The following is a 57671-nucleotide window of genomic DNA, read 5'->3' on the forward strand; positions in this document are numbered from 1 at the left end:
TGAATCAGTGTGTGTGTTAGTGGAAGCGTCTGGAAAGGCGCGCGATACAGGGTGACAGCCCCGTACACAAAAATGCACATGCTGTGAGCTCGATGAGTAGGGCGGGACACGTGGTATCCTGTCTGAATATGGGGGGACCATCCTCCAAGGCTAAATACTCCTGACTGACCGATAGTGAACCAGTACCGTGAGGGAAAGGCGAAAAGAACCCCGGCGAGGGGAGTGAAAAAGAACCTGAAACCGTGTACGTGCAAGCAGTGGGAGCCTCTTTATGGGGTGACTGCGTACCTTTTGTATAATGGGTCAGCGACTTATATTCTGTAGCAAGGTTAACCGAATAGGGGAGCCGAAGGGAAACCGAGTCTTAACTGGGCGTTAAGTTGCAGGGTATAGACCCGAAACCCGGTGATCTAGCCATGGGCAGGTTGAAGGTTGGGTAACACTAACTGGAGGACCGAACCGACTAATGTTGAAAAATTAGCGGATGACTTGTGGCTGGGGGTGAAAGGCCAATCAAACCGGGAGATAGCTGGTTCTCCCCGAAAGCTATTTAGGTAGCGCCTCGTGAACTCATCTCCGGGGGTAGAGCACTGTTTCGGCAAGGGGGTCATCCCGACTTACCAACCCGATGCAAACTGCGAATACCGGAGAATGTTATCACGGGAGACACACGGCGGGTGCTAACGTCCGTCGTGAAGAGGGAAACAACCCAGACCGCCAGCTAAGGTCCCAAAGTCATGGTTAAGTGGGAAACGATGTGGGAAGGCCCAGACAGCCAGGATGTTGGCTTAGAAGCAGCCATCATTTAAAGAAAGCGTAATAGCTCACTGGTCGAGTCGGCCTGCGCGGAAGATGTAACGGGGCTAAACCATGCACCGAAGCTGCGGCAGCGACACTATGTGTTGTTGGGTAGGGGAGCGTTCTGTAAGCCTGTGAAGGTGTGCTGTGAGGCATGCTGGAGGTATCAGAAGTGCGAATGCTGACATAAGTAACGATAAAGCGGGTGAAAAGCCCGCTCGCCGGAAGACCAAGGGTTCCTGTCCAACGTTAATCGGGGCAGGGTGAGTCGACCCCTAAGGCGAGGCCGAAAGGCGTAGTCGATGGGAAACAGGTTAATATTCCTGTACTTGGTGTTACTGCGAAGGGGGGACGGAGAAGGCTATGTTGGCCGGGCGACGGTTGTCCCGGTTTAAGCGTGTAGGCTGGTTTTCCAGGCAAATCCGGAAAATCAAGGCTGAGGCGTGATGACGAGGCACTACGGTGCTGAAGCAACAAATGCCCTGCTTCCAGGAAAAGCCTCTAAGCATCAGGTAACATCAAATCGTACCCCAAACCGACACAGGTGGTCAGGTAGAGAATACCAAGGCGCTTGAGAGAACTCGGGTGAAGGAACTAGGCAAAATGGTGCCGTAACTTCGGGAGAAGGCACGCTGATGCGTAGGTGAAGCGGCTTACTCGTGGAGCTGAAATCAGTCGAAGATACCAGCTGGCTGCAACTGTTTATTAAAAACACAGCACTGTGCAAACACGAAAGTGGACGTATACGGTGTGACGCCTGCCCGGTGCCGGAAGGTTAATTGATGGGGTCAGCCGCAAGGCGAAGCTCTTGATCGAAGCCCCGGTAAACGGCGGCCGTAACTATAACGGTCCTAAGGTAGCGAAATTCCTTGTCGGGTAAGTTCCGACCTGCACGAATGGCGTAATGATGGCCAGGCTGTCTCCACCCGAGACTCAGTGAAATTGAACTCGCTGTGAAGATGCAGTGTACCCGCGGCAAGACGGAAAGACCCCGTGAACCTTTACTATAGCTTGACACTGAACATTGAGCCTTGATGTGTAGGATAGGTGGGAGGCTTTGAAGCGTGGACGCCAGTCTGCGTGGAGCCGACCTTGAAATACCACCCTTTAATGTTTGATGTTCTAACGTGGACCCGTGATCCGGGTTGCGGACAGTGTCTGGTGGGTAGTTTGACTGGGGCGGTCTCCTCCTAAAGAGTAACGGAGGAGCACGAAGGTTGGCTAATCCTGGTCGGACATCAGGAGGTTAGTGCAATGGCATAAGCCAGCTTGACTGCGAGCGTGACGGCGCGAGCAGGTGCGAAAGCAGGTCATAGTGATCCGGTGGTTCTGAATGGAAGGGCCATCGCTCAACGGATAAAAGGTACTCCGGGGATAACAGGCTGATACCGCCCAAGAGTTCATATCGACGGCGGTGTTTGGCACCTCGATGTCGGCTCATCACATCCTGGGGCTGAAGTAGGTCCCAAGGGTATGGCTGTTCGCCATTTAAAGTGGTACGCGAGCTGGGTTTAGAACGTCGTGAGACAGTTCGGTCCCTATCTGCCGTGGGCGCTGGAGAACTGAGGGGGGCTGCTCCTAGTACGAGAGGACCGGAGTGGACGCATCACTGGTGTTCGGGTTGTCATGCCAATGGCACTGCCCGGTAGCTAAATGCGGAAGAGATAAGTGCTGAAAGCATCTAAGCACGAAACTTGCCCCGAGATGAGTTCTCCCTGACTCCTTGAGAGTCCTGAAGGAACGTTGAAGACGACGACGTTGATAGGCCGGGTGTGTAAGCGCAGCGATGCGTTGAGCTAACCGGTACTAATGAACCGTGAGGCTTAACCTTACAACGCCGAAGGTGTTTTGGCGGATTGAGAGAAGATTTTCAGCCTGATACAGATTAAATCGACAGGTCAGAAGAGGACGTGTTGATAAAACAGAATTTGCCTGGCGGCCGTAGCGCGGTGGTCCCACCTGACCCCATGCCGAACTCAGAAGTGAAACGCCGTAGCGCCGATGGTAGTGTGGGGTCTCCCCATGCGAGAGTAGGGAACTGCCAGGCATCAGATAAAGCGAAAGGCCATCCGGAAGGATGGCCTTTTTGCGTTGCTGCAGAAAGAATGCCGGATGCGACGCTGGCGCGTCTTATCCAGCCTACACTTGCTCATCCGTCCTGCTTTTGCATCCACTCCACCACAAAATCAACCAGCCCCTCAACATCATTAATATTCAGTAACGCGACATCAACATTAAGCGGTACATCGCTGGCTACAGCAATGACATGCCTGTCTATCACTAACTCTTCTGGTCGATGTCCGGCTCCATCGCGAAATAGCACAATCTTCGCGATCTCTTCATGCTTGAACCCTTCGACCAGAATCAAATCCAGCTTTGAGGTATCCATTCGGCTTGCGAGGAAATGTAGATCCAGTTCTTCTTTGTCTGGCGTTTCCGTCATCAAAGCCCATCGTTGCTGGCTGGCAACGATGGTTTGCGCCGCGCCAGCCTTGCGCAGCTCATAGCTATCTTTGCCTGGCTTATCAACATCCATATCATGATGCGTATGCTTAATCAGCCCCGGACGGATCCCCCTGGCGCATAATGCCGGGATCAGTTTTTTCAGCAGCGTAGTTTTTCCGGTGCCACTCCACGCAGCAAAGGCGAGTAACGGTATCATCGTTTTTCCTGCCATCGGGCAAGCTCCTCTGGCGTATTCACGTTTATAAATGCCTCTTTGCGATCGCTGAAATCAACCGCGTGACCGCCAGCAAGATTCATAAAAGCCATCACCCGGCGCTCTCCGGACAGCAGGTATTTCTGCAATAATGGCTCAATAGCGCGGTTTACCAGGGCTATAGTCGGGTGATCGCGTTCGCCGTCATGAACCCATACGACAGGCGCATCTTTGCGCTGATGGTTAAGTCGGGAGACTAAATCCTGGGGAATATAGGGTGTATCGCACGGACAAAACAGAAACCACTCGCCTTTTTCCTGCTGCATTACTGAAAGCATTCCCGCCAGTGGCCCAGGGTAATCCGCCAGAGAATCCGCTATCACTTTCAGACCGGTTGCCTGATAGATTTCCTGATGGCGATTGGCATTAACCACGACGTGAGACAGCTGCGTCATAAGCGCGTCAGCGACATGTTGCCACAGCGGTTTGCCATTTAATTCAAGCAATCCTTTATCTACGCCGCCCATTCGTCTGGCTTTACCTCCTGCCAGCACAACGCCTGTTATCATCGTCATCAGATTCACCGATATCGCCTCTTTTATTGTGGGATTGACCCTGCTAACGTGTCTGTCTCAAGAGTAAGGAGCATCACTATGAAATGTAAACGTCTGAATGAAGTTATTGAACTCCTCCAGCCAGCCTGGCAAAAAGAGCCAGATCTTAACCTGCTGCAATTTTTGCAGAAACTGGCGAAAGAGTCAGGTTTTGACGGCGAACTGGCGGATTTGACGGATGACATTCTGATCTATCATTTGAAAATGCGTGATTCCGCGAAAGATGCGGTGATCCCAGGTTTGCAGAAAGATTATGAAGAAGACTTCAAAACGGCGCTATTACGCGCACGCGGCGTAATTAAAGAGTAAAAGCTTGTAAGCGGCGCGACCAAAATCATCGTGAAATGATATCCTTCATCATTCGTAATGTTTTCCGGATGATGGGATGAACAACAACGCTTTTACTTTCCAGACACTACACCCGGATACCATCATGGACGCTCTGTTTGAGCAAGGGATCCGGGTGGATTCCGGGCTTACCCCGCTTAACAGCTATGAAAACCGTGTCTATCAATTTCAGGACGAAGATCGTCGACGTTTTGTCGTCAAATTTTACCGCCCTGAACGCTGGACAGCCGATCAAATCCTCGAAGAACATCAATTTGCATTGCAGTTGGTAAACGATGAAGTGCCGGTCGCAGCGCCAGTGGTGTTCAATGGCCAGACTTTATTGAATCATCAGGGATTTTATTTCGCCGTTTTCCCAAGCGTCGGTGGTCGCCAGTTCGAAGCTGATAATATCGATCAGATGGAAGCGGTTGGTCGTTATCTGGGGCGTATGCACCAGATGGGGCGCAAACAGCTTTTTATCCATCGCCCGACCATCGGCCTGAATGAATATTTCATTGAGCCACGTAAACTGTTTGAGGACGCTACGCTGATACCTTCCGGGTTGAAAGCGGCATTCCTGAAAGCGACAGATGAGCTGATCACCGCCGTTACAGCGCACTGGCGGGAAGATTTCACCGTTCTGCGGCTACATGGTGACTGCCATGCCGGGAACATCCTCTGGCGCGATGGTCCGATGTTTGTCGATCTGGATGATGCACGTAATGGTCCGGCTATTCAGGATTTGTGGATGTTGCTGAATGGTGATAAAGCCGAGCAGCGAATGCAACTGGAAACTATTATTGAAGCTTATGAAGAATTTAGCGAGTTCGACACCGCTGAAATCGGACTGATTGAACCTTTACGCGCCATGCGTTTGGTTTATTATCTTGCCTGGCTAATGCGGCGTTGGGCTGACCCCGCGTTCCCGAAAAATTTCCCGTGGTTAACCGGGGAAGATTACTGGCTGCGACAGACGGCGACTTTTATAGAACAGGCAAAAGTTCTACAAGAACCCCCTTTGCAATTAACACCTATGTATTAATCGGAGAGAGTAGATCATGAAAAAGATTTGGCTGGCGCTGGCTGGTTTAGTTTTAGCGTTTAGCGCATCGGCGGCGCAGTATGAAGATGGTAAGCAGTACACCACCCTGGAAAAACCGGTTGCTGGCGCGCCGCAAGTGCTGGAGTTTTTCTCTTTCTTCTGTCCGCACTGCTATCAGTTTGAAGAAGTTCTGCATATTTCTGATAACGTGAAGACAAAACTGCCGGAAGGCGTGAAGATGACTAAATACCACGTCAACTTCATGGGTGGGGATCTGGGCAAAGAACTGACTCAGGCATGGGCAGTGGCGATGGCGCTGGGCGTGGAAGACAAAGTCACGGTTCCGCTGTTTGAAGGCGTACAGAAAACCCAGACCATTCGTTCTGCATCTGATATTCGCGATGTATTCATCAACGCAGGTATTAAAGGTGAAGAGTACGACGCGGCGTGGAACAGCTTTGTGGTGAAGTCTCTGGTCGCTCAGCAGGAAAAAGCCGCAGCTGACGTGCAATTGCGTGGCGTTCCGGCGATGTTTGTTAACGGCAAATATCAGCTGAACCCGCAGGGTATGGATACCAGCAATATGGATGTTTTTGTTCAGCAGTATGCTGATACAGTGAAATATCTGTCTGAGAAAAAATAATTCATTGTAAATTACATAAGGCCCGTGAATATTCACGGGCTTTTTTTATTATTTAATAAATATAAATACATTCTGATAATGCACCCTGTTACTGGACATTATTTCAGCATAAGTGGATATTCAAAGTTTTGCTGTTTTATCAGGGAATATTTATATGATACGTAAGTCAGTTACAGGTGTCATTGTTGCGTTAACCGTTATCTGGGGTGGTGGCACATGGTACACAGGTACGCAAATTCAGCCTGGTGTCGAAAAGTTTATTAAAGATTTTAACGATGCTAAAAAGAAAGGTGAACATGCCTACGATATGACATTAAGTTATAAAAACTTTGAAAAAGGCTTTTTTAATTCCCGTTTTGAAATGCAACTTACATTTGATAACGGCGCACCCGATTTCAATATCAAGTCAGGCCAGAACGTTGCATTTGATGTGGATGTTGAGCACGGTCCGTTACCCATCACAATGTTAATGCGTGGTAATGTCATCCCCGCACTGGCAGCGGCAAAAGTGAACTTAGTGAATAATGAACTGACACAACCGCTATTTACCGCCGCGAAAAATAAATCGCCCGTTGAAGCGAAATTGCGATTCGCGTTTGGTGGCTCATTCTCCACGACATTAGATGTTGCCCCTGCAGAGTATGGAGAGTTTTCCTTTGGTGAAGGCCAGTTTACTTTTAATGGTGATGATAGTTCATTGTCTAACCTGGATATTGAAGGCAAGGTCGAAGATATTGTCCTGAAATTATCGCCAATGAGCAAAGTAACGGCGAAGAGTTTTACCATTAATTCTCTGACGCGATTAGAAGAAAAGAAATTTCCGGTTGGTGAAAGCGAGTCAAAATTTAATCAGATTAACATTATCAATCGCGGTGAAGACGTTGCCCAACTCGATAATTTCGTTGCAAAAACCAGGCTAGATCGCGTAAAAGATAAAGATTATATCAATGTCAATCTGACCTACGAACTTGATAAGTTAACAAAAGGGAATCAGCAACTCGGTAGTGGTGAGTGGTCATTGATTGCTGAATCTATTGATCCCTTAGCGGTGCGTCAATTTATCATCCAGTATAACATTGCGATGCGGAAGCAGCTTGCTGCACACCCTGAGTTAGCAAACGATGAAGCTGCTCTGCAAGAAGTGAATGCTGCATTGTTCAAAGAGTATTTACCGTTATTACAAAAAAGTGAGCCAGTTATTAAATTACCGGTTAGCTGGAGAAATACTCTCGGAGAACTAAACGCCAATCTGGATCTTAGTATTGATGATCCAGCCAAATCTTCATCATCCATAAACAAAGATATCAAATCGTTCAATTTAAACGTGGCTTTACCGCTTAATGTTGTTACAGAAACAGCAAAACAACTTAATTTATCTGAAGGTATGGATGCTGAAAAAGCCCAGAAGCGGGCGGATAAACAAATCAGCGGGATGATGACATTAGGTCAGATGTTTCAGTTAATCACGATTGACAACAATACCGCCTCGCTACAGTTGCGTTATACACCGGGTAAAGTTGTTTTTAACGGGCAGGAGATGAGCGAAGAAGAATTTATGTCTCGTGCCGGACGTTTTGCACATTAATATAATATCTCGCCTCTGCTAATTCAGAGGCGAGAAAAGCTACTTATTCTGGCGCTGCGATGACATCAATGACGTCAGAAGCCTGTCTTTTTCATGCCACAGTGAGTTCAGCCATTGCTGAAAATGGCGTTTAAAGCTTTTGTCATTGATATAGTCGCCATGCAATTCTTCAGCAATAGGTTGTAAATCCACATGCACGACAATTCTGGTCAGTTTGCCACTTAGCATATCGAAGAATGGTTGACGGTGATTATCCGGGTAACACAGCGTAACGTTGAGCAATTTATCGAATTGTTTACCCAGTACATTCAGCGCCATCGCAATACCGGCAGCTTTTGGCGGCAGAAGATTTTGAAATGTTGAGTGGGTTTGCTGGTGTTTCTCTTCAGTGAAGCGGGAACCCTCAACAAAATTCACAATAGTGGTGGGATGCAGGCGAAATTTTTCGCAGGAACGACGAGTGGTTTCTACATCTTTACCGCGTCGCTCCGGATGACGTAACAAATAAGCGCGCGAATAACGCTTCATAAACGGCATATCCAGCGCCCAACACGCCAGGCCAAGAAAAGGCACCCAGGCCAGTTGCTGTTTGAGGAAATATTTATTCATCGGAATGTGCTTACGAAACAGCACACACAGTACGACAATATCTGCCCAGCTATGGTGATTACAAATAAGCAGATACCAGTTCTTTTTACTTAACCCTTCCAGCCCGTGAACTTCCCATCGCAAATGTGGATTAAGGTGTAGTAATAGCGCCAGTCCTTCGCACCAGCAATACATCATAAAATCACAAAAACGTGAAACTTTTCGCCATATCATTGGCACAGGTAACAATAGTTTTACGATCCCGGCAATGATGATCGGGACGGAACAAAAAATGGTAACCAAAATGGTCAATACGATACTCAGCAAAAGGGTTATCGTAGCGAGTATTCTCGTCATAATTAATTTATTCAAAAAGTTAGCCATAGACAGTGCGCGAAAGAAGCGCAAGGCGCAGATTTTAGCAGAAAACGCCCCAAATAACGGATGATCCTGAAGTAGAAAAATAATTTATATCTATCCACATTAGAAGAAATCCTATTATCTCAATTATTAGGGATGGATTTATTTTTAACTGCATGAAAAACAAAGATAAACATCATGCTGTAAAAAGCATGATAATAAATTAAAAGCGATGTAAATAATTTATGCACAAAGTTATCCACATGACGATTTGCGAGCGATCCAGAAGATCTACAAAAGATTTTCACGAAAAGCGGTGAAAAACTCATGTTTTCATCCTGTCTGTGGCATCCTTTACCCATAATCTGATAAACAGGCACGGACATTATGGTTCAGATCCCCCAAAATCCACTTATCCTTGTAGATGGTTCATCTTATCTTTATCGCGCATATCACGCGTTTCCGCCGCTGACCAACAGCGCAGGCGAGCCGACCGGTGCGATGTACGGTGTCCTCAACATGCTGCGTAGTCTAATCATGCAATATAAACCGACACATGCAGCGGTGGTCTTTGACGCCAAGGGAAAAACCTTTCGTGATGAACTGTTTGAACATTACAAATCACATCGCCCGCCAATGCCGGACGATTTGCGAGCGCAAATCGAACCCCTGCACGCAATGGTCAAGGCGATGGGACTGCCGCTGCTGGCGGTTTCTGGCGTAGAAGCGGACGACGTTATCGGTACACTGGCGCGCGAAGCCGAAAAAGCCGGGCGTCCGGTGTTGATCAGCACTGGCGACAAAGATATGGCGCAGCTGGTGACGCCAAATATTACGCTTATCAATACCATGACGAACACCATCCTCGGCCCGGAAGAGGTGGTGAATAAGTACGGCGTACCGCCAGAACTGATCATCGACTTCCTGGCGCTGATGGGTGACTCCTCCGATAACATTCCTGGCGTACCGGGCGTGGGTGAAAAAACCGCGCAGGCACTGCTGCAGGGTCTTGGCGGGCTGGATACGCTGTATGCCGAGCCGGAAAAAATTGCTGGCCTAAGCTTCCGTGGCGCGAAAACAATGGCAGCCAAGCTCGAGCAAAACAAAGAAGTGGCTTATCTCTCTTACCAGCTGGCGACGATTAAAACCGACGTTGAACTGGAGCTGACCTGTGAACAACTGGAAGTGCAGCAACCGGCAGCTGAAGAGTTGTTGGGGCTGTTCAAAAAGTATGAGTTCAAACGCTGGACTGCTGATGTAGAGGCGGGCAAATGGTTACAGGCCAAAGGGGCTAAACCTGCCGCGAAGCCACAGGAAACGCTTGTTGTCGACGAAATGCCAGAAGTGACGGCAACGGCGATTTCTTACGATAACTACGTCACTATCCTTGATGAAGATACGCTGAAAGAATGGATTACGAAGCTGGAAAAAGCGCCGGTGTTTGCATTTGATACCGAAACTGACAGCCTCGATAACATCTCTGCCAACCTGGTGGGGCTTTCCTTTTCTATCGAGCCAGGCATAGCGGCATATATTCCGGTTGCTCATGATTATCTCGATGCGCCCGATCAAATCTCTCGCGAGCGTGCACTCGAGTTGCTAAAACCGCTACTGGAAGATGAAAAGGCGCTGAAGGTCGGGCAAAACCTGAAATACGATCGCGGTATTCTGGCGAACTACGGCATTGAGTTGCGTGGGATTGCGTTTGATACCATGCTCGAGTCCTACATTCTCAATAGCGTTGCCGGGCGTCATGATATGGACAGCCTCGCGGAACGTTGGTTGAAGCACAAAACCATCACTTTTGAAGAGATTGCCGGTAAAGGCAAAAATCAACTGACCTTTAACCAGATTGCTCTGGAAGAGGCCGGTCGCTACGCCGCCGAAGATGCAGACGTCACCTTACAATTGCATCTGAAAATGTGGCCGGATCTGCAGAAACACAAAGGGCCGTTGAACGTCTTCGAGAATATCGAAATGCCGCTTGTGCCGGTGCTTTCACGCATTGAACGTAACGGTGTGAAGATCGATCCGAAAGTTCTGCATAATCATTCTGAAGAGCTCACTCTACGTCTGGCGGAGCTGGAAAAGAAAGCGCATGAAATTGCAGGTGAAGAATTTAATCTTTCTTCGACCAAACAGTTGCAAACTATTCTTTTTGAAAAACAGGGCATTAAACCGCTGAAGAAAACGCCGGGTGGTGCGCCGTCAACGTCGGAAGAGGTGCTGGAAGAGCTGGCGCTGGACTATCCGTTACCGAAGGTGATTCTGGAGTATCGTGGTCTGGCGAAGCTGAAATCAACCTATACCGACAAACTACCGTTGATGATTAACCCGAAAACCGGGCGCGTACATACTTCTTATCACCAGGCAGTAACCGCAACGGGACGTTTATCGTCAACCGATCCTAACCTGCAAAACATTCCGGTGCGTAACGAAGAAGGTCGCCGTATCCGCCAGGCGTTTATTGCGCCAGAGGATTATGTGATTGTCTCGGCGGACTACTCGCAGATTGAACTGCGCATTATGGCGCATCTCTCGCGAGATAAAGGCCTGCTGACCGCATTCGCGGAAGGAAAAGATATTCACCGGGCAACGGCCGCAGAAGTGTTTGGTTTGCCGCTAGAAACCGTCACCAGCGAGCAACGCCGCAGCGCGAAAGCAATCAACTTTGGTCTGATTTACGGCATGAGTGCTTTCGGCCTGGCGCGCCAGTTAAACATTCCGCGCAAAGAAGCGCAGAAGTACATGGATCTTTACTTCGAACGCTATCCGGGCGTGCTGGAGTATATGGAACGTACCCGCACACAGGCGAAAGAGCAGGGCTACGTTGAAACGCTGGACGGACGCCGTCTATATTTGCCGGATATCAAGTCCAGCAACGGTGCGCGTCGTGCTGCGGCTGAACGTGCAGCAATTAACGCACCGATGCAGGGAACCGCAGCCGACATCATCAAACGGGCGATGATTGCCGTAGATGCATGGTTACAGGCCGAGCAACCGCGCGTTCGTATGATCATGCAGGTACACGATGAACTGGTATTTGAAGTTCATAAAGATGATCTCGATGTGGTATCAAAGAAAATCCATCAATTGATGGAAAACTGTACCTGTCTGGATGTGCCGTTGCTGGTGGAAGTCGGAAGCGGTGAAAACTGGGATCAGGCGCACTAAGATTCGCCTGAATATGCCCTTTTTTCGTAAGTAAGCAACATAAGCTGTCACGTTTTGTGATGGCTATTAGAAATTCCTATGCAACAACTGAAAAAAAATTACAAAAAATGCTTTCTGAACTGAACAAAAAAGAGTAAAGTTATTCGCGTAGGGTACAGAGGTAAGATGTTCTATCTTTCAGACCTTTTACTTCACGTAATCGGATTTGGCTGAATTTTTTAGCCGCCCCAGTCAGTAATGACTGGGGCGTTTTTTATTGGGCGAGAGAAAAGATCTGAATTGCCTGATGCATAACGCTTATCAGATTCACGGCGTGAGTCGCAATATTTTGAAGACCCCGGCCAGACAAAGCATTTAAGCTGCATCCGGCACCGGGGAAAGAAAATTATTCGCCGTCCTGATTCTCTTCGACGGGCTGCATTTCGCTAAACCAGGTATCCAGCTTCTGACGCAGCTTATCCACACCTTGTTTCTTCAGCGAAGAGAAGGTCTCTACCTGTACATCACCATTAAATGCCAGCACCGCTTCACGCACCATATTCAATTGCGCTTTACGTGCACCGCTCGCCAGTTTGTCCGCTTTGGTCAGTAGCACCAACACGGCGATATTGCTGTCCACCGCCCACTCAATCATCTGCTGATCGAGATCTTTCAGCGGATGGCGAATATCCATCAGTACCACCAGACCTTGCAGGCTCTGACGTTTTTCGAGGTATTCGCCGAGCGCGCGCTGCCATTTGCGCTTCATCTCTTCCGGGACTTCCGCATAACCGTAGCCAGGCAAGTCAACCAGACGCTTGCCATCAGCCACTTCAAACAGGTTGATAAGCTGGGTGCGCCCTGGCGTTTTCGAGGTACGAGCCAGGCTTTTCTGGTTAGTCAGCGTGTTCAGCGCGCTGGATTTACCTGCGTTGGAACGGCCTGCAAAAGCCACTTCGATCCCGGTATCGGAAGGTAAGTGGCGAATATCAGGCGCACTCATCACAAAATGCGTCTGTTGATAATTCAAATTAGTCAAAGCGGTCGTCTCCGTCAGTCAAAGCTTTTCAGCGATTATACCTGAACCACAATAAAAGACGGATTTTTCGGGGGACATGGTGTAAGTAAAAGCCACATGCTTTGTGAGACATTGCCGATCATCTTTATGCGAAATCGAAGAGAAAATTCTGCGATGCATGTCAAATAGGTCAAATAAATCATGTGATTAGTTTTATACAATAATCTGAAAATGAGAAAATACTGATGATAGTTTATTGTTTGTTTAGCGCAGAAGCGTAAAGTAGCACCCATAGAGCGAGGACGCTAACAGGAAGATGACTCAGGATGAGGGTCAGGAGCGCCAGGAGGCGAAGACAGAGGATTGTCAGGAAGACAAACGTCCGGAGACGTAATTAAACGGAAATGGAATCAACACGGAATGTTCTGGCTAATGGAAAAACAGGGTGTGTTGGCGGCCTGCAAGGATTGTAAGACCCGTTAAGGGTTATGAGTCAGGAAAAAAGGCGACAGAGTAATCTGTCGCCTTTTTTCTTTGCTTGCTTTCTGTTAGATTCCGCCGCAAATCTATACTGAATAAAACGGCAAAAAGACGAACCATTATGAAACCATCATCTTCAAACTCACGCAGCAAAGGTCACGCAAAAGCGCGTCGAAAAACACGCGAGGAGCTGGATCAGGAAGCTCGTGACCGCAAGCGCCAGAAAAAACGCCGTGGTCATGCGCCGGGCAGTCGCGCAGCGGGCGGTAACACTACATCAGGCAACAAAGGCCAGAACGCACCGAAAGATCCACGTATTGGCAGTAAAACCCCTATTCCATTGGGCGTGACTGAAAAAGTCACCAAACAGCACAAACCGAAGAGTGAGAAACCTATGCTTTCACCGCAGGCGGAGTTGGAGTTACTGGAAACGGATGAGCGTCTGGATGCGCTGCTGGAACGTCTGGAAGCAGGCGAAACCCTGAGCGCCGAAGAGCAATCCTGGGTTGATGCCAAACTGGATCGTATTGATGAGCTGATGCAGAAACTCGGCCTCTCTTATGACGACGATGAAGAAGAGGAAGAAGACGAGAAGCAAGAAGACATGATGCGTCTGCTGCGGGGCAACTAACGGATTGCCACCGTGGGCCTTCCCGTTCTGCTGATAACCCTTCCGGTTATATGTTATCTGGTGTGGTTATTCGTTAAACTACAACGGTTGTCGCGGCGACAAAAGTGGCTGCGCAACCGGCTGATGACCCGAACCGGGCATCCGTCGGTACGCCGTAGCCGCCAGAGACGCCATCGGAAGGAGTGAGCATGTCTGTACAGCAAATCGACTGGGATCTGGCCCTGATCCAGAAATATAACTATTCCGGGCCACGATACACTTCGTACCCGACCGCGCTGGAGTTTTCAGAAAACTTTGGCGAACAGGCGTTTTTACAAGCCGTGGCGCGCTATCCTGAGCGTCCATTATCTCTCTACGTACATATCCCGTTCTGCCATAAGCTTTGTTACTTCTGCGGTTGCAATAAGATTGTCACACGCCAGCAGCACAAGGCTGACCAATACCTGGACGCGCTGGAGCAAGAAATCGTCCATCGTGCACCGCTGTTTGCCGGGCGTCACGTTAGTCAGTTGCACTGGGGCGGTGGTACGCCGACGTATCTGAATAAAACGCAAATCAGCCGCCTGATGAAGCTGCTGCGGGAAAACTTCCAGTTCAATGCCGACGCGGAAATCTCGATCGAAGTCGATCCGCGTGAAATCGAACTGGATGTACTCGATCATTTACGTGCCGAAGGTTTTAACCGTCTGAGCATGGGCGTGCAGGACTTCAACAAAGAAGTGCAGCGTCTGGTTAACCGTGAGCAGGATGAAGAGTTCATCTTTGCGCTGCTTAACCATGCGCGTGAGATTGGCTTTACCTCCACCAACATTGACCTGATTTACGGCCTGCCGAAACAGACGCCGGAGAGTTTCGCTTTTACCCTGAAACGCGTAGCGGAACTTAACCCCGATCGTCTGAGTGTCTTTAACTACGCACATCTGCCGACCATTTTTGCTGCTCAGCGTAAAATCAAAGATGCTGACCTGCCGAGTCCGCAGCAGAAACTCGATATTCTGCAAGAAACCATCGCCTTCCTGACGCAATCGGGCTATCAGTTTATTGGTATGGATCACTTTGCCCGCCCGGATGACGAGCTGGCTGTGGCTCAGCGTGAAGGCGTGCTGCATCGTAACTTCCAGGGCTACACCACTCAGGGGGATACCGACCTGCTGGGGATGGGCGTTTCAGCCATCAGCATGATTGGCGACTGCTACGCGCAAAACCAGAAAGAGTTGAAGCAGTACTATCAGCAGGTGGATGAACAAGGCAATGCGCTGTGGCGCGGTATTGCGTTAACGCGCGATGACTGTATTCGCCGCGATGTGATTAAGTCGCTTATCTGCAATTTCCGTCTGGATTACGCCCCCATTGAGCAACAGTGGGATTTGCACTTCGCTGATTACTTTGCGGAAGATCTCAAGCTTCTCGCCCCGTTAGCAAAAGATGGGCTGGTGGATGTCAATGAGAAGGGGATTCAGGTGACGGCGAAAGGCCGCTTGCTGATCCGCAACATTTGCATGTGCTTCGATACTTATCTGCGCCAGAAAGCGCGGATGCAGCAGTTCTCACGGGTGATTTAAATAGTGAATGGCGCTTCGTTTACAAGTTAGAAAACGAAAGCGCCATCAATGTGCTGAGAACAAGGTTGCCTGATGCGCTACGCTTATCAGGCCTACAAAACCTGTTGAAATTATTGCTTTTGTAGGCCGCATCCGGCATAAACCACGAGCTTCAGCTAAACAGCCCAATCATCGCGACACACAGGATGGCCGCAACGGCAGTTTGCGGTGTGTGGCTATCAACTGCGCCACTCGATACCAGATTAATTATTGATTCCAGCATAATGACTTCCCCCGTTTTCCGGGCAAGATCATACTGAACTTATCGGAACAGTAAAGTGCAAAATAACAGCAATTTGCGCTCAATAATCAATCTTTACACACCAGCCGTGAATCACTCCATCCCCAACTCTTTTAACTTACGTGTCAGGGTGTTACGTCCCCAACCAAGCAGTCGCGCTGCTTCCTGTTTATGCCCCTGCGTATGTCGCAAAGCAGTAGTTAGTAACGTCCGCTCCAGCTCTGGCTGCGCTTCAGAAAGCAGGTTTTGATGACCGGAACGCAGCGCCCGATCTGCCCACTGTGCTAACAATGTTGCCCAACTGTCCGGTTGCATAGTGGAAGGACTTTCCGGTACGGTTGATTCAAACAGTTCGCTTGGCAAATCCTGAATCAACACTTCCTGTCCGGCGGCCATCACCGTTAACCAGCGGCAGGTGTTTTCCAGTTGGCGCACGTTCCCCGGCCACGCCAGACGCGTCAGGGCGGCTTCGGTTTCCGGATGCAGCAACTTCGCTTCTACGCCCAATTCGCGCGCGGCAACCTGTAAAAAATGGCGCGCCAGGCGGGGAATATCTTCCCGACGCTCGCGCAGTGGCGGCAGATGAACGCGGATAACGTTCAGGCGGTGGAACAGATCCTCGCGGAACTTGCCTTCCTGCACGCGCAGTTCCAGGTTCTGGTGGGTCGCAGCGATAATACGCACATCCACTTTCACCGGCGCATAGCCGCCAACGCGGTAAAACTGACCGTCTGCCAGCACGCGCAGTAACCGTGTCTGCACATCCAGCGGCATATCGCCAATTTCATCAAGGAATAACGTGCCGCCATCGGCCTGTTCAAAACGGCCCTGACGAACGGTATTGGCACCGGTAAACGCGCCTTTCTCGTGACCAAACAGTTCTGATTCGATCAAGTCTTTTGGGATAGCCGCCATATTCAGCGCGATAAACGGCGCTTTGGCTCGCGGGCTGTGGCGATGCAGGGCATGAGCGACCAGCTCTTTACCGGTGCCGGACTCGCCATTGATCAACACGCTAATAGAAGAGCGCGAGAGCCGACCGATAATACGGAACACGTCCTGCATGGCTGGCGCTTCGCCGATGATATCGGTCGTTGGGCCGTTAAGCTGAACATTACGCGGCTGCTGCTGTTCCTGATAATGGCTGATGGCGCGCTCAACCAGCGCCACGGCTTCGTCGATATCAAACGGTTTGGGCAGATAATCAAACGCCCCTTGTTGATAGGCGCTAACGGCGGCATCCAGATCCGAGTGCGCGGTCATAATGATGACCGGAAGCATCGGATGGCGCTGTTTAATCTGTTTGAGCAGCGCCAGCCCGTCCATTCCGGGCATACGGATATCTGAAAGCAGCACATCCGGCGTTTTGCTCGCCAGCGCCTCCAGCACCTCCGCGCCGTTCTCAAACGTCGTACAAGTTAAACCCGCCCCAGCGAGCGCACGTTCAAGCACCCAACGGATGGAACTATCGTCATCGACTACCCAGACTATCCCTCGTTGCATAAACGTCACCTTTATTTCCTGATAGGCAGGTAAACCGAGAACTCGGTATGACCTGGCCAACTGGTAAATTCAATTTTGCCTGAATGCTGATCAATCAAATTACGGGCGATGGATAAGCCAAGCCCGGTGCCGCCTTCGCGACCGCTGACCATCGGGTAAAACAGCGTATCCTGCAAATGAGGCGGGATACCCGGCCCGTTATCTTCCACATCGATCCGCGCTGCCAGCCGATAGCGTTCGCCGTGCAAGGTCAGTTGAAACGCGGTGCGGGTACGCAGAATAATTTCGCCGCCTTCCGGTCCCAGTGCCTGTAACGCATTGCGCACAATATTCAGCAATACCTGTTCAATTTGATCCGGATCGTGCGCCAGTTCCGGCAGGCTGGGGTCGTAATCACGAATCAACCGCACGTTACCCGGCAGTTCCATCGATACCAGCGCCACTACGCGCTCTGCCACCTTGTGAATACTTTCGGTAACACGCGTACCGGGCAGTTGCGGCCCCAACAGACGGTCGACCAGATTACGTAATCTGTCCGCCTGCTCGATAATTACTTTGGTATATTCCAGCAGCGATGGATCGGGCAACGCTTTGCTGAGTAGCTGTGCCGCGCCACGTAAACCGCCAAGCGGATTTTTAATCTCATGTGCCAGGCCGCGTACCAAATCGCGGGCAGCCACCTGCTGGGCGTGCTGTAGCTGTTCCTGACTTAAGCGGCGCTGATTATCCATTGGTGCCATCTCCAGCAGGATCATGCCATCAGGCATACGCTGAGCTGTCACAGAAAGGATATGCGAGCGCCCGTCAATCACCAGCGTCACTTCGTTATCGGTAAACCCTTGCCCCGCCTCCAGACTTTCTTGCATTAATTCGATATTTAATGAGAAGTAGCTCAACAGTTCCGGTAACGGCGTACCGAACAATTTGCGGGAGCTTTGGGCGAGCAGTTGTTGCGCGGCGGGGTTGGCGTAATGTATCGCCAGATTGTCATCAATTAACAAAATACTGTTAATCAGCGAGTTGAGGATCTGCCCAGCATCGGGCTGCGTGCCTGTTGCCATAAAGCAGTCTCCTGAACAGGTTGCACCATTTTAGTGCATTATAGCTTTTTACGGATAAAAAGCGCGAAGCATCAGAGAAATGACGGAGAAAAAAGCCCATGCTGAGATGGGCTGAAAGTTTCCACGGCAACTAAATCCCGGCGTTGTTCGCGCCGGGTAGTACAACTTCAACTATTAGACGCTGTAGTACAGCTCAAACTCTACCGGATGCGGAGTCATACGCACGCGGTCATCTTCTTCGCGACGCAGGGCGATGTACGCATCGATTGCTTCATCAGTGAACACGCCACCGGCTTTCAGGAACTCGCGGTCCAGATCCAGTTCGTTCAGTGCTTCTTCCAGAGAGCCTGCAACCTGTGGGATCTCTTTCGCTTCTTCCGGCGGCAGGTCATACAGGTTTTTGTCCATCGCTTCGCCTGGGTGGATCTTGTTCTTGATACCATCAAGACCCGCCATCAGCAGGGCAGCAAAGCACAGGTACGGGTTAGCGGCCGGATCCGGGAAACGTACTTCGATACGACGCGCTTTTGGAGACGCAACCACCGGAATACGGATAGAAGCAGAGCGGTTACGCGCAGAGTAAGCCAGCATTACCGGTGCTTCGTAACCCGGAACCAGACGCTTGTAAGAGTTAGTGGTCGGGTTTGCCAGCGCGTTAATCGCTTTCGCGTGTTTGATTACGCCGCCAATGTAGTACAGCGCCTGCTCAGAAAGACCCGCGTATTTGTCGCCTGCGAACAGGTTAACGCCGTTTTTAGACAGCGACATGTGGCAGTGCATACCGGAGCCGTTATCACCAAACATCGGTTTTGGCATAAAGGTCGCGGTTTTACCGAAGCGGTGCGCCACGTTGTGAACGACATATTTGTAGATCTGAATTTCGTCAGCTTTTTTGGTCATGGTATTGAAGCGGGTTGCCACTTCGTTCTGACCTGCGGTCGCTACTTCGTGGTGATGTGCTTCAACCACCAGACCCATCTGTTCCATTACCAGGCACATTTCAGAACGGATATCCTGAGCTGAGTCTACTGGCGGAACCGGGAAGTAACCGCCTTTCACTGCCGGACGGTGACCTTTGTTACCACCTTCGTATTGGGTGGAGGAGTTCCATGCGCCTTCGATATCGTCGATAGCAACGTGAGAACCGGAGATAGAAGATCCGAAACGGATGTCATCGAACAGGAAAAATTCTGGTTCTGGCCCGAACAGTACGGTGTCGGCAATGCCAGTAGAGCGCAGGTAATCTTCGGCGCGTTTCGCGATGGAGCGCGGGTCACGGTCATAGCCTTGCAGGGTGCCAGGTTCAAGGATGTCGCAACGGATAATCAGGGTAGAGTCGGCGAAGAACGGGTCAATCACTGCGGTGGATGCGTCTGGCATCAGCACCATGTCGGATTCGTTAATGCCTTTCCAGCCGCCAATCGAGGAGCCGTCAAACATTTTGCCTTCTTCGAAGAATTCAGCATTCACCTGATGAGCAGGGATAGTGACGTGCTGTTCTTTACCTTTGGTATCGGTGAAGCGCAAATCAACAAACTTCACTTCGTGCTCGTTCAGCATCGTCAGTACGTGTTCAGCGGACATACTTTAACTCTCCTGGATTGGTCATTGTCGTCGTGGTAACGAAATCTGCAATTATTTTGGCCGTGTCGCCGTAAAAAAGATAAAGCGAAATCTGTGCCAACTTTTAAATTGCCCCTAAAAGGCGTTATCATGCTTAACATCGTGCAAAAGGGCTGCACCGTGATGTGAATGTTGCACCAATATAGTGCTTCAATGGAAACATTAAGCACCATGTTGGTGCAATGACCTTTGGATAACCCTTTTTATGCTCCGTGAAAGCGATCACAAAGGGACTCTGCAATACTTGTTTGCGGAGGATGTTTGTGATCCTGTTTTGTAGTGCGATTAATCCGTGTACAATAACGCGCTATTTCTAATGCCTGAGGCAAAGTTGTGATCGAAAAATTGCGTAATATCGCCATCATCGCGCACGTCGACCATGGTAAAACCACCCTGGTAGACAAGCTGCTCCAACAATCCGGTACGTTCGACTCTCGTGCCGAAACCCAAGAGCGCGTGATGGACTCCAACGATTTGGAGAAAGAGCGTGGGATTACCATCCTCGCGAAAAACACCGCTATCAAATGGAATGATTACCGTATCAACATCGTTGATACCCCGGGGCACGCCGACTTCGGTGGTGAAGTTGAACGTGTAATGTCCATGGTAGACTCAGTGCTGCTGGTGGTTGACGCATTTGACGGCCCGATGCCGCAAACGCGTTTCGTAACCAAAAAAGCGTTTGCTTACGGCCTGAAGCCGATTGTTGTTATCAACAAAGTTGACCGCCCTGGCGCGCGTCCTGACTGGGTTGTGGATCAGGTATTTGACCTGTTCGTTAACCTCGACGCGACCGACGAGCAGCTGGACTTCCCGATCGTTTACGCTTCTGCGCTGAACGGCATCGCGGGTCTGGATCACGAAGATATGGCGGAAGACATGACCCCGCTGTACCAGGCGATTGTTGACCACGTTCCTGCGCCGGACGTTGACCTTGACGGTCCGTTCCAGATGCAGATTTCTCAGCTCGATTACAACAGCTATGTTGGCGTTATCGGCATTGGCCGCATCAAGCGCGGTAAAGTGAAGCCGAACCAGCAGGTTACTATCATCGATAGCGAAGGCAAAACCCGTAACGCGAAAGTCGGTAAAGTGCTGGGCCACCTCGGTCTGGAGCGTATCGAAACCGATCTGGCGGAAGCTGGCGATATCGTGGCGATCACTGGCCTTGGCGAGCTGAACATTTCTGACACCGTTTGCGACACGCAAAACGTTGAAGCATTGCCGGCACTCTCCGTTGATGAGCCGACCGTTTCCATGTTCTTCTGCGTTAACACCTCTCCGTTCTGCGGTAAAGAAGGTAAGTTCGTAACGTCTCGTCAGATTCTGGATCGTCTGAACAAAGAACTGGTACACAACGTTGCGCTGCGCGTAGAAGAAACCGAAGACGCCGATGCGTTCCGCGTTTCTGGTCGTGGCGAACTGCACCTGTCTGTTCTTATTGAGAACATGCGTCGTGAAGGTTTCGAACTGGCGGTATCCCGTCCGAAAGTTATCTTCCGTGAAATCGACGGTCGTAAACAAGAGCCGTTCGAAAACGTGACTCTGGACGTTGAAGAACAGCATCAGGGTTCTGTAATGCAGGCGCTGGGTGAGCGTAAAGGCGAGCTGAAAAACATGAATCCAGACGGTAAAGGCCGCGTACGTCTCGACTACGTGATCCCAAGCCGTGGTCTGATTGGCTTCCGTTCTGAGTTCATGACCATGACTTCCGGTACGGGTCTGCTGTACTCCACCTTCAGCCACTACGACGACGTACGTCCGGGTGAAGTGGGTCAGCGTCAGAACGGCGTACTGATCTCTAACGGCCAGGGTAAAGCGGTAGCGTTCGCGCTGTTTGGTCTGCAGGATCGCGGTAAGCTGTTCCTCGGTCACGGTGCAGAAGTTTACGAAGGTCAGATTATCGGTATTCACAGCCGCTCTAACGACCTGACTGTAAACTGCCTGACCGGTAAGAAACTGACCAACATGCGTGCTTCCGGTACTGACGAAGCCGTTGTTCTGGTTCCGCCTATCCGCATGACTTTGGAACAAGCTCTGGAGTTCATCGATGATGACGAACTGGTAGAAGTTACTCCGACCTCTATCCGTATTCGTAAACGTCACCTGACGGAAAACGATCGTCGCCGCGCGAACCGTGGTCCAAAAGAAGATTAATTTTTCTTTTTAGTCGTGAAAAACCTGCCAGTGATGGCAGGTTTTTTTTGCCTTTGCAGGTCTGATAAGATGCGTCAGCATCGCATCAGGCATTATCGAAAGCCCTGCACACGGAGAAAATCCGCAATCGCGTCAGTGTTGTTGTGACCAATAACACTTTCAGCACAGGCACTCGCCATTACCCATCGCAATGCCTTTCCCAGCCATCCTCAAAATAAAGGCTATGATTTCATCCAGCGCGATGCACCTGGGTTAACCCGCTTACCCAGGCACCTGACGCAATAAATCTAACGCCGGAATTTGTGACGCCAGATAAGCCGCTGGTCATAGAAACTCGTCGGCCATTTACGCCTGAATCTTAACCATTCATGTATTGCGAAAAAGCCAGTGAAATTACTCTGCTTTTTCGCAATCAGCGTCACAAGATTACCCATATTGCCACATAGCCAAACCCCTCCTTTCCCGCTACAGTTAATTTCCTGTGGCGAGAAAGGAGGCAAAAATGCTCTATATCTTTGATTTAGGTAATGTGATTGTCGATATCGACTTTAACCGTGTGCTGGGAACCTGGAGCGATTTAACGCGCGTTCCGCTGGCTACGCTTAAGAAGAGTTTTCATATGGGGGAGGCGTTTCATCAGCATGAACGTGGGGAAATTAGCGATGAAGCGTTCGCAGAGGCGCTGTGCCATGAGATGGCCTTACCGCTAAGCTACGAGCAGTTCTCCCACGGCTGGCAGGCAGTGTTTGTCGCGCTGCGCCCGGAAGTGATCGATATCATGCATAAACTGCGTGAACAGGGGCATCGCGTGGTGGTGCTTTCCAATACTAACCGCCTGCATACCACTTTCTGGCCGGAGGAATACCCGGAAATCCGCAACGCTGCCGACCATATCTATCTGTCGCAAGATTTAGGTATGCGCAAACCGGAAGCGCGGATCTACCAGCATGTTTTACAGGCAGAAGGTTTTTCACCCAGCGATACCGTCTTTTTCGATGACAACGCCGATAATATAGAAGGGGCTAATCAGCTAGGCATTACCAGCATTCAGGTAAAAGATAAAACCACCATCCCGGACTATTTCGCGAAGGTGTTATGCTAAAAACCATCCATGAAAAAGCCAGGCATCGTACCCGTCCGCTATGGGCCTGGCTGAAACTACTCTGGCAACGCATTAATGAGGACAACATGACAACCCTGGCAGGTAACCTTGCCTATGTGTCGTTGCTCTCATTAGTGCCGCTGGTTGCCGTTGTTTTTGCGCTTTTCGCCGCTTTTCCCATGTTTTCCGACGTCAGCATTCAGTTGCGTCACTTTATTTTCGCCAACTTTCTGCCTGCCACCGGCGATGTTATCCAGCAATATATCGAACAGTTTGTTGCCAATTCCAACAAGATGACCGCCGTCGGGGCATGTGGCCTGATCGTCACGGCGTTATTGCTGATGTACTCCATCGATAGCGCACTTAACGCCATCTGGCGCAGTAAACGGGTGCGTCCCAAAATTTACTCGTTTGCCGTGTACTGGATGATTTTGACGTTAGGGCCGCTGTTGGCAGGTGCCAGTCTGGCGATCAGTTCCTATCTGCTCTCCCTGCGCTGGGCGAGCGATCTCAATACCGTCATCGACAATGTGCTGCGTATTTTTCCGCTGCTGTTGTCGTGGATCTCCTTCTGGCTGCTGTACAGCATTGTTCCTACCATCCGCGTACCTAACCGCGACGCTATTGTCGGCGCGTTTGTCGCCGCGCTCCTGTTCGAAGCAGGAAAGAAAGGTTTCGCGCTTTATATCACCATGTTCCCGTCGTATCAGCTCATTTACGGCGTACTGGCGGTGATCCCCATTCTCTTCGTCTGGGTCTACTGGACATGGTGTATCGTCTTGCTTGGCGCGGAAATTACTGTCACTCTCGGGGAATACCGCAAACTAAAACAAGCAGCTGAACAAGAAGAAGACGACGAACCATGATTGCATTAATTCAACGCGTAACCCGTGCCAGCGTCACCGTGGAGGGAGAAGTGACGGGCGAAATTGGCGCGGGACTTTTGGTGTTATTGGGTGTCGAAAAGGATGACGACGAACAGAAAGCAAACCGTCTGTGCGAGCGTGTGCTCGGCTATCGCATCTTTAGCGATGCCGAAGGCAAGATGAATCTCAACGTGCAACAGGCCGGCGGCAGTGTGCTGGTGGTTTCCCAGTTTACCCTTGCCGCAGATACCGAACGAGGGATGCGCCCAAGTTTCTCCAAAGGCGCATCACCGGATCGCGCAGAGGCGTTATATGACTATTTCGTCGAACGCTGCCGTCAGCAGGAGATGAACACGCAAACAGGACGCTTCGCTGCGGATATGCAGGTATCGCTGGTCAATGATGGCCCCGTGACATTCTGGTTGCAGGTATGAGCCAGCTTCCAGGGGTATCACGGGAAACAAGAGAGAGTATCGCTATGTATCACCTTCGGGTTCCACAAACAGAAGAAGAATTAGAGCGTTACTATCAGTTTCGCTGGGAGATGTTGCGTAAACCCCTGCATCAACCAAAAGGTTCGGAACGCGACGCGTGGGATGCGATGGCGCATCACCAGATGGTCGTTGACGAGCAGGGTAATCTGGTGGCGGTAGGGCGGCTGTATATCAATGCCGATAACGAAGCCTCCATCCGTTTTATGGCGGTACACCCGGACGTGCAGGACAAAGGGTTGGGGACGCTGATGGCGATGACGCTTGAGTCGGTGGCGCGTCAGGAAGGTGTTAAACGCGTGACCTGTAGCGCCCGCGAAGATGCGGTGGAGTTTTTCGCCAAGCTGGGGTTTGTGAATCAGGGAGAAATCACCACACCAACTACCACACCCATTCGTCATTTTTTGATGATTAAACCTGTCGCTACTCTGGATGATATTTTGCATCGCGGCGACTGGTGCGCACAGCTCCAGCAGGCGTGGTATGAACACATCCCATTAAGTGAAAAAATGGGCGTGCGTATTCAGCAATATACTGGGCAAAAATTTATCACCACCATGCCGGAAACCGGCAATCAGAATCCGCATCATACGTTATTTGCCGGGAGTTTATTCTCGCTGGCAACACTCACCGGTTGGGGGCTTATCTGGCTGATGCTGCGTGAACGCCATCTCGGCGGAACGATTATTCTGGCCGATGCGCATATCCGCTACAGCAAACCGATTAGCGGTAAACCCCATGCGGTAGCCGACCTCGGTGCGTTAAGTGGCGATCTCGACCGTCTGGCGCGCGGGCGTAAAGCGCGGGTGCAAATGCAGGTTGAAATCTTTGGCGACGAGACGCCTGGTGCGGTGTTTGAAGGGACGTATATCGTTCTTCCCGCTAAGCCATTTGGCCCGTATGAAGAGGGCGGGAACGAAGAAGAGTAGGGTGGACGTTTTAATTAAAGACCGGTTGGTGGTGGCACTGACCGGTCAGTTACGGATGATTAATTTCACCTTAATCTCCGGTGCTGTAAAGAAGCTGACTTTTTTCGGGTACACCACCTGGATGATGCAAATGAAGACCCAATCAAAAAAATATTCTTGAATATAATATATTCATAACACCCATAACTCATCCTTATTATTTATTGTCGCTTTTCTGTGGGAGTGTCCCCGCCTAATTAAGAGTAATAAATTATTCTGGGCGATAACTAAGCCATTTTTGAGTAACAATTAAAATAATTGCAACTGTTGTATTATTTCTGGAAAACGTCTCGCAAAAACAAAACCGTATGAAAAAATAAGCTTTCGTCAGTTAATTTTTCGGCGTAATTTTCGCACATACATTAATGAGTAATTTATGTAAGGTGGTGAAAATGGCGATGAATACGGTTTTTCTTCATTTATCAGAAGAGGCAATTAAACGGCTGAATAAGCTCAGGGGCTGGCGTAAGGTTTCGCGATCTGCAATTTTACGCGAAGCGGTAGAGCAATATCTGGAGCGTCAGCAATTTCCGGTGCGTAGGGTAAAAGGCGGCAAGCAAAGGAGTGAGGCAGTAGGTGTTGAAGAATAGTGTAAGCTGCGCGAGGAATGGTAATGGCAAAAATGATACCAATCAGAATACTGAAAAGTGCGCGTTGTTCATACCGGATGCGGCTTGCACGCCTTATTCGACCTACAAAATCATGCCAATTCAATATATTGCAGTTTTTGGGGTAGGCCTGATAAGCGTAGCGCATCAGGCAATCTTACGTTTGTCATCAGTGACATACCAATAACCTTATCGATGTGTTGCTGGGAAAATTGAGACCAAACAGGCACTGACAGCATGGACTTGAATTGGTAACGCGGAATACGAGAGATGGTGTATCACACCCTATGAGCTGTAATCCGGGCGACCTGCGCCACCCGGAAAACGTCAGAGATTACTCCCCTTCACCTGGAAACAGGAACGGGTTGATGGAGCTACGGGCATAGCCTTCTTGCTCCATTCGTGCGTCCAGTACCAAGGAGGCGAGGTCATCTGCCACGGCTTCAACTTTCGGCTCTTTTTCCTGATAAAGAATCTTCAGGTAAGTGCCACAGTCATCGCAGCTTTCGGCTTTAATCGCGGCCTGTTCGTCATCCAGCGACCAGTAATGCAGTTTGCCGCTCTGCTCGCAGTTGCTGCATTTTACGCGCACCACGTGCCATTCGGTTTCGCACAGGTTGCAGTGCAGGTAACGCAAACCCTGAGTGGTGCCAATTTGCACCATGCTGGACACCGGCATAGAACCACAAACCGGGCAATATTGACGTTGTTCGCCGTATTCTGCGCGGGCTTTGCCGGGGATCAGGTTAGCCATTTGCGCCCAGTAGAGCGACAGCGCGGCCCAGATAAACGGTGCTTTATCGCTGCTGACGGAGGAGAAATCAGAGGCAAACAGCGCGCTGGCCATATCTTCCAGCTCCTGGGTTGATGCCTTCTCCAGATTCTCAATCACGGCCAGCGCCGGACCGCTCATTTCAGGTTTCAGCTCGGCAATCAGCGCCATCAACAGTTTTTGCCAGTGCTTATCGCGCGGCAGAACGTGAATATCCAGCGGTGGCTTGCCTTGTGCGCTGGCTTCTTTAATGCGTGCAGTCAGATCCATCTCCAGCGGATGGTCGTACAGCACCACTTCCTGGGCGTGGGCGATAAGCGCAGCAAAGCGCAGGTAATCACCCAGCGGATTATTTTCTGCCAGTTCGCGCAGACGCTCGGCGCGGCGGTTGTACAAATTTTTGAGCCGAGGGAACAATAACGGCGGAATCATATCCGCCGTACGTTTCTCGCTCGACCCCAGCTCATCTTGCGGGATTATGCGAATACTCATTCAGCTTTCTTTTCCGTTGTCTTGCGGACTTCACGATACCAGCGTGGATGGTGTTTCTTCGCCCATGCGCTGGTAACCCATCCTTCCACCATGGCGGTAATCGTGCCTTTCACCCAAAGGGCGGCGTAGATATGCACCATGATAACCACAATTAACGCTACTGCGGCAAATGAATGCAGCATTAACGCGAATCGGATCACCGGGATTGAGAAAGTAGGCGCAAAATAAGGACGCCAGATAATCACACCGCTCACCAGCAGCAGAACCAGGAAAATAATCGCTGCCCAGAAAACGCATTTCTGACCGAAGTTATAACGCCCGGTGTCACCTACTTCCTCGTTGACGACGATCTTACGAATATTCTTCGCCCAAAAGATATCATCCCGATTGATTAGGTTGTGATGCCAGTAACGGAAAAACATGATGATGAACGAGGCAAACATAACCACGCCGACAAACGGGTGCAGAATTCGCGCCAGCTGCGGTGTGCCCATGATTTGCATCAACCAGTTGAAGGATGGGAACAAAAAGCCCAGCCCACTCACCGCCGCCAGGATGAAGCAGAAGGCGGTTACCCAGTGGTTGATACGTTCCGGCGCGGTGTAGCGCACGATGGTGTCACGTCGTTTCATTTGCGCTCCTCGTCTTTCTCTTCGTGCAGATTGTTCTCTTCCTCATCCGCACGGTTCGGACCGACACCCACGTAGTGGAAGATACTGGCCGCGAAGGTAGCCGCAAAGCCAACAGCCGCGAGCGGTTTCCAGATGCCTTTCCAGAATTTCACGGTTTCGCTGATTTCCGGGTTCTCCGGCAAGCCATGATACAGGTTCGGCTTGTCAGCATGGTGCAGCACGTACATCACGTGTGTACCACCGACGCCAGCCGGATCGTACAGACCCGCATTGTCGTAACCACGGGTTTTCAGCTCCGCCACGCGCTCGCTCGCTAGCGTTTTCATCGACTCTTTCGTACCGAAGTGAATCGCGCCCGTCGGGCAGGTCTTCACGCAGGCCGGTTCTTGCCCAACCACCACGCGGTCAACGCATAGCGTACATTTGTAGACGCGGTTGTCTTCCGGGTTGAGGCGCGGAATATCGAACGGACAGCCCGCAATGCAATAACCGCAGCCAATGCACTGCTCGGACTGGAAGTCGACGATGCCGTTGGCATACTGAATAATTGCACCTTCCGCCGGACACGCTTTCAGGCAGCCCGGATCGGAACAGTGCATACAGCCGTCTTTGCGGATCAGCCATTCCAGTTTGTCATTCTGCTCCACTTCCGAGAAGCGCATTACCGTCCACGATTTGGCGCTTAAATCATTGGGGTTATCGTACACCCCAATGTTATTGCCGACGGTATCGCGAATGTCGTTCCACTCTGAACACGCCACCTGACAGGCTTTACAGCCGATACAGGTGGTGACGTCGATGAGTTTCGCCACTTCTTCCTGGAAGTCCCGCGCCTGAGGCGCGGGGGTCAGACCGTTAGTCGCGGAACGACGAATGATATCTTGAGATTGATAAGCCATATGTCGTCTCCGTTACACCTTTTCCACATTCACAAGGAAGGACTTAAACTCCGGCGTCTGCGTGTTCGCATCACCGACGAATGGCGTCAACGTATTGGCAATAAAGCCTTTTTTCGCCACGCCTTCATAGCCCCAGTGAATCGGAATACCGATGGTATCGATATCTTTGCCGTTCGCTTTCAGCGTGCGAATACGTTTGGTCACCACCGCTTTGGCTTTGATATAGCCACGGTTGGAGGAGACTTTCACGGTATCGCCCTGAGCAATGCCAAGTTTATTCGCCAGCGACTCACCGATTTCCACAAACTGCTCTGGTTGCAAAATCGCGTTCAACAGCGCGTGTTTGGTCCAGTAGTGGAAGTGCTCGGTCAGACGATAGGTGGTTCCGACATACGGGAACTTATCGGCTTTACCCAATGCTTCAGCGTCATCTTTAAAGATACGCGCAGCCGGATTCGAGATAACGTTTGGATGCAGCGGGTTAGTCCCCAGCGGCGTTTCAAACGGCTCGTAGTGTTCCGGGAACGGACCTTCCGCCATCTTATCGAGAGCAAACAGACGCCCCATGCCTTCCTGCTGCATGATAAACGGCCCAACGCCGCTGCCCGGAGGCGCTGCGCTGTAGTCCGGAATATCCCAGCCGGTCCACTTGGTGCCGTCCCATTTCAGCAACTGACGCTTCGGATCCCACGGGTTACCCTGCGGGTCTGCGGAGGCGCGGTTATACAGGATGCGGCGGTTAAGCGGCCATGCCCATGCCCAGCCCAGCGTGTTACCGAGGCCAGACGGATCGGCGTTATCTCGGCGTGCCATCTGGTTGCCTTCCGGCGTCCAGCTACCGGCGAAAATCCAGCAGCCACAGGAAGTCGTACCATCATCGCGCAGTTGGGCGAACGAACTAAGTTGTTGGCCTTTCTTGACGATAACCGCACCGGTTGCCGGATCGGTAATATCGGCCAGCGCCTTACCGTTGCTCTCCATCGCCACTTCTTCAGACTTCGGCTCATGCGGAATGGCGTAGTTCCAGGTCATGTTCAGTACCTGATCCGGGTTCGCGCCACCCTGTTCGGCATACATCTTGCGCAAGCGCAGGAAGATACCGGAGAGGATCTCGCCGTCGGTCAATGCAATCCCTGGGGCGTCCGCACCTTTCCAGTGCCACTGCAACCAGCGACCGGAGTTAACGATAGAACCGTTCTCTTCCGCGAAACAGGTCGATGGCAGACGGAACACTTCGGTCTGGATCTTCGACGAGTCAACTTCGTTCAGCTCACCGTGGTTCTGCCAGAAGTTAGAGGTTTCAGTGTTCAGCGGGTCGATGGTGACGAGGAACTTCAGTTTCGACAGACAACCGATCACTTTGTTTTTGTTCGGGAATGAGGCAACAGGGTTAAAGCCCTGGCAGATATAGCCATTGACCTTGCCCTCTTTCATCATCTCGAAGTATTGCAGGACGTCGTAACCTTTATCCCACTTCGGCAACCAGTCAAAGCCCCAGCTATTTTCCGCCGTCGCTTTATCACCAAAGAAGGCCTTCATCATTGAGACGAAGAATTTCGGATAGTTGCCCCAGTAGTTTACCTGGCCTTCCAGCAGCGGTTTCGGCGTGTTGGCGGTAAGGTAAGTTTGCAGATCGGTCTGCTTCTCGCTTGGCAGCGTCATGTAACCCGGCAGGCTCTGCGACAGCAGCCCCAGATCCGTCAGCCCCTGAATGTTGGAGTGACCGCGCAGGGCGTTAACGCCGCCACCTGCCATCCCCATGTTGCCGAGCAGCAGCTGGATCATCGCCATGGTACGGATGTTCTGCGCACCAACGGAGTGTTGCGTCCAGCCGAGCGCGTAGAGGAACGAGGCGGTTTTATCGTGTGCACTGGTTTCGGCGATGTATTCGCAGACTTTCAGGAACGCGTCTTTTGGCGTACCACAGATGTTTTCAACCACATCTGGCGTATAACGGGAAACGTGCTGTTTCAGCAAGTTCCACACGCAGCGTGGATGTTGCAGCGTGGTATCGCGTTTGGCGAAGCCGTTTTCGTCCAGTTCGTAAGTCCAGGAGGATTTATCGTACTTGCGTTTTTCCGCGTCGTAGCCGGTGAACAGGCCATCTTCAAAGCCGTAATCTTCACGCACGATCAAGCTGGCGTTGGTATAGGCTTCGGTGTATTCGCGGTTGAATTTTTCATTGTTCAGCAGGTACAGCAATACGCCTGACAGGAAAGCAATGTCAGTACCGGAACGAATAGGGGCATAGTAGTCAGCCACCGCCGCCGTACGCGTAAAGCGAGGATCAATCACAATTAGCTTCGCGCCGTTGTGAATTTTGGCTTCCATCGCCCAGCGGAATCCTACCGGGTGAGCTTCAGCGGCATTACCGCCCATCACCACGACGAGGTTGGCGTTCTTGATGTCGACCCAGTGGTTGGTCATCGCACCGCGACCAAATGTTGGAGCAAGACTTGCTACCGTTGGTCCGTGTCAGACACGCGCCTGGTTGTCGACCGCGAGCATACCCAGCGCGCGGGAGAATTTTTGCGTTAAATAGCCGGTTTCGTTACTCGACGCGGAAGCACACAGCATCCCGGTGGAGAGCCAGCGGTTAACAGTCACGCCTTCGGCGTTTTGCGCAATGTAGTTTGCATCGCGGTCTTCTTTCATCAGTTTGGCGATGCGATCAAACGCCTCTTCCCAACTGATTTGCTGCCATTTGTCAGAACCAGGCGCACGATATTCCGGGAACTTCAGACGGCTTTCGGAGTGGATAAAATCCACCAGGCCAGCGCCTTTCGGACAAAGTGCACCACGGTTGACCGGGTGATCCGGATCGCCTTCGATATGGAAGATAGATGCTTTGGCGTTTTTTGCTCCGTCACCGAGGCTGTACATCAACAGCCCGCAACCAACAGAACAATAGGTGCAGGTATTACGGGTTTCGCGGGTGCGCAGCAGTTTATACTGCCTTGTTTCCGCGAGTGCTACGCTGGGTGCAAAGCCCAGTGCCGCTGCCGTGGTGCCTGCCATACCGCCAGCGCAGATCTTAAAGAACTGCCTTCTGCTGACCTGCATGGATTGCTCCTTGTTTCGACATTGTCACGTCCCATTTACATTCGCTTGCTGCGTGTGCAGGGAGTGGGAGTTATTTTTCTTTGCGGAAGGGGCCGCAAAGGTCCAGAATTGGCTCAATTTCCCTCCATCCAGGAAGGGTTTGTAACAGAATACCATAATCTTGGTGTGTGTGTTCTTATCTGGTTAAGAGAAAGTGAAAAAAACACAGCAAAAAGAAATCAAAAATGTGACAAATATCACGGGAATGCGACAAATTGAGTTATGGCAGCGTGACGATTTACAACGTTCCCGGCTTGATGAAGTCGCGGAAGAAGTTCCCGTTGCGTTGGTCTACAACGGCATTTCGCACGTAGTGATGATGGCTTCGCCAAAAGACCTTGAACGCTTTGCGCTTGGTTTTTCGCTTTCCGAAGGAATTATCGAAAGCCCGCGTGATATTTTCGGCATGGATGTTGTTCCCTCGTGTAATGGTCTGGAAGTGCAAATCGAACTTTCCAGCCGTCGCTTTATGGGGCTGAAGGAGCGCCGCCGGGCGCTGGCAGGGCGTACGGGCTGTGGCGTATGTGGCGTGGAGCAACTTAACGACATCGGTAAACCGGTGCAGCCGCTGCCGTTCACCCAGACATTTGATCTCAATAATCTTGATAACGCGTTACGCCATCTCAATGACTTCCAGCCCGTGGGGCAATTGACCGGTTGTACTCACGCCGCCGCCTGGATGTTGCCGTCTGGCGAACTGGCTGGCGGACATGAAGATGTGGGCCGCCATGTGGCGCTGGATAAACTGTTAGGTCGGCGGGCGCAAGAAGGTGAACGTTGGCAGTCGGGGGCGGTGTTGGTTTCCAGCCGCGCCAGCTATGAAATGGTGCAAAAATCGGCGATGTGCGGAGTAGAAATTCTGTTTGCGGTGTCTGCCGCGACAACGCTTGCCGTAGAAGTCGCCGAGCGATGTAACCTGACGCTGGTAGGTTTTTGTAAGCCGGGACGGGCGACGATTTATACCCATCCGCAACGGTTGATTCATAATTAAAGAAATACCGCAATTCTGATTCTGGATTGCGGTTTTATTTTTTTATTAAATAATGCTGAATATGTTATTCAGCATTTAAATAATAATTTAACCACAAGAAATTATCTCGTTAACTCCGGTTTATATCGATATACTCCAGTCGCATTAATCCTTTAAGAATTAATCATTATTTATATAAGACATTTTGTTTTAATCATCGTGTCAATAAATAAATGTTTCCGATGAGTGAATGAAAATAACAAACCTTGCACCGGTTGTAAAAACAGCGATGTATTTTCAATAGTGGGTGATGGATTATGAGTATTGAAAAATGAGTACATTACAGTTACCTGGCAGTTCATATTCTACAGAAGTTAATTTAAACGGCTTAATTGAGGTGCTCAGTAAGCATCTTTACTCCACTCCCGTGGTTGCCGTGCGCGAGCTGGTGCAGAACGGCCATGATGCGATCGTGCGCCGCAGGATTGAGCAACCCAATGCACCAAAGGATAACGCGATTCGTGTGGTGGCCGACGTGGCGAGATCCACCATCACCATTAGCGATACTGGCGCGGGTCTGACAGAAAGCGAAATTCACGGCTTCCTGGCTACAGTGGGCGTGGGTTATACCCGAATGCTGCGCCAGCAGGATGACAACACCGGTTTAATTGGTATGTTCGGCCTCGGTTTTTTGTCGGCATTTGTACTGGCGAAAGAAGTGACGGTACTGACCACCTCGTGGCAAACGCCAGATCAGAGCTGGAAATACCACTCTACCGACGGGCAAAAATATACCGTTACGCCGCATCAGGCCTCGGAGCCGGGGACGCAGGTGATTCTGACGCTCAAAGAAGAGTACAGCCATCTGGCGAGTAACAATTTGCTGAACCGCGTCCTTTCCCGCTACTGCATATTGCTGCACGAACCGGTCTATGTGGGGGATGCCAGCGAGCCGGTGAACAAACTCCAGCCACCGTGGCGTGAAGAAACGCCAGATGGCGTAACGATGCACCGCGCACTGGTACAGCGGAAAAATCTCGCCTTTGCCGCCCAGTTTGAATCCTCCTTTGAACCTATTTGCACCATTCCGGTGGTGCCAGCGGGAATGAGCGATGCAGTTGGAATTTTATGGATTCAGGATGGCGCAACCTACGGCACTAGCGATAACCGCAACCTGTCGCTGTTTTTGCGCGGCATGTTACTCGATGACGAAGCGCGTGAGCTGTTACCGCCCTGGGCCGGTTTTATTGGCGGTGTGATTGAGTCATCGAAACTGACGCCGACGGCGAGCCGGGAAGATCTCCAGCGCGACGAAACCTGGGTCGCGGTGCAGGAGGCGTTAAAAGAGGCGCTGATTTCTGGTTTATCCGATCTCGCACAAAATCAGCCAGAAATCTGGCGACGGGTATTAATGCGCCATAACGAAGCGTTGCTTGGCGCAGCGTTGTGTGATGACCGTCTGTTTGATTTGCTCAAAGACCGTTTACAGGTGCCAACGTCAAAAGGCGCGCTGCTGGCGAAAGATTTACGCGTTAATAACAGCATTCATATTCTGTTAAGCCGTGACGGCGGTTTTGAAGAGATGTTGTTCCATATTCTGCAACGACCTGTAGCGCGTGGCGATCGCTATGCGGTGGTGCCATTTTTACGCCGCTGGGCGCTGTTATATCACTGCCGGATTATTGAAGTCGGTACGCAAACGGGCAATGAGCAGTTGTTCAGCCTGGCGGAATTACCCGAAGAGCAGGTGGCTTATCTCGAAGAGCATCTTTGCGATGGCGAGCAATTAATTATCTCCCGCTTCGAACCCGCCGTTTTACCGCTCGTGGTCACGCCAGACCGCGAAGCAGAATTAAAACAAATTCTTGAACAGGATGACGCGGATAAACGTATTAGCACCGCAGCGTTAATGCTGGCACGGCAATTTACCTCGCAAATCCAAAAGACCAAAACGTCAAGTCTGTATATCAATCTCAATAACCCCTGCATCATGCAACTGGTGACGGCATTACAACATCAGCAACAGCCAGCGGCGGCATTACGGTTATTAAAATCGCTGAAAGTAATTTTGTGCTCCAGCGGTAATAAAGAACAGCAGTGGGATTTACACCAGGCGCTGGATGATTTTACTCAGGTTATTCCTGTCTTAATTAATCAAGGAAAATAAAATGGATACATGGGAGTGGTACAACAAATATAGCCAGGAGTTGCGTGATGCCGGGCAGGAGTATATTCCGCAGATAATTGATGATTTTTCTGAAGGTGTTTTACATCTGCAAATGGAAAAGTGCGATTCGTTATTACCGGAAATGAAAGCACTGAATCAGGTGGCAAAAAATCCGTGGCTGGAAATATTTATCGGACACTGGGAGATGCGCCATCGTCTGACCAACTACGAAGAAGGCGAAAAAGTGCTGCCTGACGTGGTGGCGCTGTTTGAAAAAGCGCATCGGGAAGAGGCGAAAGATTGCCCGCAATCTATCTGCGTTACACAGGATTTATCCGCCTGCTACGAGAATATAGATGCCCCAGGCTGGGCCAATGAACGCATGGCGGTGTGTGAAGAAACCATCGCGCGCATTGATCCGACCTGGAGCTGCTTTATGTGTTTATCCTGCGAATATGCCAGTGCGCTGATGGATTCCAACAGAACAGAAGAGGCGTTGGTTTATATCGACAGGCAAATCGATGCGGTAAAAGTATCGGGGAGTGAATATTTAGAAGCACTGCTGGCAACCCGTGCCGATATTTTGGTTGCCCTTCAGCGTTACGATGAAGCACGTGAAGTGATTGATGAACTGGCAAAAGAGAATGATTATTGGGGACGCGACCGCATCAATTATCAACTCAAAAAACTGTACATCATGGCGTTATGCGGGCAGGACAAAGAAGTCTGGGAGGAATTGCCGCGTTGGTCAGATCTGACTCCCTATTCATGGGGACTATGGCTGAAGATTATTACTGAATTACTGCCCCGCAATCCACAGAGAAACCACTGGCAACTGGCGCGAATCATCCAAAAAATGCTGGAGCACCGTTCACAGGCCGGGGCGCACCGCAAAGTGGTTGATCTGGCGAAACTGCAAATCACTCTGGCACTGGAGCGTGAATCCGTCTGGGTTGCCAAAATGGCGATGAAACTGGCTCAGCGGCACATACCGAAATTACGCGCGTTATTGGGGGTTGATCGCGAGTTTCTCGAACTTAGTGAAAAAATTGCCGCTAAAGAGGCGGAACTGCTTGCTCGCCCGGTTGTTGAATCGCCTGAAAATAGCGATGAAGAAACGCAGCCTGACCCCGAAAAAGACGTCGAAATATTCCGCCGTGCTTACCTGAACACGCCAGATGATACGGAATTGCTGGGTAAACTGGTCAATGCGTTAAAGGCTTGCAATGCGATTGATGAGTCGATTGAACTGCTGCAAAGCTATGTTGAAAGCCACATCCAGGAAGATAACGGCCTTTGCTTCGATCTGCTGGATCTCCTGCTACACCGTGGCGATCAGCAAGCGATCGAACAACTGGCGAAGCAGTATGAACGGGCTGGGCTACTACATATGGCCTTGTGGTTCCGCGCGCGAGTGATCAACCAACAGGAAGACTGGAGTGAACTGGAGTCGATTGGGCAACAGTTGCTGCAAAATGAAAAAGGGCGTGAGTGGATCGGCGTTTATCGCATGTGCTCCTGGGCAGCACAAAAACAGGAAGCCTGGGATCGGCAGCTGGATTATTTACAGCAATTGCAGCAACTTATGATTAGCCGTGAAGAAGATATTCGCAATCTCCAGTGGGATATCATGGCGACCGCCAGCATCTTACAACAGTGGGATTTGGTGCGGACTATCGCCGCAGAACTGGAAATCGAACTCACGGAAGGTGAAGGTTTTATTGACGAAAAATGGGGGTTACTGAATATCCGTTTCCGGGAAAACTTCGAATACCGCTATTACTATGCCCAGCGGATTGGACCGGTAACGGCAAGGATTATTGAACCAACCTACCGGACTGATTACCCACAACATGTTGATGAAATTGTCGTTTTCGATGCGGAAATGTTGAATACCCGGCCTGAAGATGAGGAAGAACAGAAGAATTTCACCCCGCTTTATGCCTGCCTGAAAACCATTATCCCGACTGAGTACGGCGAGTCCTGGTTCTGCGAAGGCGTTATGCCTGGTGAAGAACAGTTTAATGCCTTCCGTGAGGCGCTACGTGAACGAAACTGGTACTACTGGAGCAACAGTAACGATGACTATACGTTAACGGACAGTCATCAGGGAGAAGATGCCGAGCCACTGCCCGCGTTCTATTTTGTTATCAGCGCGCCGCGTTCGGTTGCTAAAGCTAATATTGATAAAACGCTAAGTGAGTTAACCGCAGACTGGGAACATCCGTTGTGCTGGTGGCGACTTGCCAAAGAAGCCGGAGCGAACGAAGAGAAACATGCTGCTATTTCTGAACGTTATGGGATGTAATGTAGGTTTAAATAATGGGGGGCAGAAACTTCCCTCCCGTAACGGTTGAACTGTTAATTGAATTAAGTCCTGTAATTTATATATGAAATTACAGGACTTATTCATTCAGTGAATTGTAGCTATTTATTTATAAACAAAACGCGTGTAGTGACGCTTTCTTTTTTCCTTTATTATATTCACTCTCTTATTTATCTATTTATAAGGCAATTAAATGAAAAGGAATTTATTATCTTCAGCTATTATTATCGCCATAATGGCCCTCGGTATCACTGGATGTGATGATAAAAAAGCCGAAACAGAAACTCCCCCGCCCGCCAATAGTCAACCTGCCGCACCAGCTCCTGAAGCCCCCGTTGCAAAAGCAGAAGCTAAGCCTGAAACGCCTGCGCAACCGGTGGTCGATGAACAAGCGGTTTTCGACGAAAAAATGGATGTCTATATCAAGTGCTACAACAAGTTACAGATCCCTGTACAGCGTAGTCTGGCGCGTTATGCTGACTGGCTGGAAGATTTTAAACAGGGGCCTACCGGTAAAGAGAGGACTGTCTATGGCATCTACAGTATTAGTGAATCCAATCTCTCAGAGTGTGAGAAAGGAGTGAAAAGTGCTGTGGCGTTAACGCCTGCACTGCAACCTATTGACGGCGTGGCGGTGAGTTATATCGATGCTGCCGTGGCGTTGGGTAATACCATTAACGAAATGGATAAATATTACACCCAGGAAAATTATAAAGACGATGCATTTGCCAAAGGGAAAACGCTGCACCAGACATTCTTAAAAAATCTTGATGCCTTTGAACCTGTCGCCGAATCTTATCATGCGGCAATTCAGGAAATTAATGATAAGCGCCAGCTTGCGGAACTGAAAAATATTGAAGAAAGAGAAGGGAAAACATTCCACTACTACTCTCTGGCAGTCATGATCTCAGCGAAACAAATTAATAACCTGATCTCGCAAGATAAGTTTGATGCCGAAGCGGCAATGAAGAAAGTGACTGAGCTGGAAACGCTGGTGGCGCAGGCCAAAGAAGCGGATAAAGGTGGCATGAATTTCTCATTCATCCATTCGGCAGACCAATATCAGCTTGAGGCTAAAAAATATGTTCGCCGCATTAGAGATAAAGTCCCGTACTCCGACTGGGATAAAGAGCAACTTCAGGACGCAAACTCAAGCTGGATGGTCGAAGACTCATTTCCACGAGCGTTACGCGAGTACAACGAAATGGTCGATGATTATAATCGCCTACGTTAAACGTTTCTGATTCTTGTGAGGAATGTAATGTTGGATTCCGCTGTGGACGCCAGCCGGGCAAATTCAGCGCAACAGACGAGTCGCTAACTGAAGTGGCGGCGTTGTGCGGATTTAATAATGTCAGTTATTTCCGACAGACTTCCGCAAACACACGGGTTTAACGTCCACCGCATGGAAGCGGGAGCATATCAATTCATAGTACCGGGGCGATGAAGCCCCGGCGTGAGAGATTACTGCCCGTAATAGGCATTAGCCCCGTGCTTACGCAGATAGTGCTTATCTAAGAGTTCATTTTGCATGGCAGGAAGCTGCGGCGCGAGCTGGCGCGAGAACAGCCCCATATACGCGCACTCTTCCAGCACCACGGCATTATGCACCGCATCGGCGGCGTTTTTACCCCAGGCGAACGGGCCGTGAGAATGCACCAGTACCGCCGGGATTTGTGCCGGACTCCTGCCGCGCTCTTCGAAGGTTTTAATGATCACTTCGCCAGTCTGGTATTCATACTCACCGTTGATCTCCTCTGCGGTCATCTGGCGCGTGCAGGGGATCGCACCGTAAAAATAGTCAGCGTGAGTCGTACCCCAGGCAGGGAGATCAATCCCTGCCTGCGACCAGATAGTGGCATGGCGCGAGTGGGTATGCACAATGCCGCCAATTTCTGCATAGCGGCGATAAAGCGCCAGATGCGTTGGCGTGTCGGAAGAGGGCTTTTTGCTGCCTTCCACCACCTTACCTCTGGCTATTTCAACCACCACCATATCGTCGGTGGTCATCACGTCGTACTCGACGCCGGAAGGCTTGATCACCATCCATTGTCGCGTCTTATCAACCGCGCTGACATTGCCCCAGGTGAACGTCACCAGATGGTGAGCGGGAAGTGCCAGATTCGCCGCCAGCACGTCGGCTTTCAGTTGCTCTAACATATAAACCCGGCCTCCTGCATACGCGCTTCAATCCAGCGCCGCGCCTGAATAATCTCCAGCACCGGCTCTTTGGCTTTTTCGGTCCACATCTCAATCAGGAAAGAACCGCGATAGTTCAGTTCATGCAGCGTTTTGAAGATGCCAACGAAATCGACGCAGCCTTCGCCAAACGGCACATCACGGAACTGTCCGGGACTTTGCTCGGTGACTGGCTGGGTGTCTTTCAGGTGGATGGCGGCGATACGGTCAATGCCCAGTTTCAGTTCGGCGGGAACATCATTGCCCCAGGCGCTGAGGTTGCCGACGTCCGGGTAGACGGTGAACCACGGTGAGGCGAGCATCTCGTCCCACTTTTTCCATTTACTGATGGAGTTCATAAACGCGGTATCCATAATCTCCACCGCCAGCATTACCTGCGCGGCTGCTGCCTGTTCAACCGCCCACGCCAGCCCTTCGGCAAAACGTTGCTGGGTGCCTTCGTCATGGTCTTCATAATAGACGTCGTAACCTGCCAGCTGGATGGTGCGAATACCGAGATCGCGCGCCAGACGAATCGCTTTACTCATGATTTCCCGCGCCCGTTCGCGCACCGCCTCGTCCCGGCTGCCAAAGGGAAAACGACGATGGGCAGACAGACACATTGACGGAATGGAGACACCCGTTTCGATCATCGCAGTGACCAGCGAAGCACGTTGTGCGGCGCTCCAGTCAAGACGTGAGAGCCGTTCGTCGGTTTCATCCACCGACATTTCGACAAAATCAAAACCGCAGCTTTTTGCCAGCACCAGCCGCTCCGGCCAGGAGAGATCTTTCGCCAGCGCCTTTTCATAAATACCTAACGGATGATTACGCACGTGCGCCTCCCCAGATTGCGTCAATTTGCGCATGAAAATCAGCGGCCACCTGCGCCGGATTTGCTGCGCCTGCCAGCGCCCGCCCGGCAATAAACGCTTTCACGCGGATATCTTTAAACAGCGGCAGGTCAGCAGGGGTAATCCCGCCAGTAATAGAAAGTTCGAGGCCGATATCAGAAAGAGCCTTCATACGCGCCAGATCCGCCTCGCCCCATTGCTGCCCGCTGGCCTGTGCGTCGCGACCACGATGATAAATCGCCTGCCGTACACCAATGCGATGCCAGTCACGGGCGTCGTCCAGTGTCCAGTTGCCGAACAGCTCTATCTGGATTTCACCGCCGCAGCGTTGCGCCATCGCGTGGCCTTTTTCCACCGTGGCGAGCGGCGCGGCGCAGATGATGGTCATCCAGTTGGCGCCCGCGCCAAACGCCTGTTGCGCGAGCGTTTCACCGGCATCAGCGACCTTCCAGTCAGCGACGATGATTTTGTTCGGGCACTGTTCACGCAAGGCTTTCACCGCGCCAAGACCTTCGTTTAAACAGAGAATGGTGCCCGCTTCGACGATATCGACGCTGTCTTTTAACAGCGTCACGTCGCGCTGCGCGGCTTCAAGTGATGAGTGGTCGAGAGCCAGTTGCAGAAGTGGTCTGCTCATAATGTGTGTTCCTTAATGTGGGTGTGATAACCCTGAAGTGCGGCAATGAGTTGCTGATAACGTTGATATTTTTGTTGGTAATGCTGATGCGCGGTCATGTCCGGCAGCAATGTGCGTAGCGGATGTTGCGAGCTGCGCTGGGCCTCGCTGAAGTTGCGATAAACGCCCGTACCGACACGGGCAGCGAGCGCCGCACCAAAGCATCCCGTTTCTTCCACCTGCGGCAGCTCGATACGCAGACCGCTGACGTCCGCCAGCATTTGCATCCAGACATCGGAGTGCGCCGGACCGCCAGTCACGCGCAGGGTGTGAACAGCGGTAAAACGTTCACGCATCCGGTTGAGGTGGGTCATGTGGCTGAACACCACGCCTTCATAAATGGCCTGCAACAGGTGCGCGCGGGTGTGAATGGCCTGCATCCCGTAGAAACCGCTGGTCATCTCAAGTCCGGCGTTACTGCCGTACAGGAACGGCAGGAAAAACAGATCGCCTCCGGCTTTCGGCAAGCCGGCAACGGCCTGATTAATCTCAGCAAAAGAGATTTCTCCCCACTGCGCGGTAAACCATTCGAGATTGCCGGAAGAGGTAGGGCTGGCTTCGTGAACGATAAATTGACCGTCATTAACGTAGCGGCCATAGACATACGGATGCGCTTCACCGTCACGTAAACCGCTGGTTATGCCGCTGGTCACCGCCCAGGTTCCCATCACCGCATTGAGGGTAGATTCGTCTTCGATCCCGGCACAAAGTGCGGTGGAAACCACATCAAACAGGCCGCCGACAACGGGCGTACCCGCTTTCAGACCGGTCAGTGCGGCTGTCTGAGCGGTGATCTCCCCGCAGATTTCGGCAGATCCAACAACAGGCGGCAGGGCGTGATTGATTTCACCGATCCCCAGCCAGTCGGTGAGGCACGGATCATATTCCCCAAGACTCATGTTGTAGAGATTGGACTCGGAAATATTGCTTTCTTCGCAGCCTTTGACGCCGGTTAAACACCAGCGCAGATAGTCGTGCGTCATCATCACGCAGCCAATTTGCGCATAACGCTCAGGTTCGTGCATTTTCAGCCAGCGTAACAGCGACACCGGATGCCCGGTCCACAAGGTTTGGCGGGTCAGCGGGTAGAGTTTTTCCGGGACGCCATCTTCCTGCCAGCAACGGACGATTTCCATCGCCCGGCGGTCAGAGGACAAAATGGCGTTACCTAGCGGTTTGTTATTTTTATCGAGTAAAAACAAACCTTTCCCTTGTGCGGAGATACCGATACCCACAATTTGCTCCCCGCTAACGCCGGAATGGGTAAGCAGGGCGCGAATGACAGCCATGCAGCATTGCCACAGTTCTGCCATATCGCGCTCTGCCCAGCCTGGCTGCGGGCTTAATGCGCACAACGGCAGGCGCTGCACGCCCGCCTCCCGGCCTTCGCGGTCATACAGTCCGGCTTTCAGCCAGCTACCGCCACAATCTAACCCCAGCCAGTATTGCGTCATGGTTTATTGCACCTCATCCACGGCTTTCAGCAGTTCAGCGCCCTGCGGAACATCTTTAACAAACATGTCGCGAACCTGATTACCCAATGCATCGCTAAAGGCTTTGCGGTCGAGATCGGTAATCACTTCAACGCCCGCGTCTTTCATGCCGTCGATGATTTTTTGCTGATCTTCAGCAACCAGTTTGCGCTGATAGTTACCCGCTTCTTGCGCAGATGTGATCAGTGCCTGCTGGAACTCAGGGGTTAAGCCATCAAACTTCGCTTTGTTGATCACCACCAGAAGTGGGGAGTAGGCGTGATGGGTCAGAGAAAGGTACTTCTGCACTTCATAAAATTTTGCTGACCAGACGACGTTAATCGGGTGTTCCTGGGCGTCGATGGTGCGGGTTTCCAGCCCGGTATAGACTTCGGCAAATGGCATCGGGATCGGGTTAGCACCGAAGATTTTGAATGCCGCAATATTCATTGGACTATTGTTGGTACGGATCTTCAGCCCTTGCAGATCGGCGGGAGTTTTAACCGGTGCACGCGAGTTGGTGACATCGCGCCAGCCGTTTTCCCAGTAAGCCAGCACTTTCAGCCCTTTACCTTCAAGGGAAATTTTCAGTTCATCACCGACTTTTCCGTCGAGCGTTTTATGCGCGTGAGCGGTATCGCGGAACAGGAAAGGGACATCGAGCAGGTTGATGACGGGCGAGAGTCCCGTAAAGTTATTGGAGCCAGACATCTCCATATCAATAGTGCCGCCGCGCACGCCGCTGATCATCGCCTGCGCATTGCCGAGGGTGCTGTCCGGAAACAGTTTTAACTTCAGTTCGCCTTTGGTTTTTTCTTGCAATAATTCGTTGAATTTTTTTGCTGCAATATGTTGTGAATCGGTTTGCGAGGTTTCATAACCGAAACGTAATGATTGTGCCGCCAGAGAAGATGTACTGAACGCCGCCACTCCGGCAAATAATAAAGCGTAGGTTACAGAACGTAATTTCATTATGATTTCCTTTTAACTCATCCATTTAAGAGGAGCGGTAATAAGCTCCGGTATAAAAATAAATAATGCTAACAACATGAATAAAACCATGACGTAAGGCGCAACGCCTTTTACCGCATCGTCAAATTTAAGTTTTGCCACGCCGCATACCACGTTAAGGACGTTACCGACCGGGGGCGTAATCAGTGATATTGAACAGTTGATAATAAACATGATGCCGAAATAGACCGGATCTATTCCCGCTTCTTTCACTAATGGCATTAATACAGGTGTAAGAATTAATACGGTGGGCGTTAAGTCCATTACCGTGCTGATCACCATAATAGCGAGCATAATGACGATGAATAATAAGCGAGGCGAATCAACCAACGGTTGTAATAGCTCCGATACCATCATGGGTAATTCGGCGATCGTAATAAGCCATGCAGATACCGCAGCAGAAGCCACCAGGAACATGACCACGGATGTGGTTTTCGCCGCGTTAATCAGAACATGATAAAGCGTGGAGAAGGTCATTTCGCGATAGACCACCACCGAGACGAACAGAGCGTAGAAGGCGGCAACCGCGCCTGCTTCGGTAGGCGTAAATAACCCCGAACGGAAACCGCCAATAATAATTATCGGCAAAAAGAGCGCCCAAATACCGGAGACTAAAGATTGCCAGACTTCCCGCAGTGAGGCTTTTGGCTGGCAAGGCAGATTCAGCCGTTTTGCCTGCCACCACCAGGTAATCATCAGCGTGACGCCCATCATGATGCCCGGCGCGATGCCCGCCATAAACAGTTTACTGATAGAGAGTCCGCTGGAGACGCCGAAGATAATGAGTGGAATAGAGGGAGGGATAATGGCCGCAATAATACCGCCAGAACCGATAAGTCCGGCGGCGCGATTTACCGGATAGTTGGCCTGACGCATCATCGGCACCAGCAGCGCCGCGACAGCTGCGGTATCAGCAACCGCAGAACCGGAAAGGCTTGCCATAATCATTGCCGCCAGCACGCCAACGTAACCCAGACCGCCTGGCCTGTGACCCACCAGTTTCATTGGCAGGTCGACAATACGTTGCGACAGGCCGCCCGCGTTCATGATCTCACCCGCCAGCACAAAGAAGGGAATGGCTAACAGAGAGAAACTGTCCGCACCGTTGACCAGCGTTTGCGCCAGAATTTGCACATCAAAGATATCCATCCAGAACATCAATGAGATGCCGCACAGCAATAATGCCCAGGCGATGGGAACACCAATCGCGATAGCGCCTAACAAACTGACAATAAATATAAGAATTGTCATCGTCAGACTCCTTGTTGGTTTTGGCTGGTGGTATTTGTGAACTGCCGGTATAAGTGACGCAATTCCAGCAATGCGATAATCAGGCTGGTGGGGATAGCGGCGGCGTACATTAAGCCAACGGGTACGCCGAGAATGGGCGATAAGTTACTCCAGTCCTGTGACGTTTTTTCTATTGCACCCCAGGCCAGACCCAGACACAGCAATAAAATGAGCGTATGGGTTAGCAGCGAAACACGTTGTTGATTAGTGGGAGAGAGTTTTTCGACTAAAAAAGTAACCTGCACATGGCTGTTGTCCATATAAGCAACGATAGCGCCAATAAAGGTTAACCAGACAAATAAAAGCCGGGATAATTCATCAATCGATAATATGCTTGTGTGAAATCCATATCGAAGAATGATATTAATAAAAATAATACAAGACAGTATTGCGATGATGAGCGCAAGAATGCCTTCGAGTATCCGTTTCATAACGAGTCCTTCTTGTTATGCAATATGTTTTCATTAATTAATGTTGTTGGTATTCGTAATATTTATTGGAGAGCGATTAATTAGAATCTGGCAAAATAAATGAATCGTTTTAAATAGATTCATTTAGAGAGTGAATGCCATTGCGTAATATTTCGATGCGGTGCTGAACATCAGCAGCTGCATGGATTTCTAATAACTTGATGCCCGAAAATTGCAATGTTGATGGCTCTGCTACATTAAATAACTCGCGAACATGATCTGTGGTCATCAGGCTTTCTGCACAGAATGGTGCAAACGGCGCGTGTAAATCCTGCCATTCTCCGTATGCTCCGTTTAGCGTCGTACCAGAGAACATCAACGCGCCGAGTTTCCCGGCCTGTTTCGCCATTTGGGTATGGGTCAGCGGCAACGCTGTATTGCGGCCTTCAATGGCGGATCGCGCCCAGTTGATACAGATGCTGACGTCATAATCGGCAATGACTTCCAGCACATTTTCCAAAGGCAAAAAGCCTTTGCGGGGAGCGGCAGACGTCATGGCATCGCAGTGTTCCAGCACCAGTTTGCACGGCCAGTCCCAACTGGCGATTTCTTTCAACGAGCGGGCAAAAGCATCCGTTGCTTGCATAACATTGGGATTCGTTGCTAACGGTGCGGCCTGGATCTCCAGTGCGAGCACTTTATTAGCCTGCAATGAGTTGATTTTATGGAACAGGTGGCAATAGTACGCCACGCAGGCCTTGCGTTGTTCTTCATCGCTGGAGGCGAGACCAAAGCCGCTGTTTTCGCTGCGGCGACGCATGGTTTCCATCACAGCGGTGACGACAAATTTCCAGCTTTCCGGCGTATGGCGAAGTAACCATTGATCGCCAAGAGGATGGAAGTTTTCCAGGCAGGGTTGTTCCAGACCGCGAATATCAGGGGTATCTGATAATTGTCGCCAGAAATCCTTCTCTTCCTCTTCACTTCTTTGGTGGAAAGAAGGTGCACAGGGATACGCACCGATAATATAACCGGCATTATTCGCTTTCATTTTGTGCTCCAGTAATAACTTTTTATAAAGCGCAGAGGGCTACTTTAACCACGATTTTGCGGATTGCCATTGGGGCATTTTTATTACATGCCGGTCGGTGAACATCCTGCGGGAAGAAAATAGCGTAGCTACCCGGTATCATTTCTATAAATGATTCATGTTCACTATCGTGATAAAAAATAATATCGCGTTGCTCTAATAGTGATTCGCTGACTTTATTATTCCCGGTATCAATGGCTACACCGATTTTCTCTTCGCCCCAGGCCAGAAACTGAATATCCAGATAGCGACGATGAACCTCAGGACGGTTTTCCACCGCCTCGCGTGTGGTTAAATCGATAATTTGCGCAAAAATATTTTTGCCGTCGATTTCGATAACGCCCGGTGCCAGGACGTTGAAATCGGTGGTGCGTAGAAAATCGAGCGCCTTTTCAATGGCGACGGGCAAACGGCACGGATTAGGTTGTGTGATATGTCCAAAAATCATGGTCTATCTCCTTATAATGCCTGGATTTTTGCCCATACGCTGTCGTCAATGGTAATTCCGTTACGACGGTTTTCTGCCAGCAGGGTAGTGAATTCGTGACCGGGTAAACGAATGGCCTGGTTTTCGTCTGCGCGCTCGGCGCTAGTAACGTAATCCATAATGCGTTGCAGTTTGGCATCGCGGGTGGAACCGTCGATCAGTTTGTCCACTTCAATGGCAATAAAGATTTGTGAAATGCCGTACTCGTCGCTGTTGTCCTGGGTGACTTCAGCAACCGATGCGCCGTCAGAAAGGAGAGTGGCTATCATATCCAGCACAATCGACATGCCAGAACCTTTCCAGTAACCCATCGGCAAAATGCGGCGATTTTTCTCGATAATGCCAGGTTCTTTGGTCAAATTGCCCTCATCATCAAACCCACCATCGACCGGCAGCTCGCGTCCCGCCAGACGATTCACTTCTAACATGCCGTAGGAGAACATCGACATCGACATATCGACCATGGTGATGGGTGAAGAAGGAATAGCGACGATCAGTGGGTTGGTGCCGATGCGACACTCTTTTGCGCCCCACGGCGGCATTACGGCGATAGAGTTGGTCCAGCAGATGCCGATATAGCCTTTTTCCGCCGCCTGCCAGCCGTAGCTGCCGCCGCGCATCCAGTGGTTGGCATTGCGTAACGCGACCAGGCCAATCCCGTGAGTTGCCGCCAGTTCAATGGCGCGGTCCATCATCTTTTTCGCCGTCAGGTTACCGATCGAACGCTGGGCGTCCCACTGCTCAATCGCGCCGAGGCTGGTTATACGTTTGGGTTGGGCGTCAGGAATGATATCGCCGTTTTCCAGTTGCTGAATGAAACGGGGGAAACGGTTAACGCCATGAGAATAAACGCCGGATTCGGTGGTGCGGGCGAACATCTCTGCACAGGCATCGGCTGTTTCGCTGTCAACGCCACGTGAAATTAATACCCGATTAAAGGCTGTTTTTAACTGCTCAAATGTCACTTTCATCCCTGGCTTCCTTGTGTTTGTTGATCGCTTTTTTAGCTTAAAATTCCACTATGCGAAATTTGATTTCAAATATATCGATCGCTTTTTAACAAAGCAATCCGCGCCATGATTTTTAAAAATTATTAAAATCAAATAGTTACAAATTATCTGTCGAGATCGTGAACTGCGACACACTTTGCGTTACCATCAGGGCGCGATAAAAAGGGGAAGAAAGCGATGGGAAAAAAAGAGCACGAGTTGGCGCAGGAAAAAGAGCGCCCAGCTGGAAGTCAGAGCCTGTTTCGCGGGTTGATGCTGATTGAGATTTTGAGCAACTATCCAAACGGTTGTCCGCTGGCGCATCTCTCTGAACTGGCTGGCTTAAATAAAAGCACGGTCCATCGTTTATTGCAGGGGCTACAGTCCTGTGGCTATGTGACAACTGCTCCCGCTGCGGGGAGTTACCGCCTGACCACAAAATTTATTGCTGTCGGGCAAAAGGCGCTGTCGTCGCTGAATATCATTCATATTGCCGCGCCGCATCTTGAGACGCTGAACATCTCCACTGGTGAAACCATTAACTTTTCCAGTCGAGAAGATGATCACGCTATTTTGATTTATAAACTGGAACCTACTACCGGTATGCTACGAACCCGCGCCTATATTGGTCAGCATATGCCGCTCTACTGTTCGGCGATGGGTAAGGTTTATATGGCGTTTGGTCATCAGGACTACGTGAAATCGTATTGGGAAAGCCATCAGAATGAAATCCAGCCGCTAACCCGCAACACCATTACCGAACTGCCCGCGATGTTCGATGAACTGGCGCACATTCGTGAAAGTGGCGTGGCAATGGACAGAGAAGAGAATGAACTCGGCGTCTCCTGTATTGCTGTTCCGGTGTTTGATATTCATGGGCGGGTGCCGTATGCGGTGTCGATTTCGCTTTCGACATCACGCCTGAAACAGGTGGGGGAGAAAAATCTCCTGAAACCGCTGCTTGAAACTGCGCAGGCTATCTCCAATGAACTGGGATTTACCGTCCGGGATGACCAGGGCGCGATCACATAACGCTTTTGGCAGGTGGCAAAACTTTAATATTTCCTTCGTTGGATCAAAGCAATAATGGCGCACTCTCTGGCACGCTGCGGTTTTAGTGCAAAGGAGTGATCATGAACCGGTTTATTATTGCGGATGCGACGAAATGTATCGGTTGCCGTACCTGTGAAGTGGCTTGTGCAGTGTCGCATCAGGAGAATCAGGATTGCGCTTCGTTGTTACCTGGCGAGTTTATTTCCCGTATTCGTGTCATCAAAGACCACACCTGGACCACGGCAGTAGCCTGTCATCAGTGTGAAGATGCACCGTGCGCGAATGTTTGCCCTGTGGACGCTATTCGCCGCGAACATGGGCATATCTTCGTTGAACAATCACGTTGTATTGGCTGTAAAAGCTGTATGTTGGCTTGCCCGTTTGGTGCGATGGAAGTGGTTTCTTCGCGCACAAAGGCGAGAGCGATTAAGTGTGACCTGTGCTGGCATCGGGCAACGGGACCAGCCTGTGTTGAAGCTTGCCCGACAAAGGCGTTGCAGTGTATGGATGTTGAGAAAGTGCTGCGGAATCGGCTACTACAGCAGCCTGTTTGAGACATTATTCCGGCGGTTCTCAACGCCGGAATAGTGCGTTTCGTTTATGCCGGGTGCGGCGTGAACGTCTTATCTGGCCTACAAAATCTTACAAATTCAATATATTGCAGAAATTATGTGGCCTGATAAGCGCAGCGCATCAGGCAATTTTTAATGACTCTCAGCCCAGGCGCGTTCGATCTCTTCTGCCAGAATCTTCACTCCTGCCTCGATTTTCTCCGGTTCCGGCACATAGTTCATGCGCATACATTGATGCGTATGCGGCCACGGTTTATCCAGCCCAGGGAAGAAGTTGTGTCCTGGCACCATCAGCACGCCGCGCGCTTTAAGCCGCTGGTAAAGCTGCTCGGTGGTAATCGGCAAATCCTTAAACCATAGCCAGAGGAAAATAGCGCCTTCGGGTTTATGAATCAGGCAGCGATCTTCTGGTAAATAACGGCGAATGATGGCGATAGTTTCCTGAACACGCTGGTAGTAGAACGGCTTGATGACCGTTTCTGACAGGCGCAGCAGATCGTTACGCTTAATCATTTCACACATCATCGCCGGACCAATACCGCCAGGCGCCAGGCTGATAATGCCGTTCATATTAGTGATGGCGGTGATGATTTTTTCATTGGCGATGATAATGCCGCAGCGTGAACCAGGCAGCCCCAGTTTGGAAAGGCTCATGCACAGCACGATATTTGGATTCCACAGTGGGCGCGCTTCGCTGAAGATGATACCCGGGAACGGGACGCCATAAGCGTTATCAATCACCAGCGGAATGCCGTGTTGATTCGCCAGCGCGTCAAGCTTCAGCAACTCTTCGTCAGTAATCACATTGCCTGTTGGATTCGTCGGCCGGGAGACGCAAATCATCCCGGTTTCTTCGCCAATATGCAGATGCTCAAAATCGACGTGGTATTTAAACTGGCCTTCCGGCAGCAGTTCAATATTCGGACGCGCAGAGACAAACAGATCTTCTTCCAGTCCGGCGTCAACGTAGCCAATGTACTCCGGTGCCAGCGGGAACAGCACTTTTTTGACCCGACCATCGGCACGGCGTCCGGCAAACAGATTAAATAAGTAGAAAAACGCGCTCTGGCTGCCGTTTGTTAGTGCAATATTCTGTGGTTCGATATCCCAACCCAGCTTCTCGCGTAGCATTTCGGCAAGTAGTGTGAGTAGCCCCGTTTTCCCCTGCGGGCCGTCGTAATTACACAGCGCATCAGTGGCTTTGCCGCTTTCCAGCATGTCGGTAAGCAGCGTCTGGAAGTAGTCCTGCATTTCTGGGATCTGCGCCGGATTGCCGCCGCCGAGCATAATCGCGCCGGGCGTGCGTAAGCCGTCGTTCAGATCTTCCATCAGCAGCGTAATGCCGGAGTGGCGGGTAAATTTGTCACCAAAAAGGGAGAATGTCATAGCGGGATATCTGTCGAACTCTGTAGCAAGGAAAGTAACAATAACGCTACATTTGCTGGGGTGCAAATCGGGTTGCTGCAAGAGGATTGGCGTATCATGCTAAGCTTTATGATATGTCTGGTCTTTTATACTGGAATACGGCTTCCCGACATACTGCAAGTGGGAAGCCGGAAAAGTTACTGTTGCCCCGCCCAGACAACCATCACTTTATCGTCGCCATGTTCACGGACAAATCCATAACCTTGTTTCAGTGACAATGTGGTCTGCTTACCCGCGCCAATCGCTGGATGGCGGGCGCGGAACTGACCGAGGCGTTGCCAGTGCGCAACGCTGGCAGCAGATTTACCGCTAACATCCTGCCAGTTCATATCCGAGCGTGTGCCTTGCAGCGGATCAGAACCGGTAGCTCCGAACGGACGCGAGGATTCATCACCATAAAAGATTTGCACCGCACCTGGCGCTAATAGCAATAACTCTGCTGCTTTGTCGCCCCCTTCGCGGAACAGGCGGGTATCATGCGACGAGAGGTAGCTCAACACGTTGAAATCCTGCAATTTATCTGCCATTTGCTGCCAGGTGGTATCCATCTGTGCCAGACAATCGACGGCTTTCGCGGCCTGTTCCTGATAATCGAAATTGATCATCGCATCGAAGCCGTGGCGATAGTAGTCACTTTGCATTACGCCATGACCCCAGGCTTCGCCGGTCATCCAGAAAGGTTTGTCATCTAACGCTTTATCGGGGTTAGCTTTTTTCCATTCGCGAAGTGCGGCGCTGGCTTCGGTTTTCAGTTGCTGCCAGGCGGGCAACTCAACATGTTTGGCGGTATCGACCCGAAAACCATCAATCCCGTAGTCGCGAACCCACTGGCTTAACCAATGCGTTAAATAATCGCGGGGGGTAAAACCATCGATGGCTTTAGCGTGGGTATCCGGTTTGTTTTTATAGAACACCGGCAGACCTGAAGCGGTGGTAGATTCGGTCTTTATATCCGGCAAAAAGGCCAGCGACATGGTGAGATCGTCGAATCCAGGATTGTCGTAATCGCCAATATCCGTTCTGATCCAGTTTTTTCCCCACCATTTATCCCAGCCTGTTTTGTCGCTGAAATTAATGTAATCGTTAAAGCTATGCCAGGTTTGCCCGGCGGCGGGTTTCCAGTCGCTCCAGCGGTCACCCAGTGTTTTTTTCAGCTCATCACCGGAAAGGTATAACGCGCCAAACTGATACTCCTGCATATCCGCCAGCGTGGCATAACCGGTATGGTTCATCACCACATCAAAGAGAATACGAATACCGCGCTGGTGCGCGCTATCAACCAGCGCCTGTAGATCGGCTTCGTTGCCCATATTTGCATCAAGATTCGTCCAGTCCTGTGTGTAATAACCGTGGTAGGCATAGTGCGGGAAATCGCCTTTTGTACCACCGCCCACCCAGCCGTGAATTTGCTCAAACGGGGCGCTGATCCACAGGGCATTGACGCCCAGCTGCTGGAGATAATCCAGTTTGTTGGTCAGGCCGCGTAAATCGCCGCCGTGAAAAGTGCCAATTTCCGCCATACCGTCTTTATGACGACCGTAGCTCTGGTCATTGCTGGGATCGCCGTTTTCGAAACGGTCTGTCAGCACAAAGTAAACGGTGGCGTTATGCCAGTCGAAAGGGGCAGAGGTGTCAGTTTCTGCCCGTTCCAGTAGTAGTAAGCCGTTACTGGTGGCGGCAGGTTGTAATGTAATTTGGCCATTTTTCACTGTCGCGATTTGTTGACTGTAATAATCACGGACAGGCGCACCTTCCGGGAAGGTGGCACTGACATCAAGCGTAAGTGGGCGACCATCCCATTTCGGGCATTCACGGATTGGGGTTGCTATTGGTTCGGCGGTGTTTGGGATCGATATCATCAACGTCGGCGTGCCGGAGCGGGTGTCGATTTGCAGCGTATATTCGCCATCTCTGAACAATCGCCATTGTGGCGGTGTGTTGTTGCAAGGTTGCAGGGAAAGCATCTGATTGAGTTTTATCGCATTCACCGGCTGCCAGCACTGTTGGTCAAAATTTAGCGTTAGTGGACGCGTACCTTTAGCCAGCTTCGCGTGGCTGACAAATGTTCCTGTCCCCTGTTCGGTAAAGGCGGGGAACCCCGGCGAAGTCCAGCTGGCGGCAATGGCAAAGCCGGGAAGGAGTGTCAGAAAACAGGCGGCAAGTTTCATGGCGGGTGAGTCCTTATTGCTGCGATTTCAGACAGTTTGCCAGCGAATAACCAGACAAAACTCATCCCTGAGTAGTAAGTCCACAGGATGAGACGCAGGGGGGAGCGATCGCGCGCAAAAAACAGCTGAATTTTGCGATAAAATCCACATTTTCTGCGATCTTGCACCAATCTGAACCATTACCACGTGACATAGTTTCAGATTTGGACTATTCCTTGGGGTGCGCTCGACCGCTATTTTTGATATGATTTGAGATTCAACTCTCAAATTTGGGAAAAATATTACTCTAAATCATTCGAGTTGCAGGACAAAACACCAATGGCGTTTTGAACAGCGTTTGCGCAGTACATGCAACTTGAAGTATGACGAGTATAAGGTGTTTGAATGATTAAATCCGATCAGGAGACCTGATGATTTTGACTCCCATACGACGATATGGGGCGATGATTCTTATGTTACTCACTCTGGTGTTTTCGAGTGAGGTGTTAGCGAAGACGCACACGACAACAACGAGTCAAAAGTCCCACTTAACTAAAGCTAGTAATAAACAGGTAAGCAGTAAACAAGAGTATTCTCGCAATAGTGCAAAGAGCAGTTCACTTCCTGATTTGCGAAAATACCCTTCCGGAACACCAAGAAAAAAAGCGTTTCTCCGGACTGTAATGCCCTATATTACCAGCCAAAATGCTGCCATTATGGCGGAACGTAACTGGCTAATCTCAAAACAGTACCAGGGTCAATGGTCGCCTTCAGAGCGTGCACGTCTGCAAGACATTGCCAAACGCTATAAGGTGAAGTGGTCCGGTAATACGCGAAAAATCCCGTGGAATACGCTGCTCGAACGTGTAGACATTATCCCGACCAGTATGGTGGCGACGATGGCTGCAGCAGAAAGCGGTTGGGGAACGTCGAAACTGGCGCGTAGCAACAATAACCTGTTCGGCATGAAGTGCATGAAAGGACGTTGTACCAATGCGCCGGGTAAAGTGAAGGGGTACTCACAGTTCAGTTCTGTAAAAGAATCGGTGAGCGCCTATGTCACTAACCTGAATACGCATCCGGCTTACGCTTCTTTCCGCAAATCACGCGCACAATTGCGTAAAGCGGATCAGGAAGTTACCGCCACAGCGATGATTCATAAGCTGAAAGGTTATTCCACGAAAGGGCAGAGCTATAACAACTACCTGTTCGCGATGTACCAGGATAACCAGCGGTTAATCGCCGCGCATATGTAATTGCATTCCCTTGAGCCTTATCCGACTTGTTGGTCGGATAGGGCTTTTGTTCGCATCAGGTGGTTGTGCTGAGTTACCTGATGCGACGCTGGCGCGTTTTATCATGCCTGGCGGGTAGGTCGGATAAGGCGTTCACGCCGCATCCGACAACCACGCAGCGTTGCCTGATCCGACGCTTCTCATCACGCATGGTGGATTTTCCCCTCCCGCTACAGCATTACCTCGCTATTTACATCGCGATACTCTTTTGGTGTCGTGTCATACGCTTTTTTAAATACAGAGTAAAAATATTGCAGCGATGGATAACCACACATTTGCGATATCTCATTGATCGACAAGGTAGTAGAAATCAGCAGGCTGCGCGCTTTCTCCAGCTTCTCGGCATGAATCATGGCGTGAATAGTTTCACCCACTTCTTCTTTAAACCGTTTTTCAAGATTGGATCGCGATATGCCCACCGCATCCAGAACCTGATCCACTTTAATTCCTTTGCAGGCATGATTGCGGATGTAATGCATGGCCTGAATAACGGCGGGATCGGTCAACGAACGGTAATCAGTAGAACGCCGTTCGATGACACGGACTGGCGGAACCAAAATCCGCTGCAACGGCATCTCTTCTTTATCTAATAAGCGATGCAAAAGTTTTGCCGCCTGATAGCCCATTTGTCGGGCACCCTGCGCAACAGAAGAGAGGGCGACACGCGAAAGATAGCGGGTCAATTCTTCGTTATCTATGCCAATCACGCATAATTTTTCCGGTACGGGGATGTGCAGATGCTCGCATACTTGCAGAATATGCCGCGCCCGGGCGTCAGTGACGGCAATAATCCCTGTTTGCGGTGGCAGTGTTTGCAGCCAGTCTGCCAGCCGATTCTGCGCGTGTTGCCAGTTCTCTGGTGCGGTTTCCAGCCCCTGATAAACCACACCTCGGTACTTCTCTTCAGCTACAAGCTGACGAAAGGCATACTCGCGTTCGGCGGCCCAGCGTTTGCCGCTCGACTCTGGCAGACCATAAAAAGCAAAGCGGTTAACGCCTTTCTCTTTTAAATGCAAAAATGCGCTTTCAACCAGCGCATAGTTATCGGTGGCAATGTAATGTACGGGCGGATAGCTTTCTGCCAGGTGATACGAGCCACCAACCCCAACAATAGGGACGTTGACATCAGCCAATGCTTGCTCGATTTGTTTATCGTCGAAGTCGGCGATGACGCCATCTCCTAACCAGTCCTTGATTTTATCAATGCGGGCGCGGAAATCTTCTTCAATGAAAATATCCCATTCCGATTGCGACGCCTGTAAATATTCCCCTACACCTTCTACTACTTGACGGTCATAGGCTTTATTAGCATTGAACAGCAACGTGATGCGATGACGTTTAGTAAACATGGTTCTTTTCCTGCTGAATCATGCAAAAACTCAAAACCGGTAATACGTTACCGGCTTTGAGAAAATTTTTATCAAAATCAGGAACGGCGTTTGGTTGCGGAGTCCATCCATACTGCCAGCAACAGAATCGCACCTTTGACGATATACTGCCAGAAGGTCGGTACATCCATCATACTCATGCCGTTATCCAGTGAAGCCATGATGAATGCCCCCATTACTGCACCGGCAACACTCCCCACACCGCCTGCCAGACTAGTACCGCCAATCACACATGCTGCAATCGCGTCCAGCTCGGCGATATTCCCCGCAGAAGGTGAACCAGCGCCAAGTCGAGAACTAAGAATTAACCCGGCGATGGCTACCATCAAACCGTTGATAGCAAACACGGCAAGTTTTGTTCGTTCAACGTTAATCCCGGATAGCCGCGCCGCTTCCAGATTACCGCCAATAGCGTAAATACGTCGCCCAAAGGCTGTCCGTGTTGCCATAAACATTCCACCGAGTAACAGCAACGTCAGCAGCAGAACAGGAGTGGGAACGCCACGGTAATCATTTAGCAGCCAGATTGCGCCTAAAACGATGATAGCCGTTAATGCCTGGCGACCGACCACCGCCGTAGATGCCGGAGACTGCAAACCCAAAGCCTGACGGCGCATTCTTCCGCGCCATTGCCAGCCGACAAAAGCCATTAAACCAAGCGCGCCGATGATGAAACCGGTACTGGCTGGTAGATAGCTTTGCCCAATTTGTGACATCGCGGCGCTGGTGGGGGAAACGGTCGTGCCGTTGGTGATACCAATCAGGATGCCGCGAAATGCCAACATACCTGCCAGGGTGACAATAAATGACGGGACTTTGCGGTACGCGACCCACCACCCATTCCACGCTCCGAGAAGCAGTCCCAGAACCAATGTCACAATGATAGTGAGTGGCAGCGGCCAACCCAACCAAACGTCACAGATAGCGGCGACCCCGCCTAGTAGCCCCATCATGGAGCCGACCGAGAGGTCGATTTCAGCAGAAATTATGACGAACACCATACCTACCGCGAGAATGCCGGTAATTGCGGTCTGGCGCAGCAGGTTGGAAACGTTACGGGCGCTTAAGTAGGCACCATCGGTGGTCCAGGTAAAGAACAGCATGATTGCGATGATCGCTGCAATCATCACGAAGACCTGTAAATTCAGTGATTTCAGCCCAGAAAAGCCACCGGATGTCGGTACGGCTAATTTCACTTCAGACGGATTGCTTTTCGACATGATGTTCGCTCCTCAATGCGGCTTCCATCACCTGCTCCTGAGTCAGGTTATGATTTATCAGGTTGGCTTTTAGTTTTCCTTCATGCATCACCAGCACACGATCGCTAAGGCCGAGTACTTCAGGTAATTCAGAAGAGATGACAATAACGGCAATACCTTGCTGGACGAGTTGGTTAATTAATTTGTAGATCTCGTATTTAGCGCCAATATCAATACCCCTGGTGGGTTCATCAAGAATGAGAATGCGTGGATTTAATAGCAGGCAGCGTGCGAGGATCGCTTTTTGCTGATTGCCACCGCTTAAACGTCCAATAGCAAGGTCGGGGGAGGATGTTTTAACTTTGAGTTGCTGGATGGATTCCAGGATACATTTTTGCTCTGCGGCATCATCAAGCTGGCTGATCCCTCCGGTAAATTTATTGAGTGCGGCGAGAGTAATATTTTTACCAACCGCCATTACCGGAACGATACCATCGCGCTTTCTGTCTTCTGGCACCATCGCAATACCCTGGGCGATCGCTTGCTGGCAGTTGTGAATATCCACCTGTTTGCCGTCAATATAGATTTTCCCTTCCCACTGTCCGGGCCAAACGCCAAACAGGCATTGAATGGTTTCGGTGCGTCCGGCACCG

Annotated in this window: 48 protein-coding genes, 1 rRNA gene, 3 pseudogenes and 2 other annotated features (1 of these 54 cut by a window edge); of the genes and pseudogenes, 25 read left to right on the forward strand and 27 right to left on the reverse strand. The window is 50.7% G+C overall.

Features of this window, described 5'->3' with window-relative positions:
* Positions 1-148, forward strand: a sequence feature (23S ribosomal RNA rRNA prediction is too short).
* A gap of 103 nt (positions 149-251) precedes the next feature.
* Positions 252-2616 (forward strand) — a sequence feature (most likely nonfunctional fraction of RNA operon).
* A 113-nt stretch (positions 2617-2729) separates the two neighbouring features.
* Positions 2730-2845: ribosomal RNA gene (gene rrf / locus WC5_RS14375) — 5S ribosomal RNA — on the forward strand.
* A gap of 102 nt (positions 2846-2947) precedes the next feature.
* Here rrf and mobB read toward each other — a convergent pair.
* Together mobB and mobA are read right to left on the reverse strand one after the other, a co-directional pair.
* The gene (mobB, locus tag WC5_RS14370; protein WP_000907629.1) at positions 2948-3475 is read right to left on the reverse strand and encodes a molybdopterin-guanine dinucleotide biosynthesis protein MobB; all 528 of its coding nucleotides are present in this window, start codon (positions 3473-3475) and stop codon (positions 2948-2950) included.
* Positions 3457-4041 carry a molybdenum cofactor guanylyltransferase MobA gene (gene mobA, locus WC5_RS14365; RefSeq protein WP_001052148.1) on the reverse strand — a complete coding sequence of 195 codons (585 nt, stop codon included), beginning with the start codon at positions 4039-4041 and terminating at the stop codon, positions 3457-3459. Before mobA ends, mobB begins: the two co-directional genes overlap by 19 nt.
* Before the next feature lie 69 nt (positions 4042-4110).
* Here mobA and WC5_RS14360 point away from each other — a divergent pair, with 69 nt between their 5' ends.
* The 4 genes from WC5_RS14360 (at position 4111) to WC5_RS14345 (ending at position 7671) form a co-directional block, all read left to right on the forward strand.
* Positions 4111-4380, forward strand: coding sequence for a YihD family protein (locus WC5_RS14360; RefSeq protein ID WP_001295263.1), 270 nt, complete (start codon positions 4111-4113; stop codon positions 4378-4380).
* 76 nt (positions 4381-4456) lie between these two features.
* Complete coding sequence (srkA, locus tag WC5_RS14355; RefSeq protein WP_001062016.1) at positions 4457-5443, forward strand: stress response kinase SrkA; 987 nt, start codon at positions 4457-4459, stop codon at positions 5441-5443.
* A gap of 16 nt (positions 5444-5459) precedes the next feature.
* Positions 5460-6086: a thiol:disulfide interchange protein DsbA gene (dsbA, locus tag WC5_RS14350; RefSeq protein WP_000725351.1), complete on the forward strand. Its 627-nt coding sequence runs from the start codon at positions 5460-5462 to the stop codon at positions 6084-6086.
* A 154-nt stretch (positions 6087-6240) separates the two neighbouring features.
* Positions 6241-7671, forward strand: coding sequence for a DUF945 family protein (locus tag WC5_RS14345; protein ID WP_010350926.1), 1431 nt, complete (start codon positions 6241-6243; stop codon positions 7669-7671).
* A 39-nt stretch (positions 7672-7710) separates the two neighbouring features.
* On the opposite strand, the gene yihG is transcribed toward WC5_RS14345, so the two are convergent.
* A complete protein-coding gene (yihG, locus tag WC5_RS14340) occupies positions 7711-8643 on the reverse strand; it encodes a 1-acylglycerol-3-phosphate O-acyltransferase YihG (RefSeq protein WP_010350928.1) in 933 nt (310 codons plus the stop codon).
* Between the two features lie 363 nt (positions 8644-9006).
* Here yihG and polA point away from each other — a divergent pair, with 363 nt between their 5' ends.
* Entirely contained in the window at positions 9007-11793 is a 2787-nt protein-coding gene (polA, locus tag WC5_RS14335; protein ID WP_000249999.1) for a DNA polymerase I, read from the forward strand.
* A 165-nt stretch (positions 11794-11958) separates the two neighbouring features.
* Positions 11959-12006 (forward strand): small protein SpfP, encoded by a 48-nt coding sequence (spfP, locus tag WC5_RS26130; protein WP_071892919.1) that lies wholly within the window; start codon positions 11959-11961, stop codon positions 12004-12006.
* Between the two features lie 172 nt (positions 12007-12178).
* On the opposite strand, the gene yihA is transcribed toward spfP, so the two are convergent.
* Positions 12179-12811 carry a ribosome biogenesis GTP-binding protein YihA/YsxC gene (yihA, locus tag WC5_RS14330; protein WP_000183348.1) on the reverse strand — a complete coding sequence of 211 codons (633 nt, stop codon included), beginning with the start codon at positions 12809-12811 and terminating at the stop codon, positions 12179-12181.
* A 234-nt stretch (positions 12812-13045) separates the two neighbouring features.
* Here yihA and WC5_RS24770 point away from each other — a divergent pair.
* The 3 genes and pseudogenes from WC5_RS24770 to hemN all read left to right on the forward strand — a co-directional run bounded on the left by WC5_RS24770 (position 13046) and on the right by hemN (position 15463).
* A pseudogene (locus WC5_RS24770) lies at positions 13046-13273 on the forward strand (hypothetical protein).
* A 118-nt stretch (positions 13274-13391) separates the two neighbouring features.
* Complete coding sequence (yihI, locus tag WC5_RS14325) at positions 13392-13901, forward strand: Der GTPase-activating protein YihI (RefSeq protein ID WP_010348274.1); 510 nt, start codon at positions 13392-13394, stop codon at positions 13899-13901.
* A 188-nt stretch (positions 13902-14089) separates the two neighbouring features.
* Positions 14090-15463, forward strand: a complete 1374-nt coding sequence (gene hemN / locus WC5_RS14320) for an oxygen-independent coproporphyrinogen III oxidase (RefSeq protein WP_000116119.1) — start codon at positions 14090-14092, stop codon at positions 15461-15463.
* A 151-nt stretch (positions 15464-15614) separates the two neighbouring features.
* On the opposite strand, the gene WC5_RS14315 is transcribed toward hemN, so the two are convergent.
* The 4 genes from WC5_RS14315 to glnA form a co-directional block, all read right to left on the reverse strand.
* Complete coding sequence (locus tag WC5_RS14315) at positions 15615-15725, reverse strand: YshB family small membrane protein (protein ID WP_000893993.1); 111 nt, start codon at positions 15723-15725, stop codon at positions 15615-15617.
* Positions 15726-15836: 111 nt separating this feature from the next.
* Complete coding sequence (glnG, locus tag WC5_RS14310; protein WP_016231530.1) at positions 15837-17246, reverse strand: nitrogen regulation protein NR(I); 1410 nt, start codon at positions 17244-17246, stop codon at positions 15837-15839.
* A gap of 11 nt (positions 17247-17257) precedes the next feature.
* The gene (gene glnL / locus WC5_RS14305; protein WP_000190576.1) at positions 17258-18307 is read right to left on the reverse strand and encodes a nitrogen regulation protein NR(II); all 1050 of its coding nucleotides are present in this window, start codon (positions 18305-18307) and stop codon (positions 17258-17260) included.
* A 174-nt stretch (positions 18308-18481) separates the two neighbouring features.
* Positions 18482-19891: a glutamate--ammonia ligase gene (gene glnA, locus WC5_RS14300; protein ID WP_001271712.1), complete on the reverse strand. Its 1410-nt coding sequence runs from the start codon at positions 19889-19891 to the stop codon at positions 18482-18484.
* 372 nt (positions 19892-20263) lie between these two features.
* On the opposite strand from glnA, the gene typA reads away from it, so the two are divergent.
* The 7 genes and pseudogenes from typA (at position 20264) to WC5_RS14270 (ending at position 26104) form a co-directional block, all read left to right on the forward strand.
* Positions 20264-22087 (forward strand): ribosome-dependent GTPase TypA, encoded by a 1824-nt coding sequence (gene typA, locus WC5_RS14295; RefSeq protein ID WP_000570663.1) that lies wholly within the window; start codon positions 20264-20266, stop codon positions 22085-22087.
* 245 nt (positions 22088-22332) lie between these two features.
* A pseudogene (locus WC5_RS24780) lies at positions 22333-22449 on the forward strand (aldose 1-epimerase); the annotation flags it as partial.
* Between the two features lie 140 nt (positions 22450-22589).
* A complete protein-coding gene (gene yihX / locus WC5_RS14290; protein WP_010352372.1) occupies positions 22590-23189 on the forward strand; it encodes a glucose-1-phosphatase in 600 nt (199 codons plus the stop codon).
* Positions 23183-24055 (forward strand): virulence factor BrkB family protein, encoded by an 873-nt coding sequence (locus WC5_RS14285; RefSeq protein ID WP_000920721.1) that lies wholly within the window; start codon positions 23183-23185, stop codon positions 24053-24055. The genes yihX and WC5_RS14285 overlap by 7 nt, the downstream gene beginning before the upstream one ends.
* Entirely contained in the window at positions 24052-24489 is a 438-nt protein-coding gene (gene dtd / locus WC5_RS14280) for a D-aminoacyl-tRNA deacylase (protein WP_000560983.1), read from the forward strand. Before WC5_RS14285 ends, dtd begins: the two co-directional genes overlap by 4 nt.
* Positions 24490-24533: 44 nt before the next feature.
* A complete protein-coding gene (fabY, locus tag WC5_RS14275; protein ID WP_001297068.1) occupies positions 24534-25475 on the forward strand; it encodes a fatty acid biosynthesis protein FabY in 942 nt (313 codons plus the stop codon).
* Positions 25476-25906: 431 nt separating this feature from the next.
* Positions 25907-26104 carry a ribbon-helix-helix domain-containing protein gene (locus WC5_RS14270; RefSeq protein ID WP_001251295.1) on the forward strand — a complete coding sequence of 66 codons (198 nt, stop codon included), beginning with the start codon at positions 25907-25909 and terminating at the stop codon, positions 26102-26104.
* 352 nt (positions 26105-26456) lie between these two features.
* Here WC5_RS14270 and fdhE read toward each other — a convergent pair whose 3' ends face one another.
* Genes fdhE through fdnG form a run of 4 tightly spaced genes read right to left on the reverse strand, consistent with a single transcriptional unit; the run spans position 26457 to position 31980 of the window.
* Entirely contained in the window at positions 26457-27386 is a 930-nt protein-coding gene (gene fdhE / locus WC5_RS14265) for a formate dehydrogenase accessory protein FdhE (protein WP_000027708.1), read from the reverse strand.
* Positions 27383-28018 (reverse strand): formate dehydrogenase cytochrome b556 subunit, encoded by a 636-nt coding sequence (gene fdoI, locus WC5_RS14260; RefSeq protein ID WP_000829032.1) that lies wholly within the window; start codon positions 28016-28018, stop codon positions 27383-27385. The genes fdhE and fdoI overlap by 4 nt, the downstream gene beginning before the upstream one ends.
* Positions 28015-28917: a formate dehydrogenase O subunit beta gene (fdoH, locus tag WC5_RS14255; RefSeq protein WP_000331377.1), complete on the reverse strand. Its 903-nt coding sequence runs from the start codon at positions 28915-28917 to the stop codon at positions 28015-28017. The genes fdoI and fdoH overlap by 4 nt, the downstream gene beginning before the upstream one ends.
* Positions 28918-28929: 12 nt before the next feature.
* Positions 28930-31980, reverse strand: a complete 3051-nt coding sequence (fdnG, locus tag WC5_RS14250; protein WP_011310337.1) for a formate dehydrogenase-N subunit alpha — start codon at positions 31978-31980, stop codon at positions 28930-28932.
* A 193-nt stretch (positions 31981-32173) separates the two neighbouring features.
* Between fdnG and fdhD the strand changes: the two genes are divergently transcribed.
* The 5 genes and pseudogenes from fdhD to WC5_RS25640 form a co-directional block, all read left to right on the forward strand.
* Positions 32174-33010, forward strand: coding sequence for a formate dehydrogenase accessory sulfurtransferase FdhD (gene fdhD, locus WC5_RS14240; protein WP_000753606.1), 837 nt, complete (start codon positions 32174-32176; stop codon positions 33008-33010).
* A gap of 310 nt (positions 33011-33320) precedes the next feature.
* A complete protein-coding gene (locus tag WC5_RS14235; RefSeq protein ID WP_000105784.1) occupies positions 33321-35156 on the forward strand; it encodes an ATP-binding protein in 1836 nt (611 codons plus the stop codon).
* A gap of 1 nt (position 35157) precedes the next feature.
* A complete protein-coding gene (locus WC5_RS14230) occupies positions 35158-37464 on the forward strand; it encodes a tetratricopeptide repeat protein (protein WP_000382008.1) in 2307 nt (768 codons plus the stop codon).
* A 211-nt stretch (positions 37465-37675) separates the two neighbouring features.
* A complete protein-coding gene (locus WC5_RS14225; RefSeq protein WP_010349707.1) occupies positions 37676-38716 on the forward strand; it encodes a YiiG family protein in 1041 nt (346 codons plus the stop codon).
* Between the two features lie 80 nt (positions 38717-38796).
* Positions 38797-38915 (forward strand): annotated as a pseudogene (locus tag WC5_RS25640) (AraC family transcriptional regulator); the annotation flags it as partial.
* 31 nt (positions 38916-38946) lie between these two features.
* Here the strand turns inward: WC5_RS25640 and araD are convergent.
* From araD to yiaK, 10 genes are all read right to left on the reverse strand, one after another.
* Positions 38947-39642, reverse strand: a complete 696-nt coding sequence (gene araD, locus WC5_RS14220) for an L-ribulose-5-phosphate 4-epimerase (RefSeq protein WP_000893151.1) — start codon at positions 39640-39642, stop codon at positions 38947-38949.
* Positions 39636-40496 (reverse strand): L-ribulose-5-phosphate 3-epimerase, encoded by an 861-nt coding sequence (locus tag WC5_RS14215; RefSeq protein ID WP_010349705.1) that lies wholly within the window; start codon positions 40494-40496, stop codon positions 39636-39638. The genes araD and WC5_RS14215 overlap by 7 nt, the downstream gene beginning before the upstream one ends.
* Positions 40489-41151, reverse strand: a complete 663-nt coding sequence (ulaD, locus tag WC5_RS14210) for a 3-keto-L-gulonate-6-phosphate decarboxylase UlaD (protein ID WP_000089488.1) — start codon at positions 41149-41151, stop codon at positions 40489-40491. Before ulaD ends, WC5_RS14215 begins: the two co-directional genes overlap by 8 nt.
* Complete coding sequence (gene lyxK / locus WC5_RS14205; RefSeq protein WP_000196062.1) at positions 41148-42644, reverse strand: L-xylulokinase; 1497 nt, start codon at positions 42642-42644, stop codon at positions 41148-41150. The genes ulaD and lyxK overlap by 4 nt, the downstream gene beginning before the upstream one ends.
* A 3-nt stretch (positions 42645-42647) precedes the next feature.
* Positions 42648-43634, reverse strand: coding sequence for a 2,3-diketo-L-gulonate TRAP transporter substrate-binding protein YiaO (gene yiaO / locus WC5_RS14200; RefSeq protein ID WP_000776920.1), 987 nt, complete (start codon positions 43632-43634; stop codon positions 42648-42650).
* 12 nt (positions 43635-43646) lie between these two features.
* Positions 43647-44924 (reverse strand): 2,3-diketo-L-gulonate TRAP transporter large permease YiaN, encoded by a 1278-nt coding sequence (gene yiaN, locus WC5_RS14195; RefSeq protein ID WP_000153835.1) that lies wholly within the window; start codon positions 44922-44924, stop codon positions 43647-43649.
* A gap of 2 nt (positions 44925-44926) precedes the next feature.
* Complete coding sequence (gene yiaM / locus WC5_RS14190) at positions 44927-45394, reverse strand: 2,3-diketo-L-gulonate TRAP transporter small permease YiaM (RefSeq protein WP_000821450.1); 468 nt, start codon at positions 45392-45394, stop codon at positions 44927-44929.
* 109 nt (positions 45395-45503) lie between these two features.
* Complete coding sequence (locus WC5_RS14185) at positions 45504-46424, reverse strand: DUF4862 family protein (RefSeq protein ID WP_000646633.1); 921 nt, start codon at positions 46422-46424, stop codon at positions 45504-45506.
* 22 nt (positions 46425-46446) lie between these two features.
* A complete protein-coding gene (locus WC5_RS14180) occupies positions 46447-46911 on the reverse strand; it encodes a NanQ anomerase/TabA/YiaL family protein (protein WP_000576116.1) in 465 nt (154 codons plus the stop codon).
* An 11-nt stretch (positions 46912-46922) separates the two neighbouring features.
* The gene (gene yiaK, locus WC5_RS14175) at positions 46923-47921 is read right to left on the reverse strand and encodes a 3-dehydro-L-gulonate 2-dehydrogenase (RefSeq protein ID WP_000869058.1); all 999 of its coding nucleotides are present in this window, start codon (positions 47919-47921) and stop codon (positions 46923-46925) included.
* Positions 47922-48137: 216 nt separating this feature from the next.
* Between yiaK and yiaJ the strand changes: the two genes are divergently transcribed.
* Both yiaJ and WC5_RS14165 read left to right on the forward strand, forming a co-directional pair.
* On the forward strand, positions 48138-48971 hold the full coding sequence (gene yiaJ, locus WC5_RS14170) for an IclR family transcriptional regulator YiaJ (RefSeq protein ID WP_000516598.1): 834 nt from the start codon (positions 48138-48140) through the stop codon (positions 48969-48971).
* A gap of 101 nt (positions 48972-49072) precedes the next feature.
* A complete protein-coding gene (locus WC5_RS14165) occupies positions 49073-49546 on the forward strand; it encodes a 4Fe-4S binding protein (RefSeq protein WP_010349697.1) in 474 nt (157 codons plus the stop codon).
* 150 nt (positions 49547-49696) lie between these two features.
* On the opposite strand, the gene avtA is transcribed toward WC5_RS14165, so the two are convergent.
* Both avtA and malS read right to left on the reverse strand, forming a co-directional pair.
* The gene (gene avtA, locus WC5_RS14160) at positions 49697-50950 is read right to left on the reverse strand and encodes a valine--pyruvate transaminase (RefSeq protein ID WP_016231531.1); all 1254 of its coding nucleotides are present in this window, start codon (positions 50948-50950) and stop codon (positions 49697-49699) included.
* Positions 50951-51126: 176 nt separating this feature from the next.
* The gene (gene malS, locus WC5_RS14155; RefSeq protein ID WP_016231532.1) at positions 51127-53157 is read right to left on the reverse strand and encodes an alpha-amylase; all 2031 of its coding nucleotides are present in this window, start codon (positions 53155-53157) and stop codon (positions 51127-51129) included.
* A 410-nt stretch (positions 53158-53567) separates the two neighbouring features.
* Between malS and WC5_RS14150 the strand changes: the two genes are divergently transcribed.
* Positions 53568-54392 carry a protein bax gene (locus WC5_RS14150; protein WP_016231533.1) on the forward strand — a complete coding sequence of 275 codons (825 nt, stop codon included), beginning with the start codon at positions 53568-53570 and terminating at the stop codon, positions 54390-54392.
* Positions 54393-54601: 209 nt separating this feature from the next.
* Here the strand turns inward: WC5_RS14150 and xylR are convergent, their stop codons facing one another.
* The 3 genes from xylR to xylG all read right to left on the reverse strand — a co-directional run.
* Positions 54602-55780, reverse strand: a complete 1179-nt coding sequence (xylR, locus tag WC5_RS14145; RefSeq protein WP_000494493.1) for a D-xylose utilization transcriptional activator XylR — start codon at positions 55778-55780, stop codon at positions 54602-54604.
* 77 nt (positions 55781-55857) lie between these two features.
* Positions 55858-57039 carry a xylose ABC transporter permease XylH gene (gene xylH / locus WC5_RS14140; RefSeq protein ID WP_000045978.1) on the reverse strand — a complete coding sequence of 394 codons (1182 nt, stop codon included), beginning with the start codon at positions 57037-57039 and terminating at the stop codon, positions 55858-55860.
* Positions 57017-57671 carry the end of a D-xylose ABC transporter ATP-binding protein gene (xylG, locus tag WC5_RS14135; RefSeq protein ID WP_016160044.1) on the reverse strand. Its footprint extends 887 nt past the window's final position, so the window shows 655 of its 1542 coding nt (coding positions 888-1542); its start codon lies off the right edge, out of view; the stop codon is at positions 57017-57019. The genes xylH and xylG overlap by 23 nt, the downstream gene beginning before the upstream one ends.

Origin of the sequence: Escherichia sp. KTE114, from assembly GCF_000407765.1 — a bacterium.
GTDB classification, from domain to species: Bacteria; Pseudomonadota; Gammaproteobacteria; order Enterobacterales; family Enterobacteriaceae; genus Escherichia; species Escherichia ruysiae.

What these genes read in the sequence shown, in the direction of transcription:
- mobB (WP_000907629.1), bottom strand. Translation starts at nt 3,475, where the DNA reads ATGGCAGGAAAAACGATGATACCGTTACTCGCCTTTGCTGCGTGGAGT.
- WC5_RS14360 (WP_001295263.1), top strand. Translation starts at nt 4,111, where the DNA reads ATGAAATGTAAACGTCTGAATGAAGTTATTGAACTCCTCCAGCCAGCC.
- srkA (WP_001062016.1), top strand. Translation starts at nt 4,457, where the DNA reads ATGAACAACAACGCTTTTACTTTCCAGACACTACACCCGGATACCATC.
- dsbA (WP_000725351.1), top strand. Translation starts at nt 5,460, where the DNA reads ATGAAAAAGATTTGGCTGGCGCTGGCTGGTTTAGTTTTAGCGTTTAGC.
- WC5_RS14345 (WP_010350926.1), top strand. Translation starts at nt 6,241, where the DNA reads ATGATACGTAAGTCAGTTACAGGTGTCATTGTTGCGTTAACCGTTATC.
- yihG (WP_010350928.1), bottom strand. Translation starts at nt 8,643, where the DNA reads ATGGCTAACTTTTTGAATAAATTAATTATGACGAGAATACTCGCTACG.
- polA (WP_000249999.1), top strand. Translation starts at nt 9,007, where the DNA reads ATGGTTCAGATCCCCCAAAATCCACTTATCCTTGTAGATGGTTCATCT.
- yihI (WP_010348274.1), top strand. Translation starts at nt 13,392, where the DNA reads ATGAAACCATCATCTTCAAACTCACGCAGCAAAGGTCACGCAAAAGCG.
- hemN (WP_000116119.1), top strand. Translation starts at nt 14,090, where the DNA reads ATGTCTGTACAGCAAATCGACTGGGATCTGGCCCTGATCCAGAAATAT.
- WC5_RS14315 (WP_000893993.1), bottom strand. Translation starts at nt 15,725, where the DNA reads ATGCTGGAATCAATAATTAATCTGGTATCGAGTGGCGCAGTTGATAGC.
- glnG (WP_016231530.1), bottom strand. Translation starts at nt 17,246, where the DNA reads ATGCAACGAGGGATAGTCTGGGTAGTCGATGACGATAGTTCCATCCGT.
- glnL (WP_000190576.1), bottom strand. Translation starts at nt 18,307, where the DNA reads ATGGCAACAGGCACGCAGCCCGATGCTGGGCAGATCCTCAACTCGCTG.
- glnA (WP_001271712.1), bottom strand. Translation starts at nt 19,891, where the DNA reads ATGTCCGCTGAACACGTACTGACGATGCTGAACGAGCACGAAGTGAAG.
- yihX (WP_010352372.1), top strand. Translation starts at nt 22,590, where the DNA reads ATGCTCTATATCTTTGATTTAGGTAATGTGATTGTCGATATCGACTTT.
- WC5_RS14285 (WP_000920721.1), top strand. Translation starts at nt 23,183, where the DNA reads ATGCTAAAAACCATCCATGAAAAAGCCAGGCATCGTACCCGTCCGCTA.
- dtd (WP_000560983.1), top strand. Translation starts at nt 24,052, where the DNA reads ATGATTGCATTAATTCAACGCGTAACCCGTGCCAGCGTCACCGTGGAG.
- fabY (WP_001297068.1), top strand. Translation starts at nt 24,534, where the DNA reads ATGTATCACCTTCGGGTTCCACAAACAGAAGAAGAATTAGAGCGTTAC.
- WC5_RS14270 (WP_001251295.1), top strand. Translation starts at nt 25,907, where the DNA reads ATGGCGATGAATACGGTTTTTCTTCATTTATCAGAAGAGGCAATTAAA.
- fdhE (WP_000027708.1), bottom strand. Translation starts at nt 27,386, where the DNA reads ATGAGTATTCGCATAATCCCGCAAGATGAGCTGGGGTCGAGCGAGAAA.
- fdoI (WP_000829032.1), bottom strand. Translation starts at nt 28,018, where the DNA reads ATGAAACGACGTGACACCATCGTGCGCTACACCGCGCCGGAACGTATC.
- fdoH (WP_000331377.1), bottom strand. Translation starts at nt 28,917, where the DNA reads ATGGCTTATCAATCTCAAGATATCATTCGTCGTTCCGCGACTAACGGT.
- WC5_RS14235 (WP_000105784.1), top strand. Translation starts at nt 33,321, where the DNA reads ATGAGTACATTACAGTTACCTGGCAGTTCATATTCTACAGAAGTTAAT.
- WC5_RS14230 (WP_000382008.1), top strand. Translation starts at nt 35,158, where the DNA reads ATGGATACATGGGAGTGGTACAACAAATATAGCCAGGAGTTGCGTGAT.
- WC5_RS14225 (WP_010349707.1), top strand. Translation starts at nt 37,676, where the DNA reads ATGAAAAGGAATTTATTATCTTCAGCTATTATTATCGCCATAATGGCC.
- araD (WP_000893151.1), bottom strand. Translation starts at nt 39,642, where the DNA reads ATGTTAGAGCAACTGAAAGCCGACGTGCTGGCGGCGAATCTGGCACTT.
- ulaD (WP_000089488.1), bottom strand. Translation starts at nt 41,151, where the DNA reads ATGAGCAGACCACTTCTGCAACTGGCTCTCGACCACTCATCACTTGAA.
- lyxK (WP_000196062.1), bottom strand. Translation starts at nt 42,644, where the DNA reads ATGACGCAATACTGGCTGGGGTTAGATTGTGGCGGTAGCTGGCTGAAA.
- yiaO (WP_000776920.1), bottom strand. Translation starts at nt 43,634, where the DNA reads ATGAAATTACGTTCTGTAACCTACGCTTTATTATTTGCCGGAGTGGCG.
- yiaN (WP_000153835.1), bottom strand. Translation starts at nt 44,924, where the DNA reads ATGACAATTCTTATATTTATTGTCAGTTTGTTAGGCGCTATCGCGATT.
- yiaM (WP_000821450.1), bottom strand. Translation starts at nt 45,394, where the DNA reads ATGAAACGGATACTCGAAGGCATTCTTGCGCTCATCATCGCAATACTG.
- WC5_RS14185 (WP_000646633.1), bottom strand. Translation starts at nt 46,424, where the DNA reads ATGAAAGCGAATAATGCCGGTTATATTATCGGTGCGTATCCCTGTGCA.
- WC5_RS14180 (WP_000576116.1), bottom strand. Translation starts at nt 46,911, where the DNA reads ATGATTTTTGGACATATCACACAACCTAATCCGTGCCGTTTGCCCGTC.
- yiaK (WP_000869058.1), bottom strand. Translation starts at nt 47,921, where the DNA reads ATGAAAGTGACATTTGAGCAGTTAAAAACAGCCTTTAATCGGGTATTA.
- yiaJ (WP_000516598.1), top strand. Translation starts at nt 48,138, where the DNA reads ATGGGAAAAAAAGAGCACGAGTTGGCGCAGGAAAAAGAGCGCCCAGCT.
- WC5_RS14165 (WP_010349697.1), top strand. Translation starts at nt 49,073, where the DNA reads ATGAACCGGTTTATTATTGCGGATGCGACGAAATGTATCGGTTGCCGT.
- avtA (WP_016231531.1), bottom strand. Translation starts at nt 50,950, where the DNA reads ATGACATTCTCCCTTTTTGGTGACAAATTTACCCGCCACTCCGGCATT.
- malS (WP_016231532.1), bottom strand. Translation starts at nt 53,157, where the DNA reads ATGAAACTTGCCGCCTGTTTTCTGACACTCCTTCCCGGCTTTGCCATT.
- WC5_RS14150 (WP_016231533.1), top strand. Translation starts at nt 53,568, where the DNA reads ATGATTTTGACTCCCATACGACGATATGGGGCGATGATTCTTATGTTA.
- xylR (WP_000494493.1), bottom strand. Translation starts at nt 55,780, where the DNA reads ATGTTTACTAAACGTCATCGCATCACGTTGCTGTTCAATGCTAATAAA.
- xylH (WP_000045978.1), bottom strand. Translation starts at nt 57,039, where the DNA reads ATGTCGAAAAGCAATCCGTCTGAAGTGAAATTAGCCGTACCGACATCC.